Source organism: Paenibacillus sp. FSL A5-0031, assembly GCF_001956295.1.
Taxonomy (GTDB): Bacteria; Bacillota; Bacilli; order Paenibacillales; family Paenibacillaceae; genus Pristimantibacillus.
In genome coordinates, this window is sequence record NZ_MRTD01000006.1 from 1 (window position 1) to 57,671 (window position 57,671).

43 protein-coding genes (1 of these 43 running past the window's edge) are annotated in these 57,671 nt (G+C 45.6%); 15 read left to right on the forward strand and 28 right to left on the reverse strand.

The window, feature by feature from the left end; translation table 11 throughout:
• Positions 1-647 precede the first annotated feature (647 nt).
• The 5 genes from glpX to BK120_RS12145 all read right to left on the reverse strand — a co-directional run bounded on the left by glpX (position 648) and on the right by BK120_RS12145 (position 14,213).
• On the reverse strand, positions 648-1,619 hold the full coding sequence (gene glpX, locus BK120_RS12125; RefSeq protein WP_076267774.1) for a class II fructose-bisphosphatase: 972 nt from the start codon (positions 1,617-1,619) through the stop codon (positions 648-650).
• A 250-nt stretch (positions 1,620-1,869) separates the two neighbouring features.
• Entirely contained in the window at positions 1,870-10,431 is an 8,562-nt protein-coding gene (locus tag BK120_RS12130; protein WP_256710872.1) for a carbohydrate binding domain-containing protein, read from the reverse strand.
• Positions 10,432-10,595: 164 nt separating this feature from the next.
• The gene (locus BK120_RS12135) at positions 10,596-12,329 is read right to left on the reverse strand and encodes an extracellular solute-binding protein (protein ID WP_076267775.1); all 1,734 of its coding nucleotides are present in this window, start codon (positions 12,327-12,329) and stop codon (positions 10,596-10,598) included.
• A gap of 127 nt (positions 12,330-12,456) precedes the next feature.
• Complete coding sequence (locus tag BK120_RS12140) at positions 12,457-13,335, reverse strand: carbohydrate ABC transporter permease (protein ID WP_076267776.1); 879 nt, start codon at positions 13,333-13,335, stop codon at positions 12,457-12,459.
• Positions 13,336-13,358: 23 nt separating this feature from the next.
• The gene (locus tag BK120_RS12145; protein WP_076268055.1) at positions 13,359-14,213 is read right to left on the reverse strand and encodes an ABC transporter permease; all 855 of its coding nucleotides are present in this window, start codon (positions 14,211-14,213) and stop codon (positions 13,359-13,361) included.
• A 268-nt stretch (positions 14,214-14,481) separates the two neighbouring features.
• Here BK120_RS12145 and BK120_RS12150 point away from each other — a divergent pair, with 268 nt between their 5' ends.
• Both BK120_RS12150 and BK120_RS12155 read left to right on the forward strand, forming a co-directional pair.
• Positions 14,482-16,215 carry a sensor histidine kinase gene (locus tag BK120_RS12150; protein WP_076267777.1) on the forward strand — a complete coding sequence of 578 codons (1,734 nt, stop codon included), beginning with the start codon at positions 14,482-14,484 and terminating at the stop codon, positions 16,213-16,215.
• Positions 16,216-16,401: 186 nt separating this feature from the next.
• Positions 16,402-18,015, forward strand: a complete 1,614-nt coding sequence (locus tag BK120_RS12155; RefSeq protein ID WP_076267778.1) for a response regulator — start codon at positions 16,402-16,404, stop codon at positions 18,013-18,015.
• Here BK120_RS12155 and BK120_RS12160 read toward each other — a convergent pair.
• Together BK120_RS12160 and BK120_RS12165 are read right to left on the reverse strand one after the other, a co-directional pair.
• Positions 18,012-19,052, reverse strand: coding sequence for an MBL fold metallo-hydrolase (locus tag BK120_RS12160; protein WP_256710873.1), 1,041 nt, complete (start codon positions 19,050-19,052; stop codon positions 18,012-18,014). The genes BK120_RS12155 and BK120_RS12160 overlap by 4 nt on opposite strands.
• Positions 19,049-19,798 carry a class I SAM-dependent methyltransferase gene (locus BK120_RS12165; protein WP_076267779.1) on the reverse strand — a complete coding sequence of 250 codons (750 nt, stop codon included), beginning with the start codon at positions 19,796-19,798 and terminating at the stop codon, positions 19,049-19,051. Before BK120_RS12165 ends, BK120_RS12160 begins: the two co-directional genes overlap by 4 nt.
• Before the next feature lie 186 nt (positions 19,799-19,984).
• Here BK120_RS12165 and BK120_RS12170 point away from each other — a divergent pair, with 186 nt between their 5' ends.
• From BK120_RS12170 to BK120_RS12180, 3 genes are read left to right on the forward strand one after another with little or no spacing between them, the layout of a single operon-like run.
• Positions 19,985-21,316: a spore germination protein gene (locus tag BK120_RS12170; protein WP_076267780.1), complete on the forward strand. Its 1,332-nt coding sequence runs from the start codon at positions 19,985-19,987 to the stop codon at positions 21,314-21,316.
• Positions 21,313-22,413 carry a GerAB/ArcD/ProY family transporter gene (locus BK120_RS12175; protein WP_076267781.1) on the forward strand — a complete coding sequence of 367 codons (1,101 nt, stop codon included), beginning with the start codon at positions 21,313-21,315 and terminating at the stop codon, positions 22,411-22,413. Before BK120_RS12170 ends, BK120_RS12175 begins: the two co-directional genes overlap by 4 nt.
• Entirely contained in the window at positions 22,410-23,501 is a 1,092-nt protein-coding gene (locus tag BK120_RS12180) for a Ger(x)C family spore germination protein (protein WP_076267782.1), read from the forward strand. Before BK120_RS12175 ends, BK120_RS12180 begins: the two co-directional genes overlap by 4 nt.
• Before the next feature lie 73 nt (positions 23,502-23,574).
• Here BK120_RS12180 and fni read toward each other — a convergent pair whose 3' ends face one another.
• Positions 23,575-24,630 carry a type 2 isopentenyl-diphosphate Delta-isomerase gene (gene fni / locus BK120_RS12185; RefSeq protein ID WP_076267783.1) on the reverse strand — a complete coding sequence of 352 codons (1,056 nt, stop codon included), beginning with the start codon at positions 24,628-24,630 and terminating at the stop codon, positions 23,575-23,577.
• Positions 24,631-25,121: 491 nt separating this feature from the next.
• On the opposite strand from fni, the gene nagB reads away from it, so the two are divergent.
• Positions 25,122-25,847, forward strand: a complete 726-nt coding sequence (nagB, locus tag BK120_RS12190; RefSeq protein WP_076267784.1) for a glucosamine-6-phosphate deaminase — start codon at positions 25,122-25,124, stop codon at positions 25,845-25,847.
• Positions 25,848-27,044 carry an N-acetylglucosamine-6-phosphate deacetylase gene (gene nagA, locus BK120_RS12195; RefSeq protein WP_076267785.1) on the forward strand — a complete coding sequence of 399 codons (1,197 nt, stop codon included), beginning with the start codon at positions 25,848-25,850 and terminating at the stop codon, positions 27,042-27,044.
• Positions 27,045-27,112: 68 nt separating this feature from the next.
• Here nagA and BK120_RS12200 read toward each other — a convergent pair whose 3' ends face one another.
• The 7 genes from BK120_RS12200 to citZ all read right to left on the reverse strand — a co-directional run bounded on the left by BK120_RS12200 (position 27,113) and on the right by citZ (position 35,686).
• A complete protein-coding gene (locus tag BK120_RS12200; protein WP_076267786.1) occupies positions 27,113-27,895 on the reverse strand; it encodes a DeoR/GlpR family DNA-binding transcription regulator in 783 nt (260 codons plus the stop codon).
• Positions 27,896-27,897: 2 nt separating this feature from the next.
• Positions 27,898-28,854, reverse strand: a complete 957-nt coding sequence (locus BK120_RS12205; protein ID WP_076267787.1) for a sugar kinase — start codon at positions 28,852-28,854, stop codon at positions 27,898-27,900.
• A gap of 49 nt (positions 28,855-28,903) precedes the next feature.
• Positions 28,904-29,326, reverse strand: coding sequence for a hypothetical protein (locus BK120_RS12210; protein ID WP_076267788.1), 423 nt, complete (start codon positions 29,324-29,326; stop codon positions 28,904-28,906).
• Between the two features lie 221 nt (positions 29,327-29,547).
• Positions 29,548-31,701 carry a DNA helicase RecQ gene (gene recQ / locus BK120_RS12215; protein WP_076267789.1) on the reverse strand — a complete coding sequence of 718 codons (2,154 nt, stop codon included), beginning with the start codon at positions 31,699-31,701 and terminating at the stop codon, positions 29,548-29,550.
• Positions 31,702-31,827: 126 nt separating this feature from the next.
• Entirely contained in the window at positions 31,828-32,769 is a 942-nt protein-coding gene (gene mdh / locus BK120_RS12220; protein ID WP_076267790.1) for a malate dehydrogenase, read from the reverse strand.
• Between the two features lie 384 nt (positions 32,770-33,153).
• A complete protein-coding gene (gene icd, locus BK120_RS12225; protein ID WP_076267791.1) occupies positions 33,154-34,449 on the reverse strand; it encodes an NADP-dependent isocitrate dehydrogenase in 1,296 nt (431 codons plus the stop codon).
• A 124-nt stretch (positions 34,450-34,573) separates the two neighbouring features.
• A complete protein-coding gene (citZ, locus tag BK120_RS12230; RefSeq protein ID WP_076267792.1) occupies positions 34,574-35,686 on the reverse strand; it encodes a citrate synthase in 1,113 nt (370 codons plus the stop codon).
• A 306-nt stretch (positions 35,687-35,992) separates the two neighbouring features.
• On the opposite strand from citZ, the gene BK120_RS12235 reads away from it, so the two are divergent.
• Complete coding sequence (locus BK120_RS12235; RefSeq protein WP_076267793.1) at positions 35,993-37,540, forward strand: Ppx/GppA family phosphatase; 1,548 nt, start codon at positions 35,993-35,995, stop codon at positions 37,538-37,540.
• Here the strand turns inward: BK120_RS12235 and ppk1 are convergent.
• From ppk1 to BK120_RS12280, 9 genes are all read right to left on the reverse strand, one after another.
• Entirely contained in the window at positions 37,512-39,578 is a 2,067-nt protein-coding gene (gene ppk1 / locus BK120_RS12240) for a polyphosphate kinase 1 (protein WP_076267794.1), read from the reverse strand. The genes BK120_RS12235 and ppk1 overlap by 29 nt on opposite strands.
• Before the next feature lie 168 nt (positions 39,579-39,746).
• Positions 39,747-40,139, reverse strand: a complete 393-nt coding sequence (locus BK120_RS12245; RefSeq protein WP_076267795.1) for an FxsA family protein — start codon at positions 40,137-40,139, stop codon at positions 39,747-39,749.
• A 69-nt stretch (positions 40,140-40,208) separates the two neighbouring features.
• Entirely contained in the window at positions 40,209-40,676 is a 468-nt protein-coding gene (locus BK120_RS12250) for an acyl-CoA thioesterase (RefSeq protein ID WP_076267796.1), read from the reverse strand.
• A 124-nt stretch (positions 40,677-40,800) separates the two neighbouring features.
• Positions 40,801-42,555, reverse strand: a complete 1,755-nt coding sequence (gene pyk, locus BK120_RS12255) for a pyruvate kinase (RefSeq protein ID WP_076267797.1) — start codon at positions 42,553-42,555, stop codon at positions 40,801-40,803.
• Between the two features lie 97 nt (positions 42,556-42,652).
• Entirely contained in the window at positions 42,653-43,723 is a 1,071-nt protein-coding gene (locus tag BK120_RS12260) for an acetyl-CoA carboxylase carboxyltransferase subunit alpha (protein ID WP_076267798.1), read from the reverse strand.
• Entirely contained in the window at positions 43,713-44,582 is an 870-nt protein-coding gene (gene accD / locus BK120_RS12265; RefSeq protein ID WP_076267799.1) for an acetyl-CoA carboxylase, carboxyltransferase subunit beta, read from the reverse strand. Before accD ends, BK120_RS12260 begins: the two co-directional genes overlap by 11 nt.
• A 40-nt stretch (positions 44,583-44,622) precedes the next feature.
• Positions 44,623-44,814: a glutamate decarboxylase gene (locus BK120_RS12270; RefSeq protein WP_076267800.1), complete on the reverse strand. Its 192-nt coding sequence runs from the start codon at positions 44,812-44,814 to the stop codon at positions 44,623-44,625.
• A 95-nt stretch (positions 44,815-44,909) separates the two neighbouring features.
• Entirely contained in the window at positions 44,910-45,401 is a 492-nt protein-coding gene (locus tag BK120_RS12275; RefSeq protein WP_076267801.1) for a phosphatidylglycerophosphatase A family protein, read from the reverse strand.
• Positions 45,402-45,823: 422 nt separating this feature from the next.
• Positions 45,824-49,495: a DNA polymerase III subunit alpha gene (locus tag BK120_RS12280; RefSeq protein ID WP_076267802.1), complete on the reverse strand. Its 3,672-nt coding sequence runs from the start codon at positions 49,493-49,495 to the stop codon at positions 45,824-45,826.
• A 141-nt stretch (positions 49,496-49,636) separates the two neighbouring features.
• Between BK120_RS12280 and BK120_RS12285 the strand changes: the two genes are divergently transcribed.
• The 3 genes from BK120_RS12285 to BK120_RS12295 all read left to right on the forward strand — a co-directional run bounded on the left by BK120_RS12285 (position 49,637) and on the right by BK120_RS12295 (position 50,868).
• Entirely contained in the window at positions 49,637-49,963 is a 327-nt protein-coding gene (locus BK120_RS12285) for a YtrH family sporulation protein (protein WP_076267803.1), read from the forward strand.
• A gap of 3 nt (positions 49,964-49,966) precedes the next feature.
• Entirely contained in the window at positions 49,967-50,482 is a 516-nt protein-coding gene (locus BK120_RS12290) for a sporulation membrane protein YtrI (protein WP_076267804.1), read from the forward strand.
• A gap of 89 nt (positions 50,483-50,571) precedes the next feature.
• Positions 50,572-50,868, forward strand: coding sequence for a YtpI family protein (locus BK120_RS12295; protein ID WP_076267805.1), 297 nt, complete (start codon positions 50,572-50,574; stop codon positions 50,866-50,868).
• 8 nt (positions 50,869-50,876) lie between these two features.
• On the opposite strand, the gene BK120_RS12300 is transcribed toward BK120_RS12295, so the two are convergent.
• Positions 50,877-52,256 carry a DRTGG domain-containing protein gene (locus BK120_RS12300; RefSeq protein WP_256710874.1) on the reverse strand — a complete coding sequence of 460 codons (1,380 nt, stop codon included), beginning with the start codon at positions 52,254-52,256 and terminating at the stop codon, positions 50,877-50,879.
• A gap of 71 nt (positions 52,257-52,327) precedes the next feature.
• Positions 52,328-52,801 (reverse strand): hypothetical protein, encoded by a 474-nt coding sequence (locus BK120_RS12305; protein WP_076267806.1) that lies wholly within the window; start codon positions 52,799-52,801, stop codon positions 52,328-52,330.
• A 231-nt stretch (positions 52,802-53,032) separates the two neighbouring features.
• Between BK120_RS12305 and BK120_RS12310 the strand changes: the two genes are divergently transcribed.
• Positions 53,033-53,386 carry a helix-turn-helix domain-containing protein gene (locus tag BK120_RS12310; protein WP_076267807.1) on the forward strand — a complete coding sequence of 118 codons (354 nt, stop codon included), beginning with the start codon at positions 53,033-53,035 and terminating at the stop codon, positions 53,384-53,386.
• Between the two features lie 79 nt (positions 53,387-53,465).
• Here BK120_RS12310 and BK120_RS12315 read toward each other — a convergent pair whose 3' ends face one another.
• Positions 53,466-53,750: a hypothetical protein gene (locus BK120_RS12315; RefSeq protein WP_076267808.1), complete on the reverse strand. Its 285-nt coding sequence runs from the start codon at positions 53,748-53,750 to the stop codon at positions 53,466-53,468.
• Between the two features lie 90 nt (positions 53,751-53,840).
• Positions 53,841-54,176 carry a YlbF family regulator gene (locus BK120_RS12320; RefSeq protein WP_076267809.1) on the reverse strand — a complete coding sequence of 112 codons (336 nt, stop codon included), beginning with the start codon at positions 54,174-54,176 and terminating at the stop codon, positions 53,841-53,843.
• A 236-nt stretch (positions 54,177-54,412) separates the two neighbouring features.
• Here BK120_RS12320 and BK120_RS12325 point away from each other — a divergent pair, with 236 nt between their 5' ends.
• The 3 genes in view from BK120_RS12325 to BK120_RS12335 are tightly spaced (at most 11 nt apart) and all read left to right on the forward strand, a layout consistent with a single transcriptional unit that may run on beyond the window.
• Positions 54,413-55,783, forward strand: coding sequence for a YheC/YheD family endospore coat-associated protein (locus BK120_RS12325; protein WP_076267810.1), 1,371 nt, complete (start codon positions 54,413-54,415; stop codon positions 55,781-55,783).
• Between the two features lie 11 nt (positions 55,784-55,794).
• Entirely contained in the window at positions 55,795-57,018 is a 1,224-nt protein-coding gene (locus BK120_RS12330; protein WP_076267811.1) for a YheC/YheD family endospore coat-associated protein, read from the forward strand.
• On the forward strand, positions 57,015-57,671 hold the 5' end (the start) of the coding sequence (locus tag BK120_RS12335; RefSeq protein ID WP_076267812.1) for a YheC/YheD family endospore coat-associated protein. The gene runs 723 nt beyond the window's last position; only the first 657 of its 1,380 coding nucleotides appear in the window; the start codon lies at positions 57,015-57,017; its stop codon lies off the right edge, out of view. The genes BK120_RS12330 and BK120_RS12335 overlap by 4 nt, the downstream gene beginning before the upstream one ends.

The following is a 57,671-nucleotide window of genomic DNA, read 5'->3' on the forward strand; positions in this document are numbered from 1 at the left end:
GGTTATAGTGGTTAGACTAGTTAAGCCCTCTCGCAGCACTAACGGACATAGGTTCCGCTATTATGGTAAATATAGCTCAAATACAATTCTATCGGACATCAGATACGTTATTTATGCGAATTGAAGCGTAAACAGGGCTTTTGAGACCAAATAAGAGACTGTATGTCCGTTAGCTCTTTAAAAACGGGGATTTCAAGCAAATAACGGATCTGATGTCCGTTAATTCCTAAGAAGATTTGTATTCGTAGTAAAGGTTAGTAGCAGCGTTTCCAGCACGAAATCAATATTAGTTTTAGGTGGGGGTTCGGGGGGCGTTGGGGTTGGCGAGGTTAGACCAAGTTTGACAGGTTAAGCTCAAGCGAAGCTCTAACGGACATAGGTTCCACTATTATGGTAAATATAGCTCAAATACAATTCTAATGGACATCAGATACGCTATTTATGCAAATTGAAGCATAATCATGGCTTTTGAGGCCAAATAAGAGACTGTATGTCCGTTAGCTCTTTAAAAACGAGGATTTCAAGCAAATAACGGATCTGATGTCCGTTAATTTCCAATCAGCTGAGTTATATTCTTTCTGCTCATTGGATTATTAGCATGTTATTTCTGTAGTGGTCGGCCTAGCGGCCGACCACACCATTCCTAGTTATTTATCATTATTTAAGAATGTTTTATTCGGCAAATAGTGCATAGCACGTACGAATCGGATCGTTTTGGTCTTAGCGCGCATTACGATGGAATGCGTTTCTGCCCTCTCGTCAGGAAAATACTGTACTCCGCCCAAAAACTCGCCTGGCGTAACGCCTGTTGCTGCAAAATAAACATCGCCCGTTCCAATCATATCCTCCATCGTAAGCACCCGATACGGATCTGCAATGCCCATTTGAACACAGCGATTGTACTCATTGCTATCCGCCGGCATCAGCCTTGCTTGCAGCTCGCCGCCTAAACACTTCAGCGCTGCCGCAGCCAGTACACCCTCTGGTGCACCTCCCGAACCAACATACAAATCAATGCCTGCCTCCGGAAATGCAGGTGCCATCGCGCCTGCAACGTCACCATCCGACAAAAACTTTATACGCACACCCACTCGGCGCAGCACCTTGACGATCGCTTCATGGCGCGTTCTGTCCAAAATCATAACCGTTAAATCCGAAACCTTCTTGTTTAAAGCGTCAGCCGCTTTACGGAGCGTGACATCCATCGGATCAGTTATCGACAGCTTGCCAACAAGAGCAGGACCGAAAGCGAGCTTCTCCATGTACATATCAGGAGCGTGCAAGAGCTGACCTTTCCCTGCCACTGCAAGCACGGACATTGCATTGTTAAGTCCTTTGGCTACAATTTCGGTACCTTCCAGCGGATCAACCGCTACGTCAACCTCGGGGCCATTCAAGCTTCCTACTTCCTCCCCAATGTACAACATCGGCGCTTCATCCATTTCCCCTTCGCCTATAACGACAGTACCGCGTATGGACACTGAATCAAACATGGAGCGCATCGCAGATGTTGCTGCTCCATCAGCGCTATTCTTATCGCCTCTTCCCATCCAAGGCGCCGATGCGAGCGCAGCCAGTTCCGTTACACGTACAAGCTCTAATGCTAATTCTCTCTCCATGATCCAGTCTCCCTTTGCTTTCATATGACGGAATAAATAATTAGAACACATTTTGAGGTCATTTCCGTTATTTAATATGTATCATATATTTATATATGTCGCAATATATATTTACCATTCTTCATTAAATCATCATTAATAAACAAACGTTTACCTTAAGAGCAACCATCGTTCGTCAAAAAGAAAAGAGAGCATACTTCACAGGATTCCCTGTAAAAGCATGCTCTCTTTATCACTCTAAATAAAACAGTTATTCATAAATCTCAATTTCATAAAGCGATGGACCATATGGAGGAAGACCTTTTTCTGTCACTAAAATACGAACATATCTAGCCTCCGCACTGTCTGCAAGGGTGATTGTTTCAACAAAGTCTTCCGCTCTCAATTCTCTGTTCAAGGAATGTACCGTCTTCCAATCTGTGCTTGCTGCCGATAAATCGCTTCCTGCTGCAGCAACTTGAATATCAATCGCTTTTCCATAAGCAGCTTCCCAAGTCAAAATGATTTTATTAATGGAATGAACTTTTTCCAAATCAATATAGAACCATTCTGCCTGATAAGGAGCTGTATTATTGTCACTCCATTTTGCTTCCCATCTTGTACCCTTATCGCCATCTGTTAGCAAATGAGCAGGAAAAACGGCATTAAAGCTTGATGCAACAGCTTGCTTGTTAAGCGCCAGGTTCACTAGCACTGGATTCGGAGTGGTTCCAGGATCCGGATTGCCTCCGTTTCCTCCTCCTTCGCCGCCGCTTACCCATGTGCCATACACCTCAAACTCCCACAGGGAATAACCGTAAATGGTGCCCCTAGCAGATCCAACCATTCGAATATGCCTTGCTTCTTGCCCGTTTAATGTAATGTTGTCGAGCCCGCCATTGCCTGCGGCTTCTGTGAATACATCCGTCCAGTCGCTTTCTCCTGGCGCTGCCGCCGAGGATACTTGCAGCTTATAGGCTTTTCCATATGCTCCCTCCCAGCTCAGGACAGCACTTTCCAGCTTATAGACTGCGCCAAAATCAATAGAAATCCACTGAGGATCTGATGACTCCGACTCCCATCTCGTATTGCCCGCTCCATCTACAGCGTTAGCTGCTGGTTGATTGCCTGATGATGCAGCAGCAGCTTTATGAAGAGCAATGTTTGCGGCAGCCGTCTTCACCTGCTGCTGCACCTCGCTGATGCCGTATCCTGCTGCGGCAACGGTGATGAGATACGTTTTGACACTTGTAAATAAATCTGCATTAAGCTTGATTTTTCCTGCCTCAACCGTATAGCTGCTGCTCTGGACAGCTGCACCGTCAATCGTAAGCTGCGTAATTGCGGCACGCCAAGCAGGAGAGTCTGCAAATGTCAGCTCAATTGTCTGTCCGACTTTGTTTTCAGTCGAATCGGCCACTAATACCGGTGGTGCTGCTACTTCACGAATAGCGACATTATCAATGTAAATCGTATGCTCGCCATCAGGCGTAACAAAAGCACCATTTACGACGTTGCCAAGCAAAAACTTTAGAGTCAAATCCACGTTGCTATTTGGCCGCAAACTTTTCTTATAAGTGGCAGCTGAATCACTAGTCAAATTAAAATGTACGCTTTCAGTGTTGTTGTATCCACCCAGCTCCACTGCAATCGGACGATTAACCGTTGACCATGCGTTAAAGGAAAGCTCATAGGATTTGCCTGCCTCTAGCTTGATTCCGCTTTGGTTAAACTGTGTGGACCAGCCTACAGGAACATTCCATTCTGGGTGCATGCCCCCATGGTAATAGATGTCGATTTGGGCAACACCATCTTTAGGTGTATATTTCGAATCTCCCCCATCACCAAACCAATGAACCCAGTTAGCTGACCCATTCGTCATTCCACCGTTTAGTACAAGGTTTCCATCTGCTGCAAGCATTAATTGATTAACACTTGTATCCGCAAAGCCCGTCGATTTGACATTAATCGTATATAATTGATCGCTTGCAAAAACAGATTGATCAATCATAATGCTGCCAGGCTGAAGCGTATACTTTGCACCAGCAAGTACAGCTCCATTCACTTCAATTGCACTAATCGCCGTTCTCCACGCTTCGTTATCTACAAAACGGATTTCTACCGCGCTCCCTACTAGGTTATCCGTTTTATCTGGTATTAAGGTTGGCGGGCGCAGCATTGGCGCATCCTTCACCTCAAGCACAACATTATCAAAGAAAATTTCGTGCGGTGCAGCTGCACTTTTTGGAGTTTTGCCAAGTAAAAACTTAAGCGCAACATTATCATCGGTCATCATCTTAAATGTAAATTCAAAATGCTGCATCGAAGGTGTCAGCATCAAAGGTCCCGTATAAAAACGCCTTGTATAACCAGCATTTTCGAGAGCCGCTTCGATGTCCCGTGCTACCGTCGAACTCGCATCAAAAGAGAGCACATACGTCATCCCCTTGGAAAGCTTAAGGTTCGACTGGTTAAACATTACGTTCCAAGCTTCCCCTCCTACGTTTGTTACCGCTATTTTTGCAGCTCCATTCGATTCCGTGAATGCTGCTGTACCTCCTTGCGTAAACGGCTCCCAGCCGCTTAGCCCATTGGAGAAATCTCCATTCTTAAGCGGAAACAAATCGACGCCTGTAAAATCAACATTCAAATTTGTTGTGCGAATAAGCTTAATGTTATCCAGCTGAACCCCAGCGTTGCTGCCGCCTAGCAAAAACTCAAGCTGCGCTTCCTCGTCTGTTACGTTAGGTGGCATCGTAAATGAGAGCTTATGCGAACTATTCGATGGATCTAGCTGAATCGCATGTGGACCTGAATAAATCGTTGAGCCGTCTTTGCTCTTAAGCTGTACGGTGATGGTCCGAGCGGCCGAAGCTTCTGCATCAAAGGTCAGCTCATACGAATCCTTTTGCAGCAGATTAATGCCCTGTTGGGTTAGTTTTATAGACGAAGCATTAGTACCACCATCTGAAATATTAACGTTTAACCTGCGCAATACTGGATCTACACTGATGTCAGCAGCAGCCGAATCCGTTGTTTTTGTATTCCAATAGAGCAAACGATCCATCGTCCCTAGATCAAAACCTCCATTATAAATGTGATTGCCGTTATTCAGTGGAGCTTTTGCAGCGCCTGGTTCAATTAACTCATCGATTTCCTCTAAATAAACATTTCCGATCCACACATCATTTACGTTTTGACCTAAATTGAATTCCAACCTTGCAGCAGCATTTGTTTTGTCTGTCATGAGGAAGCGATACTCATAATGACCGACCTGATCTTTCAAGGATGCTTCAAAGTTGTCAGAATAAATTCCCCAGCCGCTGTTCGCATCGCCGCCAAACTTCAAGCTCATGCTGCGCGGCGCTGATGCTTTTGCATCAAAGCTAATTTTGTAAGCCTGACCTTTAACAAGGGTCACATACTGGACAAGCTGCAAGGAATAGGGCACATTCCCGCCATTCGAAATGTCTACTTTGGCAAATGGTGTCCCGTCTACCGTATCCACCGAAACCTCACCCGCTCCGCCAAATTCAGCGCCATGAAGGAAATTCCAGTAATTCATATCTATCACCGGATTTTCTGCTGTGATGTTCTTAACGCCATGAGTATAAGCAGGATCATAAATAAAATTGCCATCTACAGCCGCTTTCCCATTTTGCGGGAACGAATCCTTTACAAGCATCGGTTCAACAGGCACCTTGTAAGGTCTGCCAGTAAGCTCATAAGCACGCACATAGTCAATCTCCATCTGAGCTGACAACAAGGAAGGATCAGGCTTCAACCCGCCGTCATAATTGCCTCCTACAGCTAGATTGAGAATAATGTAAAACTCCTTATCAAATGGTGCAGGAAAAGCATATTTTTCTGGTTGATCTGCTCCCCAGCTATTCCAATCATTAAGCGTTTGAAACAAATTCCCATCCACATACCAGCGCAGCTCACCTGGTTCCCACTCTAAAGAATAAGTATGGTAACCCGTGATGTCCTCACCTTGCGGAAATTCGTACTGCGCACCGGTAATTTTGTTATTTGGAGCATTTTTGCCAAAATGAATAGTGCCGTCAACTTCGCCTGGCACACGTCCTCTAGCTTCCATAATGTCAATTTCACCAGAGGAAGCCCATCCGCCGTACTCGCTATCCTTCGGCATCATCCAAAACGCCGGCCATAAGCCTTGACCCGCAGGGAGCTTAATCCGCGCTTCGAATTTGCCATAAGCTTTGCTGAAGGTTGGACTGGTCCAAAGCCGGCCTGACGTATATTGTTTACCGCCAAAATTCTCTTTTTTGGCTTCGATAATCATTTGGCCATTCTCGACCTTTATATTTTCTTTCTTATAAAACTGCAGCTCGTTATTGCCCCAGTCGCCTACGCCATACTCACTGCCGTTGCCAAGCTGATACGCCCACTTGTCAAGATCGACACCGTTTGTATCCAGATTATCTCCCACGCTGTCAAACTCATCATTCCATACGAGACTCCATATGTTTTTCTCTTGAATACTTTGAATCACTTGAGCAAGCTCATAACCAGTTGACCTAATCGTGATCGTGTATGATTTAACTGCACTGAATTGGGTCTTATCGATTGTTAACTTTCCTGAGGCAAGCTGATACGCTTCTTTAGGAAGCTTCACTTCATCGACAAATACATCGGTTATCGCATTTCTCCAAGCCTCATTATCATTAAAGGTAATGTCGATATTTTGACCCATTTCATTATCGGATACATCTTTTGAAAGCACGGGAGGAAGCAGCAGCATAATATCATTTGAGCTGCGAGCCTTCTCGCCTGCTGCTTCATTAGCTCCTTTCAGTTCAAGATGCACATTGTCGATAAATACGTCATGTGCCGCAGCAGGAGCATCAGGCTGCACTCCAAAAAGCAGTTTAAAGGTTGCGTTGTCATCCTTGGCCATAGTGAACTCGTAGCTGTACATTTTAGTAACCGTATCAAGCTTCACTTTTTCATTTAAGAAACGATTATAAGCGCTGTTCTCAACAACCGCTTCAATGGTTCGTGGCGAAGTTGCTCTGGCCAAAAAGGTAACGACATACGTTTTGCCTTTAACTAGCGCCAATGAGCCCTGCTGCAAAACAATATCCCACGCATTCAAGCCAGCGTTCGCTATCGCGACTTTCACCGCACCATTGTCATCTTTAATGGCTGCTCTCGAGGGGCCATCATAAATGCCCTGAATATGCGTGCTCCAATCCTGCATTCCTGCATCAAAATATCCATTTTTGATCAAGAAGGCTTTACTTCGTGCATCCTGCTGCTCCACATGTATGTTGTCAACTAATACATCATGCTCGCCTATGACAGCTGCACCGTCCAGTTTACCTAGCAGCAGCTTAAACGTCGGCGTAATGTCGCTTTGAACAAGCAGCTCGTAGCTGAACGTTTGTTTCGTCTGCGTCAATTGCACCTTTTTGGACAAATAACGCGTGCTGCCTACTTCAATAACAATTTCCATTTCACGGTTTTTGGATGAACTTGCATCTAAAGTCACCGTATACGTATTGCCTTTAAATAGATTAATATTATTTTGCATCAGCATGACGTCCCAAGGATTAACACCTTCGCTCGCAATCGCAATCTTCATCTCTTCATTCTGAGCGTTAAAGTCCGCGCTTGAGCCCCATCCGTCATAACGTCCCTGCACATGCTCGCTCCAACTCACCTTGCCACTCGAGAAGTCGCCATTTTTCACTGGAAATTGATCTGCCAGCGCCAATTCGCCCGTGTTGTTGTTAGTCAATCGAATCATCTTAATATCGTCTAAATAAATGTCAGCCTGATGGCCGCCTAATAAAAATACCAACTGTCCATTAACGTCATTAGACTGCTCCATCGCAAACTGAAATGTATACTCCTTCATCTCGGAGGCAAGCGAGATCGTCTCTGGAGCGGCATAAGCCGTACCATCTGATTTGTACACACCAATCTGAATGGTGCGTGCAGTAGCTGCTCTAGCCTTAAATGTTACCTTATAATCGTTTTCTTTCAGTAGATTGATACCCGACTGCGTAAGCGAGATCGACTTCGGCTCTGTTTCGCCATCAAGATTCGATATTTTAAGTTCTCTAGTGTCAGCATTCACCGATGCTGCAGCGTTGCCTCCAGCCTTATTGAAATTCCAATAAGTCAGACGATCGATTCGACCTAGGTCGAAGCTGCCGTTATACACATGATTGCCGTTCAACGGCTCTTTAGGGTCGTTATCATGAAACGGATCTGGGGAGGCGGTTTCTTCAACCTTCACATTGCCGATCCAGACCGGATTCGTGCTTAGTCCAAGGTTGAATTCGAGTCTAGCCAGCGTATCCGTCTCGGCTCCCATTTGAAATATCATTTCATAAGATTGGATATTATTTGTCAGCTTTACATCCATAATATCGGAGTACGTCGTCCAGCCGCGTGTTTCCCCGCCGCCAAATTTGACTGTGGCATTTCGATTTGCATTCGATTTGGCGTCAAAAGTAAGCTTATACCATCTGCCTTTACCAAGCGTTACATTCTGAATGAGTTGAACCGCATGTATGGCATTCCCGCTGCTCGTAATATCCGCCTTGGCATAATTTACACCATTTAAAGCTTCAACAGAAATCGAGCCGTTACCTTGGAATGTGCTTACATGTACAAAATTCCAATAATTCGTATCTAAAGCTTGATTCGCCTCAGCAATGGTTGTGAACGGCTTGCTGTAGCTATTATCATGAATAAAATTACCTGCAATCGGTTCTTTATATTGATCTGGATATGGCTCTGAGTCGACGCTAGGCTCTACAGGCGTCTTATACGGTCTGCCAGTTAGCTCATAGACACGAACATAGTCGACTTCCATTTTCACTGGCAGCAGTGATGGGTCGGGTGTTATCCCACCGTCAAAATTACCGCCAACAGCCAAGTTCAAAATCATGTAAAACGGCTTATCAAACGGAGCGGGAAACGCATATTTTGCAGGTTGATCTGCTCCCCAGCTATCCCAATTATTAAGCTTCTGGAATAATTGTCCGTCAACATACCAGCGAATTTCACCAGGCTCCCACTCTACACCGTAAGTATGATAGTCCGTAATATCCGTTTCTTCTCCAAAAATGTAATCTGCACTTTTTGACTTGTTTGCCGGCCAGTTTTTACCGTAATGAATGGCACCGCCGACTTTGTTCGGTAAGCGGCCGCGCGCTTCCATAATATCGAGTTCTCCAGATGAAGCCCAAACCCCATACTCGCTATCCTTCGGCATCATCCAGAAGGCAGGCCAAATGCCATTGCCTACCGGCAGCTTCATGCGAGCTTCAAATTTTCCATACGTTTTATTAAAGGTAGGCTCTGTATATAATCTGCCTGATGTATATTTCTTGCCGCCAAAACCATCATCGTCAGCGGTGATCGTTAATTTCCCGTCCGCTACCTTAATATTTTCGGAGCGATAATACTGTTCTTCATTGTTCCCCCAGCCATCAAGACCATATTGAGAGCCCGTGCCTAACTGATAAGCCCATTTGTCGAGGTTAACGCCGTTAGTATCAACGTTGTCGCCGCTTCCATCAAATTCATCATTCCATACAAGCTCCCATTCATCCACAGGTGCTGTTGTTGGTGTCGTCGTCGGTTCTGTCGTAGGCGTAGGTGTCGGGGAGTTTGTCGGTGTTGCTGTTGGAGTTGGTTGCGGAGTCGTTTGACCGCCACCACCGCTTGGACCTGAGCCAGTCGGTTGTCCTGTTTTTACAACTCCGTTCTGAACACTCACATCACTGCTTTTGCCTAAGCTATTGCCATTTAATGTCGTACTTGAACCTGTATTAACTATTTGATTTACAGTACCATTTACCTGAATTGCGGTTCCGCCCGCTGTATCCGAAATCGTAAGTAATTGACTGCTTGCTCCAGCATCAATTTGAATGTCAGATCCCGATTCCACGATAAGCTGCTGCACCTGCGAAGAGCCTGTAAGTACGACGCGTACTTTTCCATAAGGCTTATTCACAATAAGCTTATTCAGCTTCGAATTTATAAAATGAATGCTGTTGATTCCGCCCCCATTGATGTAGACCGTTCCTTTCACATCCACATCCGTTAAAAAGACATCGCCTTCGCCAATTCCCTGCGTTAAGAACAAATCCTTATCGATAGCAGTTTTGTTGATCTTTACTCCCGCTGTATTTACGACAGCATTTCCGGCTATTTTCAAATCTTCATAGGTGCCGGCTGTATTAATGATTTCACCAGCAATTCGGTCAAGCAATGTGATGGCTTCTGCACGAGTAATCGGTTTTTTCGGCCGAATGGTTTGATCCGGATAACCCGTTATGTATCCTCCTGCCAGCAGCTGCTCTAACGGTGCTTTTGCATAAGCTTGTACTAGATTATAATCCGTAAAGCTGGAGAGCTTATTCCCATCTACCGCAGCCTGCTTAAACAGTTCGGCTGTTATTTTCGCAGCTTCCTGCCTCGTAAGTGGTGCGTCAGGCTTAAAGCTGCCATCCGGGTAACCAGTAATCACTCCAGCTTCCAACGCAGCAGCAACCTGCTTGCTGTACCATGCGTCAGCGGCTACATCTGTAAAAGTATTCGAGCCTTTAGCTTCAAACTGAAAGATAGCATGAACCAGCTTTGTAAATTCAGCTCTCGTTACTTGACGATCAGGCTGCAAGCTGCCATCCGGATATCCGCTAAGCATCCCCTTTGAAATCCATTTTTCCAGCACTTTCTCGCCCCAATGTGCCGTTCCCTTCTCATCTGTGGCTGTCGCCGCACTGACAGCCGGCAAGCTGCTCGTGAGCATCATGAACACCAATATCATCGAAATAAACCGTTTATTCATGCTTCTCCTACATCCTTTCAGGATCATGAAATAAAATGATAACGCTTACTTGTCTTTTCAAGGAAACAGCCTGCCCCTTACAGCTAAATGATAAACTGCAACGTGACAGACTGTTTGCTCGATCTATTAAACTTTTACATGATGCCTCAGCTGAAAATATCTCCTTATTTTACGCTGTTGTACCAATCGTTAACTTCTTTCGTAATTTGTTCGCCGCCTGATTTTTTCCAGTTTTCAACCATCGTATCGAACGAATCAACTGGTTGTTGTCCGTATACGATTTTGCTGAACGTTTCATTAAGCAGCTTGTTCAGAAGCTCGTTTTTACTTTGCATCGTTTCCGTCAAAGGACCCATATAGTAGTTTTTCATACGGATCGAATTTTGGTCCATAACTACTTTCATCGCATCTGTATTCTCTTTTAGACGTGTATTAAACTCTTGTTTCTCGTATGGCGTTACCGGCTCTGCGCCGCCAGCAAGCTTAACATGCGTTTCTGCATAAAGAGTAGGAATACGAGCGCCTTCAAAAGTGAGCGTGTAGTATAGCGGTGGTGCTGTTTGATCCTTCAAACCAGGGAATAGGTCTGGGTATTTTGCAATATCAGCAGTAATAGAGCCGTCTGGAAGTGTTGCATAATCATAACCTTCTGCGAAGCCCTTCTCGAACTCGCTGCCCGGCTGCGGGTTAGCCATATTATCGAAGAACCAGTTATAGTAGTGCAAAATAGCTTCAGGATTTTTAGCTTTTTTGTTTACGAATACATAACCGTTTGCTGGCGGGTTGCCGCCTGCGGAACCAATTTTACCATCTGGACCAGCAGGAATTGGATACGCTTTATATTTTGCGCCAGGAACGTTGTTCAGAAGATCTGGGAAAGGCCATGCTGGAAGCCAGTTTGGTCCAAAAATAATTCCCGCTTCGCCTTTAGTAAACAATTCCGAGCCCGTTGATTCATCAAGCAATGCTGAATCTTGTGAAATGTAGCCTTTGTCTAACCATTCTTTTAATTTTGTTAATGCATCTTTAGCTGCTGGATTGATCGAACCATGCGCCAAAGATCCATCCGCTGCTTGATTCCATTGACCAGGCATTGTGCCATAAGCGCCAAACACGAAGCCGATATCAGTCATCCAGTTAGCGAAGCCATTTTTGAAGCCTGTTGCAAGACCAATTGTATCCGCTTTGCTGTCTCCGTCTGGATCATTCTTAACGAATGCTTCCATAACCGTTTCCATTTCTGCAAGCGTTGTTGGAGCTTTAAGGTTAAGCTTTGTCAGCCAATCCTCACGAATCCACATGACATGATCTGCGTTGTAGGCATAATCTAGAATAGGCAAGGCCATTTTGTCAGCGCCCCGGCTAATTGGCAGCCAGATGGTTGGATCAAGATCAAGGCCTGCTTTGTAAGTATCATTTGCGTATTTGTCGACCAAATCGCCTACCGGCATAAATTGACCGGAGTCGATCAACATATTAACCGTTTCCATATCTCCGCGGTAAGTGACAACATCCGGCATTTCCTCACCTGATGACAGCATAAGGCGAAGCTTTGTTTTGTAAGCATCATTCGTATTCGTTACAACCCAGTTGTATTTAATGTCAATGCCAAGTCTTTCTTTGATAAGACGAGTATGAACATTATCCTCAATGGACTCGCCTTCTTTGAAGATTGAACCATTTTGGTTAAGACCCCAAACTGTCGTTAACGTAATAGGTGTCGTATACTTGCCATCCGCAAAGCCTTCAGTGCTTCCTTCTTCAACCTTGGCTGGTTCGTTGCTCGCTTTGTTTGTTGCTGCCGGACTGTTAGTCCCCTTGTTCGTGTTGTTTCCAGAACAAGCTGCGATTGCGAGCATAAATGATAGTACCAATAAGACCGAAAGCCACTTCTTCATGCCTTTACCCCCGTAAGTTAATTTTTGTTATTATTAACGATATTTGTAATATCGTTTGTTACCAATATACAGCTCGCTTTACAGCTCCGAAAGACCACAATTTTGTTATTGATGCCTTTTTCTTGCACTATTCTTTGACAGCCCCCATGATGATCCCTTTCACGAAATATCGCTGTAAAAAGGGGTATACAAGCAATATCGGCAATGTACCAATGAAGATTTGCGCGGATTTAACGGTACGCTGCGAGATATGCTTAAGCTCGTTGACATCGGGATTTATTTTATTAAAATCCTGCTGTACAATGATCGTTTGCAAAAAGGTTGCTAATGGATATTTTCTATAATCTGTAATATATAACAATCCATCAAACCATGAATTCCAATGTGTAACCATGGTAAACAATGAAATCGTAGCTAAAGCCGGCATTGAAATGGGTAAAAATATACTCCAAAGCGTTCGGAACTGTCCTGCTCCATCCATGACCGAAGCTTCCTCCAGCTCCTTCGGTACTGCCCGGAAAAAGTTCATTAGAAGCACCATATTAAATACGTTGATCGCCCCTGGCAGAACAAGCGCCCAAATCGAGTTCATTAAATCCAAGTTGCGAATAAGCATGTACGAAGGAACAATACCACCACTGAACAACATCGTAAAGAGAAAATACCACGTATAGACCGAACGGCTCTTAAATGTCCGTCCATCTTTGGATAATGCATAACCCGCTAGAATCATCAAAGTCATGCCGACGAGCGTGCCGAGCGCCGTACGCTTAAAACCTACAAAAAGAGCATTGTGAAAATTATCGTTATTCAGCGTTTTGGAATAGGCTTCAAGGTTGAAGCCTATCGGCCATAGCTTGACCAGATTCGCGTTGGCTGGGGAGCTTGCGCTTAAGCTTACAGCTAGAATATGAACGAGCGGAATAATACAAGAAATACAAATGACCGCGAGCAAAATATAGTTAAATACTGAAAAAGCTTTATAACCTGTTGTTTTGTGATACATGCTTTTTCTCGCCCCTCTCTTTCCTAGAAAATTCGATAACCTGCGTATTTGTATGCCATTCGGTAAGAGAAGACGATCATGATCAAACCGATTAGAGATTTAAACAAACCAACAGCTGTTCCAAAGCTGTATTGACCATTCAATATCGCTGTCCGATAGACGAACGTATCGATAATGTCTCCCTTATCGTATACAAGCGAATTGTATAGATTGAAAATTTGATCGAAGCCCCCGTTCAAAATATTGCCGAGGGACAACGTGCCTACGACAACCGCGATTGGAATCATCGACGGAACCGTGATGTGCAGCGTCTGCTTCCAGCGCGTGGCGCCATCCACCTCAGCCGCTTCGTACAATGAAGGATTTACTCCCGCCAGTGCCGCAAGAAATACGATGGTGTTAAAACCGAAGTTTTGCCAAATATCGCTTACGATAACGGTAAAACGGAACCAATCCCCGTTCCCAAGCCAGAACACAGAATCTATACCGAGACTGTTGAGCGTCTGATTCACGATTCCTTTACTGCCCAGCATGTCAGTAAGGATCGCACCTAAAATTACCCATGATATAAAATGCGGCAAGTACACCAAAGTTTGTACCACTCGCTTAAACAGCATTTTTCGAACCTCATTAAGCAGAATCGCGAACGTAAACGGCACGATTAAGCCAAAAACGATCTTTAAGCCCGAAATGATTAAAGTGTTCCAAATGACCTGTTTGCTGTCTGGATACTCAAACATAAAGCGGAAGTGCTCCAGTCCAACAAGCTTCGAATGAAACATGCCGTTATAAGGTTTAAAATCCTGAAAGGCCATAATTAGCCCGCTCATTGGTACATAAGCAAATATAAAGGTAACAATAGCCGCCGGAAGCAGCATGAGATGCAAGGGCCAAGTACGACTAAATAGTTCTCTCGCTCTTTTATCCTTTTGTTGTCTTGGTTTTTTTTCTTGCTGCAGCGGTTTGTTTAGCGCACTTTCCACTGTTCTGCCCCTTTCCAAACAAAATTTGATTTGAGTTTTTTCATCTCTCCTGTATGATTAATTTTACCAGCAGTCTCTCCTGTTCTATAGACCACGATCTTTGGAAGCATGCCATTTTGTTTACTTATGTATCATTATTTTCATAAAAAGAGAGGACTCCAGCATGCGTTTAAGAGAAAACACATTTGCCAAAATGATTACATTGATCGTCCTTTTGCTTATCCCGATCATTATTTTGTATACGCTTTCTATACGGACAAGCATCGGAGTTATCACGGAAGAAATGAAATCGTTGAAGCAGAAGGACATTACCTTTCTAGCGAGCGAGGTTGATAAAAGCGTAACAACGCTATCGACGCTTGGCTTTCTGCTCAGCGAAGATATCCATATCCAGCAGCTGCAAAATTTACATTTAATTGAGAGCACATACCAGCGAAACGATGAGAAGCTGCGCATTCTCGAGAGGCTTCGCCTGCTCAATGTCGCACAGCGCTGGGATACGCAATACAGCATTACAGCGCCGGCAAGCAAGCAGCTCGTATCAACAAATACGTATCTCTCATATGACCTCGAATCGATCAAAAAAATATTGACCCCGACCTGGAAGTACGAGGAAATGACGATTCAAAACATAAAGCAAAATCGTTTCGTACGCCATATCGTCAAGCCAAAAAGCAAAATCACCGATATAGAGAAAGCCGGTATTATCGTTGAGATTTCTTTTCCAGAGGAGCATCTCATAAAGGATTTGGATACTTTCAAGCTGGCAGGCAAAGGCGATCCGTTTCTCGTCCATTCCGATGGGCGCATGATAAAAAATAAAACAGCCGATAAAGAAATGACCAAGAGCATTCAAGCGCTGCTCAAAAAAATGACCGTCCCAGAAGCGTCCAATCAAATTATGACGATAAATGGGGATGATTTTCTCGTCACCTCTGCGCATGTAAAAACGTTGGATTGGTATTTGATTGACTACGTACCGATTGCAAATGTTTTGAAACCAATCGTCAAAAGCCAAAATTTGTTTTACGGCTCCGTCGGTTTGCTGCTCATTATGAGCTTGCTCGCAGGTTATTTGCTTTATCGAAATGTACAGCGCCCAATCGGTTTGCTTATTCGAAGTGTGAAACGGCTGCAGGAAGGCAACTATTCCGCAAGAATAACGGTAAACCCCAAAAATGAATTTACTTATTTATTTCAAAGATTTAACGATATGGCTGCGAATACGGAACAGCTCATTCAGAAGGTTTATGTGGAGGAGCTTCGAAGACGTGAAGCCAATGTGAAACAGCTGCAATCCCAGATTAATCCGCATTTTTTATACAATTGTTTCGCGCTCATACGCAGCCTTGCTAGGCTGGATAAGAAGGAATCTGTCATGCGGCTTGCCATGCACTTGTCTACTTATTATCGCTATACGACACGGGTCGAGAAGCTGACCGCAACGCTGAGGGAAGAGCTGCAGCTTGTTGAGAGCTATTTGGAAATTCAACAATTTCATATCCAGCACCTGTCCTATAACATTGAGGTGCCTGATTCGATGCTTGGTGCTCAGATTCCGCGTTTGCTCCTGCAGCCTGTCGTTGAAAACGCGGTGCTGCACGGGATTGAACGATTTGACGGTGATGGGCTCATCACCATTTCAGGTGTTAGCAATGATCGCTATCACACGATTATTGTGGAAGATAACGGGTTGGGGATGACGGACGAAGCCCTTCGAAAGCTGGAGAAAAAAATTATCAATCCGCCTGATGATACGAGCGGCTGCGCACTGTGGAATATTAGGCAGCGGATGCTGTTCCAATTTGGATCTGAGGCTTCAATCAGCTTCCGAATTCGCGAAGAAGGCGGCGTAGCTGTGTACCTGTCTTGGCCGCATGAAAACTATGCCAACTAGGGCGTGTCTGAAAACCCGTTCAGTGGCACCTTTCACCGCCTTTTCGCCCCCTGCTTCGTTCCGTTTGCTTGACGTACCCCCGGTACGCCTTCACAAACGCGCCTTGCATGGAACGAAAATTCGGCAAAATTTGCTCTCCTCAGAGCTCTCAAACACGCCTTAGATGAATGAATAGGAGCTGTTCACATGTATCAACTTTTAATAGTGGATGACCAACCGGATCTCGTAGAGGATTTAGCCAGTAATTTGCCATGGAGCTCCGTTGGCATTGATTCCGTCTACCTTGCACACTCTGGGCGGGAAGCGCTTGATATTATGCAGGCTACGCCTATTGATATCGTCATTACAGATATTCATATGCCCGGCCTCTCCGGCCTTGATTTAATCGAGCAAATCAAAGCTTCTTGGAGCAATGTGAAATGTATTTTATTGTCCGGCTATAATGATTTTGAGTATGCCCAAAAAGCGCTTCAGTTCCAAGCAAGCGACTATTTGCTCAAGCCCGCTGAAGACGAAGAGCTGCTGCAAGCTGTTCGGAAAGCCGCTTCCCAGCTGGAAGAACATTGGAAGGAGGTCAGCTCGCATCAAAGCGCGCTAACCTCTTTGAAAGAAAACGTCCCTATTTTACGAAATCATCTTCTGCTCTCTCTTCTGAAGGGACAGGCCTACAGCGATGAAAAGTTAAAAGAAAAGCTCGACATTCTGAATCTATCTTTTCATCCAAAAGAGCCATATTGTATGATGCTTATGCGGATGGAGGACTACTTCTATGAGCAAAGCGAACGTGACAGCTCGCTGCTTGAATACGCCGTGTGCAACATCGCAGAGGAAATATTTATAGAGGAATATAGGCTATGGCATACGAAGGACGAGCATGGCTACTTTGTATTTCTCATTATGGGCAAAGAAAAGCAACGCCAAGAACAAGCTTCCATGCTGCATCTCATTGAGCAAAAAGCAGCGCAGCTTCAGCATTATGTGAAATTGTATTTAAAGGGGACCGTATCGTTAGTCATTAAGAAGCAGGATGTATTTCCGCTTGAGCTGCGCGAAACCTATGATTTCTCGCTTATCAACTTTAGACAGCGCATTGGCAGTGAACGCGGATTTCTCCTCACACTGACAGAAGAATCACAGCAAGGAGAAGCAAATTCTCTCTCTCATTTATACAATCCGCCGCTGCTTATTCATTTGCTTGAGGCAGGACAATGGGACGCGATCGAGGAGAAACTAAATCTTGCGTTTGAGGAGCTGGAGCTTAAATGGGGCGAGTCGCATGAGCATATTTTGGAAACCTATTTCATGATTGCCAGCTCGTTAAGTTTCTCCATTCATAAAAACAAGCTGTGGATGTCCGACATTATGGGATCTGAGTTCAATCAACTGCTTAGCGGTCCCCACTTTCATACGATTAAACAGCTTCGCACTTGGACGGCTGGCATACTTGATAACTATAGAAACCATATGACTAGCAAAGTACAGCATTCTCGTTCCAGTACGATTCAGAAGGTTCAAGAATATGTTTCAAGCCATTTAGAAGACGCTTCACTGCAATCGATTGCTTCCCATGTATTTCTGAATCCGTCCTACTTGTCAAAAATATATAAGCTGGAAACCGGCGAAGGCATAAGCGACTACTTATCCAGATTAAAAATGGAAACGGCAGCGCATATGCTTCGCACGACAACAGACAAAATTTACGAGATAGCAGCTAAAGTCGGTTATTTGAAAACGAGTTATTTCATAAAGGTGTTCAAAGATCGATACGGCATTACCCCGCAGGAATTCCGTGATCGTTAAGCGGTGATCGCAAAATAATTATAAATGCCATCTTTTTCAGTAGAAGAGATTCGAGCTTGACGCTCCAAATATACCAAATGCGCAAGTGTCTCAGACATTGCAAATCTGAGCTGATGCGCATTCCCGTTCAGACGATTGCCGAATAGAGCCTCGCACATGCCATAGGCGGTGCGGGGCTCTTCTTCGAGCATCCGAACCATTTTGTCTAGCCTCCGCATATGATGCTGCTGCAGCTCCAATATCCTGTCATGGAAATTGGTAAAAGGATCCCGATGTCCTGGAAAAGCCAATTGAACCTCATAATGAGCAAGCTCCTGCAAGCTGCCTAGAAATGCTTCCAATGGATCGCCATCCTCGCCGGGCACTATGCTCACATTCGGGGTAATATGAGGCATAACCTGATCCCCGCATACCATCCATTTGCGTTCTTGCTGATAGAAACATAGCTGTCCGTTTGCATGACCAGGCGCGTCAATTAAGACCCAGCTCATTCCACCAATTATGATTTGATCTCCCGCTTCGATATAGGTTACCTCCGGCTGAGGGGATACCATCTCCACAAAGGTTTCAAGATTTTGCGCAATAGCCTCTCTATGATGAATCGGCATTCCGTGCTTCGCATACAGAGCCTGCAGCTGCCCGCCGAACTCACTTTCTTCTCCCCACAGCCTAATTGCATAGTCATGTGCCCTGCGTGAAATAAAAACGGGCGCCCCGCTTCTCTCTTGCACATAACCAGCGAGTCCATAATGATCGGGATGCTGATGCGTCAAAATGATTCTTGTAACATTGCGCCACTCCAAGTTATGATGCTGCAAGACTTTGTCCCATACTTGAATGGCTTCGTCCGTTCGCAGTCCCGGATCAATAAGCGTATATCCCTGTTCTTCGGGTATAAGATAGCTGTTAACCCACTTGAGGGAAAAGGGAACCGGGACCTTTACCTGCAGCCATCCTTCCTGCCACGAAACCGTATGTAAAAACTCCTGTTCATTTGAAGACGGCATGCTGCTTGAATCCTTGTTTTCAAATATCATCTTTTAGCTCTCCCTGTCATAATCATTCGCGGAGAAGCCTCTGGATCGTATTTCGAACCATCGTAATTGCCGTACAGCTTGTCTATTCTAAGACTGCAAGCATCTAGATTATTTTCAAACCAGTCTAGGTTGTACAGCCTTACCTGTTCTAAATACTGTCTTGGCTTCTCTTCTTTGTCCGGATTGAAAATTGAAATGCCCTTCTGCACCCAGCCATTTGCAATGGATCTTGCCTCTTGTATAAGCAGACCTGTCTCCTCATCGATACGTTCCGATTGGGGCACTAAGGTTTGAGCCACATAAATAGGATTAAGGAAATCGATTAAAAAACAACCGTCTATACGCAGCACTCTACGTATATGCCGAAGCACGCTCACATTATCTTCCTCTGCTGTGAAATAGCCAAATGAGGTAAATAAATTGACAGTCGCATCAAAACGTTCCGCTTCAAACGGCAGCTCACGCATATCCCCTTTAACCCATTCGACAAGTCCATCTTCATCATGACGATGAGCTTCATCAAGCAATGTAGTCGATAAATCCATACCTGTAACGGTGTAGCCAAGGTTTGCTAAAGCGAGTGAATGCCTTCCCATCCCACAGCCTATATCAAGTACATGAGAACCTTCCGCCAGCTCTAGCCAAGCGATCATTTTGGAAGCTTCCTTATTTGCATTTTCCCAATCGCGATGTTTGTAGACAAGCATATAATCGGAGCCGAAGCTCTGTTCGTACCATGGTTTCATATTAATGCTCTCCTTCATCATGGTCATGCGAATTGCTTGCGAATGATGATCACTTTATTGTACTTGAATTCCAACATACTGGCAAAATCGAATCAAATAAGCATAGTTTTCAAATTATACGTGCAAACTATGGAAGCTTATCCAGATTTTTTTGCAGCTCAGCATCATTTGAAGGGGGGAACCAGCATGAATGAACGTATTCGTTTATTATTTGCAGAAGCAATCGATATCAAATTGGAAAATTTGAAAAATAGCGAAATGAGTATCGAAGTCGCCTATATCGAACCGTTATGCGAAGAGAAAAAAATAAGCGATTTCATTATCGTCCCTTTTATAAAAGAGGAATATTCGTTTCAAGCTCAGCTGGATACAAATCCCGATTATGAAATACTGGAAGATGTCGCTATGTGGCAAAGTCTTCTTTTGCGCGGCCATGTCCTGATTCAAGCAAATGGCGTCGTCTATTCATTCAAAGCTGAACGGGTCATCTGTATTGAGAATTCACAAACTCAAGTGGAAAGTGCTATTCAGGGCCCTCAGATCGCATTAAGCGAAAATATAAATATATCACTCAATCTGATCCGCGGCATGTACCCTTCCCCCGATCTTTCGGTGGAAGAGCATACAATTGGAACATTGTCCCAAACCCCCGTGTTCGCCTTATTTGATCAGAGACGTGTAGATCCTACCGTGCTTGATAATGTACGTACAAAGTTAACAACGATTAACGTGGAAATGCTACATTCCGCTGGTGAGCTTGAGAAGCTGTTAGTCGGCAATCGCAAGCATTTGTTTCCAACTATTCTGATTACAGAACGTCCTGACCGCATTACCAGTGCGATTTCCAAAGGGAAAATAATCATTCTCTTAAAGGGAAACATGTTTGCTCTTATTTTGCCGTCTACATTTTTTGATTTCATGCACGCCGTAGAGGATGATTACGACTCCTATTGGATGACTCGTTTTCTAATCTTCCTACGTTACACATCAACTTTGCTTACAATCACTTTGCCTGCTCTCTATATTTCCGTCGTCTCCTATAATCCAGAGCTGTTTCGCGTGCAGCTTGCTTTCTCTATTGCAGGCAGCCGTTCTGCTGTTCCTTATCCATCGTTCATAGAAGTATTTATTATGCTCTTTATGATCGAAACACTAATCGAGGCGAGCATTCGCTTGCCCAGGTACATCGGCTCCACGGCAACAACCGTTGGAGGACTTATTCTTGGACAAGCCGCTCAGCAAGCCGGTCTCGTAAGCAGCATTATGATTATCGTAACGTCAGTCGTAGCTATTTCAAATTTCGTAATCCCCGTTAATTCATTGTCATTTGCTGTTCGCTTCTTGAAATACCCGTTAATCGTCATCTCTATTTTCTTCGGTATCACCGGTGTAGCCGTTGGTTTGTTTATCTATATCACTTATTTATGCAGCCTAAGAAGCTTTGGCAAGCCATATATGCGTATTTTCGGAAAACTAAGGCCGTTAGAAGGCGATGTGGGGCAGGTGAAGATTAAATGAACCGTTATTTCTATTACAACTTTATTCTCGTAAGTTTTATTAATCTTTTGCTTTATGTCCCACATATCCTTATTCAATATCGCTATACCGGTGCTGTATCTTCAATTGTGGTCGGGATTGTTATTGGTACGATACTCGTCTATATGTATACAAGTGCAATGGCTCGTTATCCCGGAAAAGGATTGCCTGAGATATTAAAGCTGCATTCACCGCAATGGCTCGTTACGATCTCCATGTTATTTTTTTCAGTTATGTGGTGGTTTGCAACGACTATCGTTGTTGTTGCCTACGCCATTCTTATTAATCGTTTTTTCAATCCAGATGCGGATGCGAATGTTATTCTAGCCATGCTCGTTATTGCATGCGGTTATGCTGCCACACGTTCAACCCTCTCCGTTATGTTCATCGTTGAAATCGGCATGATCGTAAATGCTCCAATCATAATCTTTATATTGTTTAAAGCTGTACGAAGCAACCAGCTTAATTGGGATGCGATTCATGTCGTAGCCAACTACATAACGGAAATGCCAACATTGACCTGCATTGCAGCCTCTACTTTCATTTTTACCGGTTATATTAATCTTTCATTGTTCAATCGGCTATTTCCACCAAATTTCCGTTTTAAATTCCGCTTTATTTATCCGATAGCCGGCGCTGTTATTTTATTGATTACATTTTTTGTACCCATTGGTTTTCATGGAACGGAAGGCGTAAACCAATACATTTACATATGGAGCCAGACTGCTGATTCCCTGCTAATGCAATACGGCTTTATTGAACGAGTGTTGTTTCTTTTTCTAATCGTTTTTTTGAACCTGACTCTCGTTTATACGATGTCCGGCTGGCATCAGGCGATGGAGTTTGTGAAATCTTGTTTTCCAAGCTATAGGCCGGAGTTTGATAGTCTCAAAACACCGATGTCCAACTATGTCATCGTCGGTATTTTTGTATTGCTCTCCATCCTGTATCTCATGCTGACGAATGAAAAGATGAACATGATCATTACTTCCTATTGGCTCATTGTCCGATTTTTCGTGGAGATATTAATCGTCGTTTGGGTGTTCGTGCTTAGCAAAAGGAGGTCCAAAGCCGTATGAGCATCACCCTTCGAGTCTTTTTGTTAATCCTCTCTCTTGGTTTGCTTGGCGGCTGCGGGTTCAAGGATATCGACAAACGATTCTTCGTGGTCGCTCTTGGCATAGATGCATCAGATAATGAGAAAAAACCGTATCGTCTTTCCCTGCTGCTTGCTGTTCCGTCTCCAAAGATCGAGCCTGGCGCATCGAAAACGCAAATCGAGACTATCGATACAGAAACCGTCGCAGAAGGCATTCGAATGTTGAAATCCTACGTCGACAAGGAGCTGGATTTCGGGCATTGCAAAGTGTTTCTCATTGGTGAGAAGATCGCCCGCCAAAGCTATACGGAAATATTGCAATGGATGTCGCGCAGAAGAGATATCCAAAGTGTCGCCGATATTGCTATCGGGAAACCGGATGCGGAATCACTGCTGAAAATAAAGCCTGTGTCAGAGCGTTATCCAGGCAACACGCTTTTTTTAAGCTTTGGAGCTGACGGAACCGAGTCATCTTATACTTACGTAGAAACTTTATCAGACTTCGCTAGGCGTGCTTCCGAGGAAGGACTTGATCCGCTGATGCCTGTTATTACAAAGGATGGTAAAAAGAGCTTCGTCATCAACCGAACAGCGCTGCTGGACAAAACAAAGGTCAAGCTTATGTTGTCTCCAGCTGAATCGCAGCTTTATAATCAGCTCGCTGAAGATTTCACCAAATCCTCGATGCATGGCATGTTTGAAGGCTTGGATTTAGTCGTAGCGATTACCGATATGCACTCAAGCTTCCGACTCGGCAAGCAAAACGGCCAAGACACGATCACACTGGATGTTAAGATCAGGGTCGTATTTGAGGAAGCGCCAAAAGGCATATATGAAGATCAGTGGCAGCCGATTGAGCAAAATTTAAATAAGGAATATACTAAATCTTGTCTTGCTCTTCTCCAAAAAATCCAAAAAGCAAATGTAGACCCCATAGGTTTCGGACTGCGCTATCGGGCTACCCATCCTGGCAAGGAGGCTTGGCAGCGGTGGCAATCCATCTACCCTAACGTTAAATTTATCGTAAATACCAATATCAAAATTGAAGGCACAGGTATTATCAAATAGAGTTAGCACCACAAACAAAAGAGGTGAGCCAGAAGCTTGTTGCTTCTGGCTCACCTTAAATGATAGTTAAATATTATTTTAGGATTAATCGGTTTGTTTGACGCAGCTCATTAATCGTACCGACGCCAATGCCAAACATCGCCGTACGCATTTCAAACTCAATGCGTTCGAATTGCTGCAGCAATTGCTCCTGCGAAATTTCCTTGCTGCTGCTAGCCGCCTGAGGCAGCAATACGCGTCCAAAGCCAGCAAGATTTGCGCCTAGCGCGATGGCTTTTGCAGCATCAACACCTGTACGTAAACCGCCGCTTGCAATAATATTAGCCTCGGGAAGCGCAGCGCGAATTTCTGTCACACTCTCAGCAGTCGGTATGCCCCAATCCGCGAATGCTTCAGCAGCTTGCCTTCTTAGATCGTCGGTGGAGCGAAACTTCTCGACCTGACTCCATGAAGTTCCACCCGCTCCAGCAGCGTCGATAAAGGAAACGCCTACACCCACAAGCGCTGCTGCCGTCTCCGCATCAATGCCCCAGCCCACTTCTTTTACCCCAACCGGTACATTAAGCGACCTGCAAACCTGCTCAATCGAAACCAATAAATTGCGGAAATCGGTATCACCTTCGGGTTGAAACACCTCTTGCATGCTGTTGAGATGCAGGACTAACGCATCCGCTTCAGCAATATCTACAGCTCTGCGACATGATTCTACTCCAAAACCATAATTCAACTGAACCGCACCAATGTTAGCAATAACAGGCACGGTAGGCGCATCTTTCCGTATGGAGAACGAAGCTGCGAGCTGTTCGTTTTCTATTGCGGCGCGCATGGAGCCTAGTCCAATCGCCCAGCCCCTCGTTTCTGCCACTACCGCCAATCGACGATTAATAGCCCCTGCTTCATCCGTTCCTCCAGTCATGGAGCTTACGAGCAGTGGGGCTCCAAGCTTTTTGCCGAACCAATCTGTATTTAGGCTTACTTCAGCGAAGGAAAGCTCAGGCAGTGCATTATGCTTAAAGCGGTACCGCCCCAAGCCCGTTTCAATGCCAACGCTGTTTACTTGCTCCTGCAAGCAAATACGTATATGTTCTCCTTTACGCTTTGCAGTTGCTGCTTGCTGATCTACTGACATGCTTGTTCCTCCCAAGCTTAAACGGCCAGCGCCTTTTATAGCAGCGCCGCTCTCGTTTCGCTTCTCTATCTTCTATTCCTGCGTATACAACTTGTAAATTTCCTCATCAATAAGCTGAACATATATGTATCCATTAGGTCTGCTTGCACTTTACAATTCATAACCTTTTCAGCGTAGTAACTATGTACTAGTTTAGCACATTTTTTTGATTCACGCTCTCAACTCCACGACATTGACACATAAGCTGATCCATCCATTCTGATGCATGCGCTCTGGCGTCTAGAATAGTTCTTCTAATAAATGTGGCATTATAAAGAGACTATCCCAATCCTAAAAATATGAGCCTGACCGCTGAGTTAGAAGCGACGGCTAGTTCAGTAGACAAATGATTTTTACAATCATTTATTTGAATTTTACAATCATTTTATCTTGTTAAACCGTCGAAATTCATATAAAATATAACTAACAAAAGCCTTATAGGGGGACTAAACATGGAAATGATTATATTTGATACACAACAGGAATTAGATGCTTATGCTGCGGAATTATTTGTAGGTATCGTAAAAGAGAAACCAGATGCAGTACTAGGCCTTGCAACAGGATCGACACCCATCGGAATTTATGACAAAATAGTAGAACTGCATAAACAAAACAACGTTAGCTTTAAAGATGTGACAACGTTCAATTTGGATGAATATGTCGGAATCAAGCCTGATAACGACCAAAGCTACGCCTACTACATGAAGCAGCATCTGTTCTCGCACATCGATATTCCCGAGAACCAAATCCATTTGCCAAATGGCATGGCTTCGGATGTTGAGCTGGAATCGAATGCTTACGATGCAATGTTAGAAGCAAGACCAGTAGATATTCAATTGCTTGGTCTAGGCCACAACGGTCATATTGGATTCAATGAGCCTGATGTTAATCTTTCTGGCGGCACTCACGTTGTTAAATTAAAAGAGGAAACGCGTGAAGCAAATGCTCGTTTCTTCGATTCAATGGATGAAGTACCTGAGTATGCAATAACGATGGGTGTTGGCTCTATTTTGAAAGCTAATACGATCGTGCTTGCTGTTCGTGGTGCTGACAAAGCAGAAATTGTAAAAGAAGCATTGACTGGTCCAATTACGACTAACGTACCGGCTTCATTGCTGCAAACTCATGCGCGCGTCATTGTTCTACTAGACCGCGAGGCGGGAAGGATGTTAAGTTAAATGACCCTAAACTCTGCAAACTGGTTCATCCACAACGTAAATATCGTGCTTGAAGATGGGATAGTTAACGGCAGTGTTTTTGTACAAGATGGGAAGATTGCAAAAATTGTTGCCCAAGATGACAACGAAGCAGCAAACGAGGCTTCAGATGCACAATTGTCTATCGACGGAAAGGGAGGCTGGCTGCTTCCTGGTTTTATTGATGTGCATGTTCACGGTGGATTTGGCGCTGATTTTATGGATGCCAGCCGTGAAAGCTTCGACACCATTACTAAATTCCATGCCTCGCAAGGTACGACAGGCATGCTTGCTACAACGATGACTGCTCCTAAGGAAGCAATTGAAGACGTATTGCATGCCGTTGCAGATTACCGCAGCAGTGAAATGCCTTACGCAGCCTTGTACGGCGTACATCTAGAGGGTCCATTCATAAGCGAGGTATGGCCAGGCGCTCAAAACCCAGCTTATATTAAAACACCTCAGCTGGAATGGATGCAGCAATGGCATGCCAAGTGGCCCGATCTTCTCCGTCAGCTTACACTGGCTCCTGAGAAAAGCGGTGCGATTGAGACCATCGCTTGGCTTGCTGAGCAAGGGATCGTCACAGCCTGCGGGCATACGGATGCTGTCTATGCTGAAGTGATCGCTGCTGCTGATGCTGGCCTTACGCAGGCTGTTCATACCTATAATGCAATGCGTGGTCTGCATCACCGTGAACCCGGAACGCTAGGAGCTGTATTGACCGATGACCGTATTGTGGCCGAGCTCATAGCCGATGGTATTCACGTGCATCCAGCTGCAATTCGTTTGGTGCTCGCTGCTAAACCTTCAGATAAGGTGATACTGATCACAGATGCGATGGCCGCAGCAGGCATGCCGGAAGGCGAATATAGTCTTGGAGGCTTAGCCGTCATCGTAAAAAACGGCGAAGCAAGGTTAAAAGATGGCAACGCCCTAGCAGGCAGCTGTTTAACGATGATTGGTGCCGTACGCTTTATCCATGAGCATACTAACCTATCGCTTTCTGAAATTAGTCGATTGGCTAGCGGCAATGCAGCAAAACAGCTTGGCATCAGCGACCGTACCGGTACAATTACAAGCGGTAAACAAGCTGATCTTGTATGGATTGACTCGCAAATGCAGGTTCAACAGACTTGGGCGCAAGGCCGTTCCATATACGAAGCTAAGCAAGCGTAAAAAAGCAAGAGGTTCCGTGCTCAAAGGTTAGATAACCTTTGAGCACGGAACCTCTTTTTTAATAACTGTTAATCTGTCACGTATACGGAAATACCGTGCTGCTTCATTTCAGCTGCAAGCTCTTCAGTGAGCGGAACATCCGTAATGACGCCTTTCAGCTCGGATAAGGATGCAATGGAAAATAATGAGGTGCGATCTGTCTTCGTATGATCGAATACGGCATATGCCGCTTGCGAACGCTTAATGAGTGCTTTAGCAATTTGCGCTTCTTGCTCGGAGTAGGTCGTGATGCCGCCAGCAGCAGATATACCATCAACACCGATAAACATCTTTCCGATATGCAAATGAGCGACCATACCCTCACCTAGAGGGCCGCACAGCTCAAAGCTGTTATGGCGCATAATGCCGCCGGTAACGACAACCTGAATATCGCTGCCTGCCAGCTCCATTGCGATATTAACCGCATTGGTTACTACCGTGATGCCCCGCCTCGATTTGATCATCTTTGCAATTAGGAAATTAGTTGTACCGCCAGAGAGACCAATCACATCGCCTTCCAAAATTAAAGAAGCAGCTAATTCCGCGATATGCTCTTTCTCCAGAATCGACAAACCTTCCTTCTCCGCAAAAGGCAAATCCCTTACTGAATTCATTCCATCGTACATCGCACCGCCAATTGTCCGAATAACCGGATAATCAGCTTCCATTTGCTCAAGATCTCTTCGAGCCGTCGCTTCAGAGCAGCCGAAGCGCTCAACCATTTCCAAAATCGTCACCCTGCCCTGCTGCTTCAACAGCTGCAGAATAGCTTCACGGCGACGCTGACCCTTGTTACCGATCAATTCAGCCATTATCAGCGCTCCACCCAAGCCTTGGCGGACATCCGCTGTTGGACGACACTCCATTCCGGCAAAGCTTCCCAGTCGCCACGCATTTGAACGACTAAAGATCCATTAATACTTGCAAGGCGTACTGCTTCTACTGGGGATAAGCCCTTCATAATACCTGCTAAGAAACCAGCGCAAAAGCCGTCACCCGCGCCTACAGTATCAACAACCTGCTCAGCCGGATAGAAAGGCAAGCTTTCTTCCTGCCCTTTGTTTAGAACAATCGTCGTGTCGCCTCTGCCTTTAATGATCGACACCGCTTTTAACTGATTTAGCTGGCCTTTAATATGCTCATAATCGTCTGTTTCGTACAGCAGCTTAAGCTCGTCCCATCCTGGCAAAAAGTAATCCGCATCTGCTGCAAGCGGCAGCAGTGCTGCACGAGCTTCTTCGATTGACCACAGCTTAAGCCGCAGGTTCGGGTCAAAGCTGACAAGCACCCCAGCTTCCTTCGCAATATCGATAGCGCGGCGAACCGTCTTGCGGCAATCCTCGCTAAGCGCAGCTGTGATACCGGTTACATGAAGCAGTTTAGCACCGCGAATATAATTCTCGTCAAGATGCTCAGGCAGCATCCGACTAGCTGCCGAATGCTTTCTGAAATAATGAACGGCTGTTCTACCCGCTACATGCTCACGAAACATCATGCCCGTAGGAGCTTCCGAGCTAAGCTGCGCACGAGATACGTCTACACCCTCGCCCCGCAGCGTCTTCAAAATAATTTTGCCAAACGGATCGTCGCCGAGAGCGCCAAACCATCCAACAGAGGAGCCTAGACGTGCAAGTCCTATTGCGACATTGCTTTCCGCTCCGCCAAAGCTTTGTTCCAGCGTAGCGGCGCGTTCGATTGACTTATGCTCCTCTGGCATAAACAAAGCCATTGATTCGCCAAACGTTACAATTTGCGGCGATGATTCTAACACGTAAAAATCCCCCTATAGCGTTATATAATCGGCGTTATCCATATTAGCTTTAGATCATCGGAAACTTCATGAAGTAAATAATAGCGATGTATAGCACCAATACGATGATGCTCATCACGCGTGCTTTGTTAATGTGTGCAGTTGCGCTTTTGCCTTCTTGAATGGATGCAACTACAAGCTTAAGCGGCTTGGAAATAATTCCGCCTAGTGCCGCAATTGCCAGGAACAGCAAAATAATAATGACCATCCATGCCACCTTGTAATCCGCTTGCGACATCAAATACCCACCTGTTAGCAGCTGCAAAACTAGAAAATATTGCGCAATTCGGTTTGCCGAACGCAGGCCGTCAGCTAATCCGCCTTGTCCAACTCCGGCAAGCTTAGTAGCTCTACCCAGCATGATTGGAAGAACGATATAGAAGCCCATTCCTACTGCACCAATCACGTGCAAAAATAACATTACTTTAAACATTTTAACTCCTCCTGTTTTGGTAAAACGTAATCATCCATTCATCGATTCGCAATTGCCAAAATTAATTCTATAAATAGTTTATCAGAAACGAGATTTTTTTCAAATGACTATGCTCCTGAACCGAGGTTTTATACCCTTTTTTGTTGATTTAGCTCCGAATTCGTTCCCTAAATTTTCACACTTTAACTAGAAAGCTCATTTTAATCGATTTTCGGTTGGCTTTAAGCTTTAAAGCCGTATTTACTCATAACCCCATGAATTGCAAAATAAGTAACTTCCTCAGGCAAGGCATCCTTTATGGGACGCAGCTTATCGATTCCTTGCTCGCCAATGGCATGGACGATCAATTGCTCATATTCTGCTGGAATGATTCTGCTCCAATCGATTTCTTCACCTTCATCTGCGCACCGTATGATATGTCCTTCAACGGTTACTTTCGTTAATCCTCGTTCCTTCGCTATTTCATCAGGTTCCAGCCCACTTTGAAATAGCTTGAGCGTAGCATAATGACTTGGCTGCTCATCATTCGTTGCGGCCTTCTTGACAACTGACGGCTCTCTAGCCGCAATAGTAATCATTCCTTCGGCTTGACCTTCGCCTCCGAACGATTGAATAATCGAAAGCAGATCTTCTCCATATTTCTCTGCCTTCGCGGCACCAATCCCCTTCACGCTAAGCAGTTGATTCTCGTTTTGCGGCCGAGCCATAGCGATTTCTCGCAGCGTTGCGTCAAAGAACAGCATAAATGGAGGCACACCCTCTGTAGCTGCCTTTTCTTTGCGCCATTGCTTGAGCGCATCGAATAGAGGTGAGGCAGCTGCTGAATCGGAAGAGGCTGCTTGTCGAACCGTTGCTCTAACTCTTTGCATAATTGATTCGCGGCCTTCCAGTACCGGCAGTGCGCTCGCAGTTAGCGAGACGACTGGATATTGCCCTTCACTTAGCTTTAAGTATCCTTCAGCCACGAGCCAATATAGCCAGTCCGCTATCTCTTTCTCGGGCAAATGCCGCATTAAACCATAGGTAGTCAAACGATCGAGCCCAAATTCAAGCAGCCGTTTATCACGCGATCCCTTTAGTACCTTGGCTGCCATCGTTACACCGAAACGCCCTCTCATTCGACCAACGCAGGAGAGCGCCATCTTCGCTTCCTCCGTCCGGTTAACCGGCTCGCTCTTATCGAGACAGCTGCTGCATTTCCCGCATGCCACAACATCCGTCTCTCCGAAATAATCAACGATAAATTGCTGCAAACAACGCTGTGTACGACTATAGTTCATCATGGTATGGAGCTTTGCGAGCTGAATCGATTTACGATCTGAATCCCCAGTGCCCTGTTCAATCAGAAAGCGTTGCACCTGCATATCAGCCGGTTCAAACAAGAGAATGCATTCGCTCTCCTCTCCATCACGCCCGGCACGGCCCGCTTCTTGGTAATAGGATTCAATATCGCTAGTCATTTGCCAATGCAGCACATAACGTACGTTAGGTTTATCAATGCCCATTCCAAAAGCATTCGTTGCAACCATTACACGAATCTCATCGAATCGAAACTTCTCCTGCGTGTCAGCGCGCTCAACATCCGACAACCCACCGTGGTATTTGCCTGCTTGAATGCCTCTGCGTGTTAATTGCTCATATACATTCTCGACTTCTTTTCTAGTTGCTGCATAGATAATGCCTGATTGATCCTTACGCCCTGATATGAAGCTCTCAAGAAACTTTTTCTTATCCACGCCTGTAACGACGGATAGAGACAAATTTGGTCTCGCAAATCCCGTTACAAAAATGCTAGGTTCACGCAGCTTGAGCATTTCTGAAATATCAAGCGCTACCTCGTTTGTTGCCGTAGCCGTAAACGCCGCAACGAGCGGTCGATCTTTCATTCGAGCAATCCAGCCTGCTAGCTGACGATAGCTGGGACGGAAGTCATGCCCCCATTGTGATACGCAGTGAGCCTCGTCTATCGCAATGAGCGGTATAGTCAGCTTCTCAGATAACGATTGGAACATCGGCGCATCAAGTCGTTCAGGCGCAACGTACAGCAGCTTATATTCTCCCATCATCGCGTTTCGCATCACATCTCGATATTCAGCTGCTCCTAACGAGCTGTTAAGAAACGCTGCTGATACCCCGACTCGCCTTAGCGCATCAACCTGATCCTTCATGAGCGAGATGAGCGGCGAAATAACAAGAGACGTTCCCGGCAAAAGCATGGATGGAATTTGATAACAAATCGATTTTCCGCCGCCGGTCGGCAAAATAGCTAGTGTATCGCGTCCATTCATAATCCCCGATATAATGTCTTCCTGTCCTTTACGGAAAGAGTCATAGCCATATACCTGTTTCAAGGCTTGTCTTGCTTGTTCGATCAACCTGTACCCCTCCCATAGTAAACCTTTTCTTTTGTACCTTGAAAATAAACAAGAGGACCCTGGCAGCATACTGTCAGGGTCCTCCCAAACGCATTCATTTATAAAAGCAGCAATTGAGCTTGCTTGCTAGCCTGTTACTACTTGGATAACGTTGCGTACGGATTGAGCAGATTTATCAAGAGCAGCCTTCTCTTCAGCAGTCAAATCAAGCTCAAGCACCTTTTCAATGCCGTCACCGCCAATGATTGTTGGCACACCCATGAACAAGTTATTATAACCGTATTCGCCTTCAAGCAAAGCGATAACTGGAATAATACGTTTTTTGTCTTTAAGAATGGCTTCTGTCATTTGAACCAGCGAAGCTGCAGGCGCATAATACGCGCTGCCGTTGCCGAGCAGGTTTACGATTTCGCCGCCGCCAACGCGAGCGCGTTGTACGATTGCTTCAATTCGTTCTGCTGATATAAGCTTCTCGATTGGGATGCCGCCAACATTTGAGTAGCGAACGAGTGGGACCATATCGTCGCCATGTCCGCCAAGCACAAATCCGCGAACATCTTCAACGGATACGTTAAGCTCTTGCGCAATAAATGTGCAATAACGAGCTGTATCAAGGACCCCTGATTGACCGATTACACGGTTTTTAGGGAATCCAAGCGTTTGGAATGCTGCATAAGTCATCGCATCCACCGGGTTGCTTAAAATAATAACATAAGCGTTAGGGCTAGTTTCTTTAATGTTTTCGCAAACGGATCTTACGATTCCAGCGTTCGTGCTAACAAGGTCGTCACGGCTCATACCTGGTTTACGAGCGATACCTGCAGTGATGATCACAACATCAGAGTCTTTTGTATCTTCGTAGTTGGCAGTACCGATAATGTTTGCATCTACTCCAAGCACCGGTGTCGCTTCAAGCATATCAAGTGCTTTACCTTTAGTTGGGTTTTCAAGCGGTGCGATATCAACAAGAACAACATCGCCTAGTTCTTTTTGAGCTAGCATAAGTGCAGTAGTAGCGCCAGTGAAGCCAGCTCCTACTACAGTAATTTTTTTACGCTTAATCGCCATTTGTAAAACCTCCAGTAAAACATATTTTGAAGGGGAGACCCCTTTGACCCCCATTTTCACTTTACAACCACTTAAGTACGTTTTCGAACCCACCTAAATCCTCCCTTCCAAGGGAGGACCTAAGGGGCGCTGCGCCCTCTGGACACCTGCGAATTGGACTAACGTAGGAGAGCCAGAGGGCGCACCTTAGCAACTGTTGAGCGTGGCTCGCTTTCGTCCCTGCGGGACACGCTCAACAGTTGCTCGCATGGGGAATGTGTCCTTGCGGGACGCCATTTCCAGTACGAAGTACAAAGGAATGTGCCCCTGCGGGACATCATTCACGGTGCGAGAACAAAGGAATATAAGATGAGGGGGGCATCTGCCCCCCTACTTTTTATAAAACTACATGTTTTTGATGATTTCGTCTGCGAATGCGGAACATTTTACTTCTGTTGCGCCTTCCATCAAACGAGCGAAGTCATAAGTTACTGTTTTGTTGTTGATCGAAGCTTCCATACCTTTATAGATAAGGTCAGCCGCTTCTTGCCAGCCTAGGTGCTCAAGAAGCATTACGCCGGAAAGGATTACGGAACCTGGGTTAACTACGTCAAGGTCAGCATATTTCGGAGCTGTACCGTGAGTAGCTTCGAAGATTGCGTGTCCAGTCAAGTAGTTGATGTTCGCGCCCGGAGCAATACCGATACCGCCAACTTGTGCTGCAAGAGCATCGGACAAGTAGTCGCCGTTCAAGTTCAATGTAGCGATAACATCAAAGTCAGTTGGACGAGTAAGTACTTGTTGCAATGCGATATCCGCAATTGCGTCTTTAACGATTAGCTTGCCAGCTGCTTCTGCATCTTTTTGTGCTTTGTTAGCTGCGTCAGTGCCTTCTGCTTCTTTAATGCGGTCGTATTGACCCCATGTGAAAGTCTCGTTAGCGAATTCTTCTTCAGCCACTTCGTAGCCCCAGTTTTTGAACGCGCCTTCTGTGTATTTCATGATGTTGCCTTTGTGTACAAGTGTAACTGATTTTTTGCTGTGTTTGATTGCGTACTCGATCGCTGCGCGAACAAGACGTTTCGAACCTTCTTTCGATACTGGCTTAATGCCGATACCGGAAGTTTCTGGGAAGCGGATTTTGTTAGCTCCCATTTCGTTTTGCAAGAACTCGATTACTTTCTTCACTTCTGCAGAACCTTCTTGGTACTCGATGCCCGCATAGATATCTTCTGTATTTTCACGGAAAATAACCATGTCAACAAGCTCAGGACGTTTTACTGGGGAAGGTACACCAGTGAAGTAACGAACAGGACGCAAGCAAGTGTAAAGATCAAGTTCTTGACGAAGTGCAACGTTCAATGAACGAATGCCGCCGCCGATAGGCGTAGTCAAAGGTCCTTTAATTGCAACGATATATTCACGGATTGCTGTCAATGTATCAGCAGGCAGCCACTCGCCGTATGTGTTGAAAGCTTTTTCGCCGGCAAATACTTCGTACCAAGCGATTTTTTTCTCGCCGTTATAAGCTTTTTCTACCGCTGCATCAAGTGCGCGTTTCGAAGCTTTCCAAATGTCGCGGCCAGTGCCGTCGCCTTCGATAAAAGGAATAATTGGGTTGTTAGGTACTTGAAGAACACCGTTGTCAATTGTAATTTGTTCGCCTTCAGTTGGAAGCGCGAATTTTTCGAACTTAGCCATGAATAAAATCCTCCTTAGAATTGTACCTGCTTTATAGCAAGTATAAATGAAATATAATGTCTTTTTTTAAAGAACAGAGAGCGTAGAGCTTATCCGCTCTCTCTATTGTAACTTAAATCACGAATTAACGCTGTTCAATCGGAATGTACTTCGCATTAACCGGACCAACATAGTCGGCACGCGGACGGATCAAGCGGTTATCTTGGTATTGCTCAAGAATATGCGCGCTCCAACCAGATACCCGGCTGATTGCAAAAATAGGCGTGAACAAGTCACGTGGAATTTCAAGCGTTGTATATACAGACGCTGAGTAGAAGTCCACATTAGGCTTCAAGCCTTTTTGTCCAGTTACCAGCTCTTCAATTTTAACAGACATTTCGTAAAGCTCCATATTGCCTGTCAGCTTGCCAAGCTCGCGGGACATTTTTTGCAGATGCTTCGCGCGGGGATCGCCGTTTTTGTATACGCGGTGACCAAAGCCCATAATTTTCACTTTGTTTGCAAGCGCGTTGTTAATAAAGCTTTCAACGTTAGCGGTAGAACCGATTTCTTCAAGCATAACCATTACAGCTTCGTTTGCACCGCCATGAAGTGGGCCTTTCAAAGCGCCAATCGCGGACGTTACACCGGAATAAATGTCCGACAACGTTGCTACGGTTACACGAGCAGCAAATGTCGACGCATTCAACTCGTGGTCAGCATGAAGAACGAGCGCTTGATCAAGTGCTTTAACAGCAACTTCAGCCGGCTCGCTGCCAGTGAGCATATACAAGAAATTATAGGCGATGGATACGCCTTTCTTTGGAGCTACAGGCTCTTGTCCTAGGCGAATGCGTGAAAAAGCAGCAATAATTGTTGGCAGCTGCGCCTGCAATTTAATTGCTTTCAATTGATTCGCTTCAGGAGACATATCGTTTGCAGATTCATCGTACAATGCTAAGCTGGATACTGCCGTACGAAGCGCAGCCATAGAATTTGTATTTTTTGGATATAGCTTGATTTGATCAATTACGCCTTCTGGAAGCGCTGCAAATTGATCCAATTGCTTTTGCAGTCCATCAAGCTCAGAACGATTCGGTAGTTTACCGTACCATAGCAGGTAGGCAACCTCTTCAAAAGTAGCGTTTTCCGCAAGATCATCAATATCAATACCGCGGTATGTCAATACGCCATCAATAATGGAGCTGATGGAGGACGTCGCTGCGACAATTCCTTCCAGACCTTTAGTTGCTGTCATCGTTCTCTCTCCTTTAACATGGTTATCGTAAACAATAAAAAGGGGTCGTTTTTGTACCATCGCCTTTAATCATAAATGATTTCGGCAATTATGTGAACAAATACAGACATAAAAATGCTTTATCAGCGTCATCAATATTTTTTTCGCTTATTATTTCTCCGCTTCACTTCGTATGCTCAAACTGCATTTTTCCCTATTCGCTCCAATTTTAGCCGCAGCATAAACTATTTTTACAGAAACGGATAAAGTGGTAAAATGTCAAAAAGAGAACTTACAGAGCAAATTTTGCCGTATTGGAGGCGCAACATGACAGGACAACGCATCGGAATTATTGACATAGGCTCCAACTCCGTCCGTCTCGTCGTTTACGAGAAGACAGCAAATGGTGCTCATCGTGTGGCGGATAGCAGTAAACGGCCTGCCAGACTAAGCGAACGTATTGATGAAAACGGATGTCTGCCAGGTGCAGCGATCGATGATCTGATCGACACACTGAATCATTTTACCATGATTTGCACACATAATCATACAAGCCATATTCGAGCAGTCGCAACGGCTGCTATTCGAAATGCAAATAATCGTTCAGAAATCCTTGCTCGTATTCATTCGGCCACAGGCTTATCCATCGAATTGCTCACCGGTGAGGATGAAGCTTCGTACGGCTTTCTCGGGATGATTAACTCACTCCATATACGTGACGGCCTTCTCATTGATATCGGCGGCGGAAGCACCGAGCTTTCATTATTTCGCAACCGCGTACTCGTTCATTCGGTATCCTTTCCGTTTGGTTGCGTAAGCTTCAACAAACGTTTCGGCACAAAAGGCACGCTTCAAGATGAAGACCTGAAGGCGCTTGAAGCTATCGTTGCAGAAGCGGCTCGAAACGAGACCTGGATTGGAGAAACAGCAGGACTGCCTCTCGTCGGTGTCGGTGGCACGGTGCGTGCATTAGGAAAAATGCATCAAGCCGCATACAAATACCCTTTTCCGCAAACGCATAATTATCCGATTACGAGCGAGCACGTTGATGAGCTCTTCCATCAAATGCGCAAGCTTCCGCTTGATAAAAGACGTAAGCTTCCGGGCTTGTCCAAGGATCGTGCTGATGTAGTTGTACCCGGTGTCGCTATTTTACGCGTATTATTCCGTGCAACCAAAGCAACTTATTACCGAATTTGCGGTGCTGGACTGCGCGATGGCTTGTTCCATGCAACCAGATTCCCAAATCGTCCAAAACTAGATGATGTGCTCAAATATAGCCTGACAAATTTAAGTGCCCTGCATCCGGAAGCACCAAAGCAGCACGTGCTGCAGGTCAATCGAATCTCTCTAGAGATTTATGATGTCCTGAACTATGTTCAACCATTGACACCTCAATCGAGAGTGCTGCTTGACACAGCGTCACAGTTGTTCCGAATCGGTGCATCCATCGATTATTACGAATATGCAAGGCATTCCTTCTACCTTATTGTTAATTCCCAGTTGAATGGGCTAACGCATCGCGAGATGATTATGACAGCAGCTATCGCTTCTTACAAAAGCAAAGGCCGGGCTCGTCAGCACATTTCCGAATATAAGGAACTGCTCAACGAATCCGACCTTGAAGTCATTTATAAGCTTGGCTCACTGCTTCAGCTGTCGACAGCGCTTGATCGGGGGGAAACACAAGCCATTGCTCAACTAAATGTCCAATTATCTGGTTATCAGCTGCTGCTTCGCCCGGTTCAGCCGCGAGGAACGCTTGCAGTTGAGCGCCGAGAAGTGGAGGAGCTCGCCAGCGAATTCAAGAAACTTTGGGGATTCACGCCGAGCCTCGACTTTTCGTCTACGCACGTCCCTTCCAAGACGCTATAACCTTTGCCTCGAATTGACTGCGGAACGGCTCTTTATCAGCACTAGAAAGATGCTCATAAGTACCGTTCGGCTGCAATTCACGGGCTTTTACATTATCATCGATATTAAGCTGAAGCATCTTAATCAATATTTGTCTCAAAATTGGATCAAATACTGGACACATAAGCTCGATCCTTCTTGTAAGATTACGAGTCATCCAATCCGCGCTCGACAAATACACCTCTTCTTCCCCGCCATTGTGGAAGTACATAATCCGTGCATGCTCCAGAAAACGGTCGACGATACTTATTACCTGAATATTTTCACTGCGCCCAGGAACACCCGGCCGCAAGCAGCAAACGCCGCGAACGATTAATACGATTTTCACTCCCGCTTGAGAGGCTTCATAAAGCTTATCGATCATCTCTTGATTCGATAAAGAATTCATTTTGGCAATAATGCGAGCTGGCTTGCCGGCTGCTGCATTCAATCTTTCCCTATCGATTAACCGATATAGCTTTTCCTTCAAATCAGAAGGCGCAACGCCAAAAGCTTTCCACTCATAAGGCGATGAATAACCCGTAACCTCGTTGAACAAAGCCGAAGCATCGCCGCCGATTATTGGATGTGACGTAAAAAGTCCAATATCCGTATATAATGTTGCCGTACTGTCATTATAATTCCCTGTCCCTACATGAACGTAGCGGCGCAGCGTGCCCTGCTCTCGTCTTACAACCAACAAGATTTTCGCATGTGTCTTCAGACCAACTAGGCCGTAAACGACATGGCAACCAGCCTTCTCCAGCTGGCGCGCCCAAGCGATGTTCCTTTCCTCGTCAAACCTCGCCTTTAGCTCTACAACGACCGTTACCTGCTTACCGGCTTCGCCTGCCTTAGCAAGCGCTTGAACGAGCGCAGACTGGCCGCTCACGCGGTATAACGTCATTTTTATCGCTAGCACGTCGGGATCATAAGCAGCCTGCATGACAAAGTCATTAACCGCATCAAATGATTCATATGGATGGTACATCAAAACATCGCGCTGGCGGATGACCTCAAACATATCGTCCGTGTGGTCAAATTCTCTTGGATAAATTGGCTCAAGCTTCTCATACCGCAAATTATCATTGCCCGGTACCGCTCCTGCAAACTTCATCAAAAAGCTTAAATCAAGCGGTCCATCTATTTCAAATAAATTATCTTCGATTTCGAGCTCTTCGGTAAGCATTTCGAGCGCATAAGGGTGCATACCCTTGGAAACCTCCAGCCTTACAGGAATTCCCCAGCGGCGGCGACGCAGCTCTTTCTCGATCTCCTCAAGCAAATCCTCGGCATCTTCTTCATTCAATGTAATATCCGCATCCCTTGTTAAGCGGAACGGGTTCACTGAGAATGGAATATAACCGTTGAATAACGTATCGATGAACTTTTCAATTAAATCTTCAAGAAGCACAAACTCCGTTTTCTTGCTGTTAATTCGTCCAGGAACAGGTACAAATCTCGGTAAAATAGAAGGTACTTGAACAATCGCAAATAACGGCTCCTCTTCAGACGGATCACTCTCTTGTCTAAGAAGTACTGCTAAATACAGCTCTTTCGTATGAACAAGCGGGAATGGTCTGCTCTGATCGACAGCCATCGGCGTAAGTACTGGAAATACGATTTCATGAAAATAATCCGAGACTGCTTTCGTTTGCGTTATATTAAGCTCATCCAGCGAACGAATAAAAATGCCCTCACGACTGAGGCTTCGGAACACTTCTCTGTATGTACGATATTGATCATGGACCATTTGGGTTGCTCGCTTAATCAGCCGCTTCCAAAGTCCAGAGGGCGTATAGCCCGTAAAATCAGTTTTGGATAAGCCGGCTCTCATCTGCATCTGGATGCCAGCAACTCGCACGCTCATAAATTCATCCAAATTGCTTGAGACAATTGCCAAAAACTTTGCTCTCTCAAGCAGCGGATTGCTTAGATCCTGCGCCTCTTGAAGAACTCTTCGGTTGAATTCGATCCAACTTAAGTCACGATTTACATAGTTGGACAAAAGCTTGGTCATTTCTCACGCCTCCTGAGTAATTTTGCGAAATAAACCTGCTTTTCTAACATACGCGTCTAGCCTCATATCAAGAATGCTAATATGACGACAAGAAACGACTTATATCTATCTCATTATGAAGCATGACTATTATTGCCATGTTAACCTTTTGTAAATGTCACGTAAATATTAGAATCTTCCGATCTTAAAATTGCCGTTTCGTATTCTTTTCTCTAATTCACGCAGCATGATTAGTCTATAAAAGGTTCTTGTAAATGGAATAAGCAGCGTAATGCCTATGATGTCAGACAGAAAACCTGGCAGCAGCAGCAAAATGCCTCCTGCTAGCACACATAATCCATCTAATAGCGACTGGCCAGGAATTTGTCCAGCTTGCATTTGACGCTGAGCCTCTCCCCATACTTTTCGCCCTTCCATTCGAGCCAAATAAGCGCCTGCCAAACCCATGAGGATCAGTATAAAAAAAGTGTTCCAGCCCCCGATCCAGCCGCTAACTTGAAAAATTCCCCAAAGCTCAACTAGTGGAACAACAATTAAAACTGCCAACAGCCATTTATACATGATTGGACCTCCTAAAAGTTTGCGTAGCAAACTTACTTCGTAAGCATATGCTTGGTTTACGCAGTAAACTTACTTCGTACGCAGCAAATCATACAATTCAGGCATGACTTTGTTTAAGCGCGCTGGTTGCCATGACTCGTTGACCCACACATGCTTGGTTCCACCCTCCACGAGCAGCTCTCCAGGCAGTGATTCGCTTTCTGATACTACTGACGCATGGAAATCATCCAATGATACCTTTCTTACCTGTGATTCAAAGGATACGCGCAGCGGGCTGCAATCAGCAATTCGAGTACAAACGACTACAGTATCGTCATAACGAGCGGGTTGCACATAACGGCAATGCAAATCTATAACCGGCAGCAGCAATCCTTGCTCTTCAATCGTTTTATAGTCATAACCAGCATTTCTTATCCATTCAGTACGTCCAATTTCGAACCAAGTTACATAATTCCCGTGAAAAACGACACCCATTTGATCGGTTTCCTGATAACGAACGCGCAGCGGGTGCAGAACCCAAGTGGAAGCTGACAGCATAAATGTCCCCCCATTTTTATCAAAACGAACATGCTTTGACGAAATGATTAGCAAAAAGCGACGGTGAGATCACCATCGCTTTTTGTTTTTGTACTATATTGTTGTTAACAAAGGCACTGTTTTATTACAGTACTTTTGATTGGCCGTGATAGATAACGCCTGTTTCGCCATAGATGGTAACTTCCATGCCATCTTGCAGCAATTCAGTTGCATTTTGAATACCAAGAATAACCGGGATTCCAAGATTCAGGCCAACTACAGCGGCATGGCTAGTAATTCCGCCTTGCTCTGTAATAACTGCGCCAGCTTTTTCAAATGCAGGCATATATTCTTTATCTGTGGAGATCGTTACCAAGATTGAACCTTGAGTTGTTTTTGCAATAGCTTCCTCAGGTGTACGAGCTACTACAATTTTACCGATAGCTGTTTGGCTGCCGATACCTTGTCCTTGTGCCAAAAGCTCACCAATATGGTGAATTTTGATAAGGTTAGTAGTGCCAGCGCGGCCAACTGGAACGCCAGCTGTAATAACAACTGTATCTCCCAAGCTTAGGAATCCAGTGCTCATTCCGCCTTTTACAGCATTTTCGAACATTTCATCCGTTGTATCCGCATCTGGACCAAGCACTGCAAATACGCCCCAAATGAGAGATAGACGACGCAATACCTTCTCATCAGTCGTTACAGCAATGATTGGAGCTTTAGGCTTGTACTTGGATACCATGCGAGCTGTAAAGCCGCTTTGTGTCGATGTGATGATCGCTTTTGCACCAAGGTCAAGAGCCGAGTTAGCAACAGCTTGGCTGATTGCTTCCGTAACGGATACTTGTTGTGCATTGGCTTGTTTTGTGAAAATTTCACGGTATTCCAAAGCGGCTTCCGCACGCTCAGCAATACGAGCCATTGTTTGTACGGATTCAGTTGGATATCTTCCCGCAGCTGTTTCGCCGGAAAGCATGATCGCATCAGTACCGTCAAAAATCGCATTTGCAACGTCACTCGCTTCTGCGCGAGTTGGACGCGGGTTGCGCTGCATGGAATCAAGCATTTGTGTTGCTGTAATGACAGGTTTACCTACACGGTTACCTTTTTTGATCATATTTTTTTGAACGAGCGGCACTTCTTCAGCTGGAATTTCAACGCCGAGGTCGCCACGCGCTACCATAAGACCGTCAGAAACCTCAAGAATTTCATCAAGGTTGTCTACGCCTTCTTGGTTCTCAATTTTGGAGATGATTTGAATGTGACCTGCATTATGACGCTCAAGCAATTCACGAATTTCAAGCACGTCGCTCGCTTTACGTACAAAAGATGCTGCGATGAAGTCTACGCCTTGCTCGATACCAAATACGATATCGTTAGCATCCTTTTCCGTAATACCAGGCAATGAAATTTTCACGCCAGGAACGTTAACGCCTTTTTTGCTTTTAATTGGACCGCTGTTTACGATACGGCAAACGATCTCAGTACCTTTAACCTCTTCAACTGTCAATCCGATCAAGCCATCATCAATGAGGATAGTTGAACCAATTGTTACATCGTTTGGAAGGTTGTTGTAAGTAATAGGAACACGGTTGCGGTCACCCAAAATTTCTTCTGTAGTAAGCGTAACGATTTCACCTTGATTAAGCTCAATAGGCTCTTCTTTAAGCTTGCCAAGACGAATTTCAGGACCTTTCGTATCAAGCAAAACCGCTACCGAAGTACCAAGTTCTGCATTTGCAATGCGGATGTTTTTAATACGGTTGCCGTGCTCTTCAAAATCTCCGTGTGAGAAGTTAAGACGGGCAACGTTCATACCTGCATTGATTAGCTTTTTTGTGTTTTCCAGTGATTCGCTGGATGGACCGATAGTACAAACAATTTTCGTTTTACGCATGTTAAGTTTCCTCCGTATACTGCCTGATATTCTTTACTATACTGACATGACAACCCACTGCTTGTACAGTGAAATAATCATTTTTACATATTATTCACTATTGAACGGTCGGAGTTGCTTCCGGCGCCTGTTCCTGAGAAACATTTACCGCGTCCGCTTTTATACCGATATTTGTATCAGCAACTGCTCCGTCCGCCACATCTCCGGGCTCTTCAACGATCTTGAATTGACCCACTTTACGGAATTTATTATACCGATCTTCGATAAGCTGCTCAGCACTCATTTTCATAAGTTCTTGTAAATGCTGCCACAGCTTTTCCTTAATTTGCTCCGCTTGAAATGCCAAGTCCTTATGTGCGCCGCCCTGCGGCTCTGGAACAATATCCTCAATTACACCAAATTCTAACAAGTCTTTGGCTGTAATCTTCATGGCTTCAGCTGCTTGATCTGCCCTGGAAGCATCTTTCCATAAGATGGATGCCGCTCCATTTGGCGAGATTGCACTATAAATCGCATTTTCCAACATTAATACACGGTTTCCGACGCCTAAAGCGAGTGCTCCCCCACTGCCGCCTTCACCAATAACGATACAAATAATAGGCACGCCGAAGCCGGCCATTTCCCGCAGGTTGCGCGCAATCGCTTCCGATTGACCTCGCTCCTCGGCGGTTTTGCCCGGATAAGCACCCTTCGTATCAATAAACGTGATGATTGGCCGCTTGAATTTGTTCGCTTGCTCCATTAGACGAAGCGCCTTACGGAAGCCCTCAGGATGAGGACTGCCGAAGAAACGAGCAATATTCTCACGAGTGTCCTTGCCGCGCTGGTGTCCAATAACAGTAACTGGAACACCGTTTATCTTAGCAAGGCCACCAACGATGGCAAGATCATCTGCAAACAGACGATCTCCATGAAGCTCCATATAATCGGTAAATACCGTTTGAATGAAGTCTAACGATGTCGGACGCTGATGATGACGCGCCATATGCATCTTTTGAGCCGGAGTCAGCTCACTATACAATTCTTCTTCCAGCTGCTTGCACTTAAGCTCAAGACCTCGAATTTCTTCCGTGAAGTCGATACCCTTCTCCACGCTTAAGGTCTTAAGCTCAGTTACCTTCTGCCGCAAGTCGTTCAACGGTTTTTCAAAAGGCAGCTCACCCGCCATAGGATGTTTCCTCCCTTACGCAATGCATATCAAGCAGCTTTGCTAACGTAGGTTTCATATCTTTGCGGTGTACGACTTTATCCAATTGGCCATGCTGCAAGTTAAACTCAGCCGTCTGGAAGTCGTCAGGCAGCTTCTGGCGAATCGTTTGTTCGATAACAATTCGTCCGGCAAAACCGATCAACGCGCCAGGCTCGGCCAAATTGTAATCGCCCAAGCTCGCAAAGCTTGCCGAAACCCCGCCCGTAGTAGGATCGGTAAAAATCGAAATAAACAAACCCCCGGCACCTTGAAACTTTGAAAGTGCCGCGCTCGTTTTGGCCATTTGCATTAAGCTAAGAATACTTTCCTGCATCCGGGCGCCGCCCGATGTTGAGAAAATAAGAAGCGGCAGTTTCTTCTCATGAGCCGCTTCGATCGCTCTTGTAATTTTCTCTCCAACTACGGATCCCATACTGCCAGTGAAAAAATCAAAGCTCATGACTGCTACTACGACAGGAAAACCACCAATCGTACCTTCTCCTGTTACGACAGCTTCGCGAAGACTCGACTTGCTCTTCTGCTGCTCTAGCTTGCTCGCGTAACCTGGGAAGTTTAGAGGATCGATGGATTCCATATTGGCATCGTATTCTACCAGATGCCCATCATCAAGCGTTAATGCAATACGCTCCAACGCGCTTAGACGGTAATGATAACCGCAGGATGAGCATACCTTCAAATTCTTTTCCAACTCTTTGCTATACTGAATCGTGCCGCATTTGGAGCACTTATTCATCAAGCCCTCAGGAACTTCACGCTTGCGTGGTTCCGAAGGTATCGTTGCATATTTTTTCTTAGTAAATAAATCTTTTATTTGCACGTGTGACACCTCTCAAGGCGCAATAGTATAGAGCAGTCCATCATAATGGCCGCATAATGGAGTTGAATACTTCTTGAACTTCCTCCAACTCGCCTGACGGAACTAGTATCTCGTATTGCTGTTTGGACAGATTGACGGAGCGGATTTTCACCAGAAACCCTTCATCCGTTAGCCGCTTCTTGATGTTATCTGCAATTTTTGCTGTTGGTGCGATATAAATGACCGTCCACATCATGGTACCTCCTGAAAACTTTGCTTCCACAAAGCTCACTTACTAAGCACAGCTATCCCGGTAACAGGCCATATGATCTCACAATGATACCATAGTTAAGGCGAATCCGGCAAATCATATTGGATCGCTTTCGGGTCCTGATGTGCAATTCGAGCAGACGCGGCAGCGGCTAATCCAGCAACCAGGTCATCTAAAAAAACATGAATTCGTTCACCTTTTATATTTAGTTGACGAATAATACCGGGTTTTACTTTATCTAAATATCCGAAGCTCGTCAATCCAATCATGCCGTAAACATTCGTAATGCCGAGCGCAAGCGTCTCATCCACACCGTAAAGCGACTCATCATTTTCCATAATCGATTGCAAAGGCTCTGGCAATAACTTCCGCTCAGCTAACTCATCAAGGGCCATACCCGTATACATGACATATTGGACCTCTCGTTTGCCAAGCACTGCCCTTACGCTTTCCTCACACTCTTCCATCGTCAAATCACCGTTATAGGGACGCTGCAGCGTATAAACGATTTCTGTTACATCATCGATGGATACCCCTCGTTTTAAGAGCCATTTCTCGATTCCTGTCATAGGACTCATCCCTCCCGTAACTGCTTGTACGTTTATCTTGGAAACATAGGCGTGAGCAGATGACATTGTCCTCAGGCGGCGCTCGCACTCTCCGAGCCCCATAGCCATCTTCACATGTATCTCTAAACATATGCACAGATAGGCTCTGATGTGCATACGAAATGCCTTTGCTTGCAAGATAAAGCAGGAGGGTAGAAACCCTATTGCATCAATACCAAATATTCATGGTAAAAGAATAATTTCTCTTCTTGTTTTTTTTGCATAATCTCACTATCGAAATAATTACAAACCACGGTTTGCTCAGCTCAAACCTATTCTCGCCATTGCATATTTTCAAGCACAAGATCAGCATCTAATTTCTGATTTGCCAGAAGCGAGAAATCAATTGCAGAAGGTTTCGCATCAGCTTATTTATGTTGTTGTCATTTGACGATGATCGAACCTTCACCCAAGAGCTGCTCAACGGCTGAGATAAGCTCAGCAGATGGTTTAACGCGATAACTATCGCTGAGAGCAATCGATTTTTGTCCTTGTACATAAAATAACACGGTAGCGAGTTGTCCGGAATGACCGGCCAAAACACTTTTCAGCTGTTCAAGGACGGCAGGCTGTTCATTTTCCGCCACAATTTTTATATATACGCGCTGCGGCTTGCGCTCATCGGATGCAGGTGTAGTACGGTTATTTCCGGACTGAGGGCCGGGTTTGACGTTATTATTATCAGCAGCCTTAGTCTGGAAAGCTGGCCGATTGCTAGGTGACGTCGTTCGGTTAGCTTGGCCTTGCGTTTTCTGAGTACTGCCCTGAGAAGTATAGCTGCTCCCGCCCGTTCTTGCCGCACGAGCCTTCGCCTGCTTCTGCAGCCTTCCTACGTGATCCGCAAGCTCCATCTCCGCATGTTCAATCGGTACACAATCCTCAACGATGAGCTTATAATCATCATCCTGCTGCTGAACCGTTGCTTGTATAATGGCTAAGCCGCCCTTTTTGAGCTTGCTTTCGATTCGCTTCCAGATCGTTGGAAATACGACAGCTTCCACACGCATTATGCGATCTTCAAGCTCGAGGAAACCCATGGACAGGCCTTTCTTATTCGTGAAAGGTTTGATGGATACGACCATAATGCCGACAATAGCAATCGCCCCGTCCTTTGCATCAGACAGCTCAACCAACCGATCAAGACCTAACGCCGACAGCTGCTGCTCGGCAGCATCCAGCGGATGGCCGGATAAATAAAGCCCCAACAGGTCCCTTTCAAAATCAAGCTGTTGCCCTGTCGTGTACGGACGGATATCGGGCAGCTCGACATCCCAGTTCTGCACCTCATCTAAACCAAACATTTCAATTTGCAGCTCTTCACGGTCTTTGCGCCATTTGATTGCTGTCTCCACCGTCTCCTCCAATGCAGCTAGTAGCTGAGCACGATGTCCTGGCAACGAATTAAGAGCTCCCGCCTGAATGAGCGACTCCAGCACCCGCTTGTTCACAACCCGCAGGTCTACACGTTGGCAAAGATCCAGAAGACTATCGAAGAGCCGATCCTTTCGCTCTTTTAAGATCGCTTCAATGGCTTGTGTGCCGACATTTTTAATAGCTGCCAACCCGAATCGAACCGCTTTCTCAACAGGTGTAAACGATACGCTGCTTTCATTAACGTCAGGCGGCAGCACGGCAATGCCCATTCGCCGGCATTCATCCACATATTCAGCGGTCTTCCGCTGATTTCCTGTAACTGAAGCGAGCATCGATGCCATAAACGGCACAGGATAGTTAGCTTTAAGCCATGCTGTCTGAAAGGCCAGTACTCCATATGCTGCTGCATGCGCCCGAGGGAACCCGTAATCGGCAAATCGAACAATCATGTCATATACATGATTGGCATCCGTTTCTGAATACCCTTGTGCAAGACTACCTTTCACAAAGTGAGCCCGCTCTTCGTCAAGCACCTCACGCTTCTTCTTGGATACTGCTCGGCGCAGCAAATCCGCTTCGCCAAGAGAAAAGCCAGCCATCAAGGAGGCAATTTGCATGATCTGCTCTTGATAAACAATAATGCCATATGTATCAGAGAGAATAGGCTCTAGCGACGGATGCGGATATTCAACCGTTACGAGCCCGTGTTTGCCTTGAATGTATTTAGGAATAAACTCCATCGGGCCGGGACGGTAGAGTGCAAGGACGGAGACGATATCCTCGAATTCCGTTGGCTTCATTTCCTTCAGCACTCGCCGCACACCGGCAGACTCGAGCTGAAAAATTCCTGTCGTGTCGCCGCGGCTCAGCATGGCATAGGTTGCCGGATCACTATCGCTAATGGTGTGGAAATCGATCACTCTGCCGTGCTGCTCCTTAACCGCGTGCAGCGCACGCTCTAGAATGGAGAGTGTACGCAGGCCGAGAAAATCCATTTTCAGAAGCCCGATAGCTTCTAAATGCTCCATTGAATATTGGGTGAGCGGAATTCTCTCGCTTCCTGTCTGTATAGGCGTATAGTGTGTAAGCGGCTCCTGTGAAATCACAACACCCGCAGCATGAGTGGAGGCATGCCTTGGCATGCCCTCAACCTTCAAGGCCATCTTCAGCATAGCCGCCGTCTTCGGCTGACGCTCGCTTGCTTCACGCAGCTCGTTGCTCATGCGAAGCGCTTCCTCAATCGTAATGCCCAGCTGGTTTGGAATAAGCTTAGCTGCTCGGTCCACCTCTTGAAACGGAACGTTCATAGCTCTGCCTACATCCCGAACTGCTGCTTTGGCCGCCATCGTTCCGAATGTAATGATTTGAGCAACATGCTCTTCGCCGTATTTGGCTGCCACGTAAGCAATGACCTCGTCACGGCGTTCATCATTGAAGTCAATATCAATATCGGGCATGGAAATTCGCTCAGGATTAAGAAAACGCTCGAACAAAAGCTTATATTTCAGCGGATCAACATCCGTTATTCGAAGCGTATACGCAACAAGGCTGCCCGCGGACGAGCCCCTTCCAGGTCCCGTTCTAATGCCTGAATCATGAGCGAAGCGAATAAAATCCCAAACGATCAGAAAGTAATCGCTGAAGCCCATCTTCTCGATGACAGACAGCTCATATTCGAGCCGCTGCTCCGCCTTTTGTCTATAATCAGTATCTTGAACCCACTCTGGATTTCCGCCATATCTAGCAACTAAACCGTCGCGACATAAAGTAATTAAGTAATCGGATGAGCTCATACCCGATGGTACCGGCCGAAATACAGGAAGCGCAGCGCGTCCAAGCGTCAGCTCAAGCTCACATTTATCCGCGATCTCAACTGTATTCGCAATCGCTTCAGGTACATGTCTGTAAAGCAGCGCCATTTCGTCCGCACTCTTCAGATACATCTGATCTGTCAGCATTCGCAATCGATCAGTATCCTCTGTCGTTTTGCCCGTACCGATGCAAATAAGCACATCCTGCATAGCAGCGTCCTCAGCCTGCAAGTAATGTACGTCATTTGTAGCAACCAGCTTAATACCTGTTTCCTCTGCAAGCTTTATCATATCAACAGCTACTTTTTTCTGATCCAGAAGACCATGATCCTGCAGCTCTAAATAAAAGTCGTCTCCGAAAATATCTTTATAACGCAAAGCGCTGCTTCGCGCCTGCTCCAAGCGGTCATGCAGCAGATGCTGAGAGATCTCGCTCCCCAAACAAGAGCTTAAACAAATCAGCCCTTCAGAGTACTCACGAAGCATCTCCAAATCAACGCGGGGTTTATAGTGAAAACCTTCTAAATGTGCTATGGAGCAAAGCCTCATTAAGTTTCGATAACCCGCTTCGTTTTTGGCAAGCACAATCAAATGATAGATTGGATTTTCCTTGCGCGACCCTTTCTCAAAGCGAGAACCAGTCGTCATATATAGCTCGCACCCAATAATCGGTTTTATTCCTTGTGCACGGCATGCCCGGTAAAAAGGAATAGCTCCGTACATGACTCCATGATCGGTGAGCGCAAGTGCCTTCATGCCGAGGTCCGCAGCTTTAGCTGTCAAATCTTTAATTCTGGCGGCGCCGTCGAGCAGGCTATATTCGCTGTGGACGTGCAAATGCACGAAAGATTGTTCATTATGGCCGCTCATCGCATCGGTTCCTTTCCGCTTCGTCCAAAAATAAGATAATTCTATTTTATCATAATAGCGATGGACACGCCCATAGAATGGTAGCAGAGCATACAAGCATGCGATGTTAATCTATAAGACTATATTTTTGGAGGGATACGGGTGAGCTATTTTTTGTCCAAAGCAGGACTTGATTTCTTTATCGCATTTGGCGTTGTGTTAGGTGGATCTACGCTTGCAGCAGTGGGATCAGTGTTTATGCTGATGCCGCCAGCCCATACAATGCTCGATACAGCCATAAAACTGAAAATATGGGCAATCGTCGCAGCAATCGGGGGGTCGATTGATCCCGTTCGAGTCATTGAAAGCAACATTATGGATGGTCAGTTATCGCCGGCAGCCCAGCAAATTTGTTTTATTATTATCGCTTTTCTAGGTGCGCATTTAGGCACAGAGCTGGTGCGGCTTATTTGCAAGGGGGCCACCTAAGCGATGCGCGTGCCTCCGTTTAGCCGTTTCACGAGAGGACTGCAAATGGTAGGAGTATTCACACTCGGGATGATCATTGGCGCAATTGTGTACAATTCGCTTTATTTGGCGCAATTTGAGGCTTTAATCACATTGAAGAGTGAGCTGGAGGTTAAGCTGGAGCAATACGAAACGGATTTAAAGCATTTAAATGAATTCAAGAATCAACATACCGTTATAAAAAGCATCCTGCCTCGTGTAGAGAAAGAAGCCGGCCAAAATACGGGAAGACCCCATCTCGATCAAGTTACCGAGGCGTTGATTATTAAGCGGATAAAAGGGGATTTGAGCGTCTTCCTTGGACAAAGCATTTATGAAATTGACTCTGACGCAAAATTCGCACGCAACCTCCTTGAGAAGAAGGTCTATATGGATGTGAACAGCAAGGACTATACCATTGAGGTTAAGACTATTCTTGTCGTTGATAATGTGCTGCATGTCTGGATTAAGGTGCGTGATTATGCAAAGCCTCCTTCTTAAGCATACAGCTGCGATTCGTGATACAATAGAGCCTGTCTATTCACAAGATCGAAGCTGTACATACGTAACTTAAAAGGAGTTGCTTTTCCATGGATCAACTGATGCAATGGCTGCTTGTGCCGGGCATCCTAATTACACTCGTGCTCTCGGCTGTATTCAGCTTTAAATCACGCCGCTCCACTGATGCGAGAACCCGGGGCCTCTTCACAGCTAGAATGAATATTAGCATGGGAGCCATGCTGCTTTTTATCGCTCTCGTTCAGTTGTTCTTGTCCGGAGAATCTACGCTTCGCATCGTAATTGGCGCTATATTCCTTGTGATCGGCGTATTTAATGTGTTTGCCGGTCTTCGCAATCTCAGCGCGTACAGCTCGACAAGAAATTAAATGTGCAATTAATACGGATCAATCATTTGGGCCGTCAGCATCGCTTTGGCGGCCAAGCCTTGTTTGTCCTTCACTTCGATTTCTAGCTTCGTAAACTTCCGACTCATCTCAAGCGCTTTAGGAAAGATCGTAACCTCACTGTCAATTTGAACCGGCCTAACAAAAAAAGTCGTCATACTCTCCAGCAAATAGTCACGCTTCGCCGTTTCTCGAATCATTTTGCGAGCTGCTTGCGTCATCAGCGTAGAGAGAAGCCCTTCCGACACCATCCCAAGCGCGCCTGACATTTGCGGTGTAATGATTCCCTTATAAGCAATGCCCAGCTCGTCCTGGCCAATGACATTATCATTTGTTGTAGCCATAAAGCCCGTCCACATTAAATCTTCAAATGTCTCTCCGGATTCCGGCTGTTTTCCTGCAAATCGCATCGCATCAAGCACTTCTTGCCTCGTCACAACGCCTAACAGCTTGCGATGCCTGTCAACGATAGGCAACAAGTCAATACCTTCCGCAGCCATCGTATGAGCAGCCGAAGTGACCGTTATATTTGGTGCCGCTGTAATCGGATTTTTTGTCATCACTTTATCTACCGCGCTATCCTCAGGCGATCCCACAGCATCCTTAGCCGTCATCATGCCAACAACCTTGCCCCTTACATCGACTACTGGAAATCTGGAATAACCCGTTTCCCGCGATATCTTATGGAAGTCCAAAACCGTTTGCCCGATTCGCATCACATCAGCGGGTCTGCTAAAGGTTACGATGTCTTCGATCAGCATGATCTTTCGCTTAATAAGCCGGTCGTACATCGCACGGTTGATCATGGAGGCGACTGTAAACGTATCATGCCGCGATGAAATAATTGGGAGAACGCGCTCGTCAGCAAGCTTGATTACTTCCGCACTCGGCTCAAATCCGCCTGTAATCAATACGCCTGCTCCCTCCTCAAGCGCGCAGCGATGCGCCCCGATACGGTTGCCGACTATTAGCAAGCTGCCCTCGTCAATGTAGCGCAGCATCGCATCCAGCTCCATTGCACCAATGACAAATTTGTGCAGCGTTTTATCAAGGCCGGCTGCTCCGCCAAACAGCTTGCCTTCCACGATTTCGGCAACCTCGCCAAATGTAAGCTGGTCCAGCGCTTCCCGCCGTTTCCGATCAATTCGCACCGTTCCGATGCGTTCCTTCGTGCTAACAAGCCCTGAGCTCTCCGCTTCTTTAAATGCTTTATAAGCCGTTCCTTCGCTGACGCCTAATTCCTTGGCAATCGCGCGTACGGATATTTTTGTTCCAATCTTCAAGCTTTGTATATAAATCAAAATTTGTTCATGCTTCGTGCTAGTCTCGTTGCCTGGTCCGATTGAAGCCACCTTATATCCTCCGTCCACTTGCCTTTGTTTCTCCCTATTATAGGAGAAAGCGAGGAACAAGTCATGCTTACCCTCGATTCGGGCCTAATCTAGAGCTGCCATTGAAGCAGAACTTGATTCGTACGCAGCCTGCCATCGATCAGTTGACCCTCCAAGCCTTTAAACCGCCATTTCTTGAACAGCTGCTGTACCGTTTGAACGTTGATGGCATCTTCAGCGCCTGACATGATAAACGCTTGCCAATCATATTCAATCGGAATCGGATATCGCAGTGATTGGATAAGGAATTGATTCATTTCTATCACTTGTGATGGAATTTCATCGTATATGCTAGAGAACAAAAAAGAGCTTTGCTCGCTGTGCGGCCGAGAAATAGGATCAGATTTTAAGTCAAGCACATATTCAACGATTTGGGTATGCGGGTTAACACGACAGCTGAATGAGCCACGAGCAGCCAAAGCCTTATCGACACGGTGAGACAAGCGGTATGTGAACTGAACAAGGAATGGAACATTGTTATAATATGCGCGAACTTTTCTGAAAAATTCGAATTCGTCAACCACTTTGCATCCTCCTCGTGTCCACTGATTTTGCCCTTATATATCCTACCACTTTTATTTAAAATGGTAAATTGATCCTTTAAAGGCAATGATATTATTAGAATGATACTTTTTTACACAATTATAGTAAAGAGACCATCTATTAGTCAATGACTATAGTCACTCTTTTTAATATGCTCTATAGAATGTTGTTGATAGACTAGTAAAGTTTTATCGTTAGGCTGAGGTGAATCAATGAGTGGGATTGCAGGACTTGTAGGAGAGAACATTCGACTGCTGCGCAAAAAAAGAGGGCTTAGTCAAGAACAGCTTGCTCTTCGCGCTGATATAAATGCTTCCTATATGGGACAGGTTGAGCGGGGAGAAAAAAATCCAACGATTGATGTGCTAAGCAAAATCGCGTTTGCGCTTCAAACGCCGCTCGAGAGAATCGTGAACGTTGTTCCAAGCCCCGATGCTGCAGAGGATACTGACGATGAAGGATATGCCACGAAGGTTGCCCACCAAATGAACGGCTTAAGCTTAAAGGAGCAGGAAGCGGTATATAAATTCGTTAAGCAGCTTGTTCAATTTAAAGAAATTCAATAAGAAGGTTTCGTCAAATATGGTTATAAACAAGAAAAAGATCCGTCGGTATAATACCGACGGATCTTTTTTTTGTTGTATGCTAACCTCGGGCTCTGCGGGCAGTTGTCGCCTTCTGAACAAGCTTCTGCTCCCATAACAGCGCCTTCGCTCTCTTAATGCGCGCGAGCTCCTTCCGTCTCTCATCAGTCATAACCAGCGCATTGACATGTGACGTTATGATGATTAAAGAGAACAAAATCCATACTAATCCGAATACACTCATCAAGCTCCAAGGCGCATTCAGCTCGAGACGCGGAATCGCATATACAAGCATCGCCAGCGCAATAAGCAAATACAATACATGACGGCCTTTTCCGGCTAACATTCCCTTCAGCTCCTTCATACGGTCATAAGCGGCTTATATTCTTGTCCGCATAATCATTCTATGAAGGAGGGACAGGGTATATGTCTACTATTAGTCTACAATGGACTTCAGCACATCGGACATAATGCGGTTAACATCCTCAAACACAACGGCAAACCGGCGCTCCGCATCCATCAATTTGCCTATCAACGGATTAAGCGTAATTACTTCATAGAGCTTGCTCATCTTCTCCATATCTTCGGCAGAAGGCTCTTCACCAGCCATCATTTTTTGCTGTAAAAAGTTTTGCCGGTCGCGAAAATCATCCAGCATTGCCTTTGCATCTGCATCAGCTTCCGCTTCCAGCTTCGCAGCCTTTAATAGCAATGCCTCTTCGCTTTCCTTAAGCGCCTTCGCTAATTCATAAGCTTTGTCATAAATGTTCATTCGTCTCTCTCCCATTCTTATCGCTCTCATTTGGTATTCAATACGTCCAATCATACCCGTTATTCTATACAAGAACCAAATCCTTGATGGAAAAGCATGCTAAAACAACACAAGCTTCAGAACCGTTTCTGATTCACAAAGGAATAGATGTCCTCATATGCTGAAGTAATTCGTGTAAAACACCTATAGGCCGCTAACCTCTTATCGTCATCCTCCTGCTTGGAAGGAGATTTATGATGCTCAAATCGAAAGTAGCCGTACAGGTGATCAGCTCCGGTATGCTTCCGGAGGATACGCTCATGCTTGGCGAAGCACAAGTAAAGCAGTGGAAAATCCCTCAAGGCCAACACATTCTCGTAAAGTTTGGTGCTTTTCGGCAGCATGTAAAGGTTATTCCTGTCGCAAAGTACGACGGAATGAGGATCAGTCAAAGTTTAGCCAGACAGATGGGATTAACAAATGGCACATCGATCCGACTGCAATACAAAGCCAGCACTGCCACACTCGTTTTTGGGCCTTTAATCGGCGTTCTCATTAGTCGAGATTATCCGCATATGCCGGATAAACCCTTTGGTTCCATTACTATGTTTTGCAGGGAGCTTGTTGAAGCCTGTACAGCGCAAGGCGCGTACGTTTATTTTTTCACACCTAATCAGATCGGCACAAGTATCGACAACATTGATGGCTGGATCTATTCCGACGGCTGGCGGAAGCTCTCGATGCCCGTTCCTGACGTCGTTAATAACCGTCTTACCTCACGAAAATTGGAGAACAGACCCAGCGTACAACATTTCATGAAAGAAGTAAAACAGCACCATCAGACTACCGTTTTCAATGAAAAGTTTTTGGATAAAACCGAGGTTTTCGATGCGCTTAAGAAAGATGAAAGCTTGGTTCGCTATTTGCCTGAGTCGCATCTGCTGCGCAACTATACGATGCTGAAATCAATGTGCTCTCGGTACAGCAGCGTTTTTCTCAAACCTGTTCGCGGCAGCTTAGGGAAAGGAATCATTCGGATCACTCATCTTGATTCGAGCAATTACCAAGTGATGTATGCGACTTCGGCCGGTACTCGAAGGCAGCAGTATACGAGCTTAGTTAAGCTCTTCTCGACGATTTCCGTGAAGATGAAAACCGTGAGATACCAAATTCAACAGGGATTGCAGCTCATTGAAATCCAGAAGCGGCCAGTCGACTTCCGCGCACTCGTCCAAAAAAATTCAAGCGGTAAATGGACGATCACATCCATTGTAGCCCGTACAGCCGGAACTCATCATTTTGTCTCAAACTTAGCGCGCGGCGGCACGCTCAGCACGGTTGGAGAAGCTGTTGCAAAATCAAATCTGCAGGCAGGGGTTAGCAGGCAGGAAGCAGCGCAGCGGCTCCAACAGGCAGCGCTAAATATCGCGCGCGGCGTTGATGCGCAAATACCAGCACATTTCGGTGAGCTCGGCATCGATCTTGCAATGGATACGGCAGGCCGCGTCTGGCTGCTGGAAGTCAATTCCAAACCGTCAAAAAATGATAACACACCGCTAAATGACAATAAAATTCGTCCATCCGTCCGCATGATGATTCAATACTCCCGTTTTTTAGCGGGCTTTTAACGGAGGCTTCTATGCAGAATCGAAAGGTCAAACTTGCCATTCTCGTGGCCTCAATCAACGATAATGCCTCAGAGCATGCATTTATTCCGGTAATGCCAGAGCCTTCTTTCTATCGTGCGCTCAGCATTGCCGGCGAGCAGCTTGGCATGGACGTTTATGTAGTTACAGCAGAAGACTTTCAGCAGCATACAGAATCTCTCGTTGGCTATCGATTGGAGAACGAACATTTTGCTAAACAGAACGTCCCATTTCCTGACATTATCTATGACCGCTGTTTCTTTACTCAAGCCAATCAGCGAATAAACTGCCGCCGCATGCTCAGTTCTCTTGCTCAAGTTAAGCCTTACCAGCTTCTAAACGGAAAACTTCCTGGGAAGCTCGATGTGTATGAAGCACTCAAAGAAGACCGTATGCTGAGCAGGCATTTGCCGCTTACTCTTCCCATGCAAAGGACACAGCAGCTTCTTGAGCTCGCTGATCGTTTCCGAGGAGGCATCATTCTTAAGCCTTCCTCAGGGATGCAAGGCAGAGGCATCATCCTTGTGAAGCGCAGCCCGTTTGAGCAATCACTGCTCATAAAAGGTCGAAACCGAAGAAACCATTCCTTCTCGCTCTCCTTTAAGGAGGATTTGGCTTTTGAGCGATGGATTCATCGTTTCATCAGTGGAACCTCCTATTTGATTCAGCCCTATTTGGAGCTTAGCGGCAATGACAACAAACCATTTGATTTACGAGTGCTCATTCAAAAGGATGAGAAGAGCAGATGGTCGATCTCGGGAGCCGCTGTGCGCACAGGGCAAGCGGGCTCCTTAACATCCAATCTTCATGGCGGGGGCGGCGCGGTCCCGGCGGCAAAGCTGCTGTCAGCCAAATTTGGAGAGTCAAAATCCGAACGTTTGCTAGAGATGATCCATACAATAAGCAAGCAAACGGCAGAACGACTGGAAAGCAAATTCGGCAGATTTGCCGAGCTCGGGTTAGATTATGGCATTGATCAGAGCGGCCGAATATGGCTGCTCGAAGCGAACTCGAAGCCTGGCCGCTCTTCCTTTCGAATCATAAGCGATCATGAGGCCGAGCGGCTTTCCATTGAAAGACCGCTTCTATATGCACGAATGCTGTCTAGGCGACTATCACCGTCCTTTGTAGCCAATGAATTCGCAAATGGCCGTCGTCATCATTCAAGTTCTGACAACCAATTACGGCCTTTCAACGTTCAGGAGGTTCATCGATGAGTTTGACAACTTGTAACGTACATTTCTCACAGCAATCGAATAAAATTGTCTATTTATCCAGCCCACTGCTCAAACAGCTCAAGCTCTCAGGCAAAAAATCGGTTCACCTCAAGCTGGGCAAAGAGGTAATCGTAGCTGAAATCAAGCCATTGAAGCGGCCGGGCAATCATCTGTATTTATCAACTGCCATCCGTCAATCAATTAAAGTGCCGAAGTCAGGCAACGTTTACGTGCTCAATTCAGGCGATAATGAGGTTCAGCTCGGACCGCTGGTCGGCATACTGAGCGACAATTCGACACGCTCTGAGAGCAATCCTTTTGGTGCGCGTACCGGATTTATCAAGCAAGTCATTAAAACAGGTGAACATAAAGCTTATCTTTTCGGCTTTACACCAAGCGACATCAACTGGCAGCAAGAAACGGTCAACGGCTATTTTCTTAATCCGCAGGGCGGTTGGTATCGCAAAATCGTTCCGCTCCCGGACGTTGTGTACAATCGTCTTCCGAGCCGCAAAGCGGAGACATCCGCATCCATTAATTCACTGCGCGAACGCTTCGTGCGCCGCAAAATCCCATTTTTTAATTGGAGCTTCTTCAATAAGGCCGATGTCTACAAGCTGCTTGATAATGATCCTGAAGCGCTGACTCATTTG

Coding starts and splice junctions, on each gene's coding strand:
- pyk (WP_076267797.1), bottom strand. CDS start 42,555: ATGCGTAAAACGAAAATTGTTTGTACTATCGGTCCATCCAGCGAATCA.
- BK120_RS12145 (WP_076268055.1), bottom strand. CDS start 14,213: ATGCTGCTTCCGGCGGCTATTGTTACCTTTATATTTGCTTATGTACCA.
- BK120_RS12200 (WP_076267786.1), bottom strand. CDS start 27,895: ATGGCTGAATTGATCGGTAACAAGGGTCAGCGTCGCCGTGAAGCTATT.
- BK120_RS12170 (WP_076267780.1), top strand. CDS start 19,985: ATGAATGAACGTATTCGTTTATTATTTGCAGAAGCAATCGATATCAAA.
- BK120_RS12160 (WP_256710873.1), bottom strand. CDS start 19,052: ATGATATTTGAAAACAAGGATTCAAGCAGCATGCCGTCTTCAAATGAA.
- citZ (WP_076267792.1), bottom strand. CDS start 35,686: ATGACAGCAACTAAAGGTCTGGAAGGAATTGTCGCAGCGACGTCCTCC.
- BK120_RS12275 (WP_076267801.1), bottom strand. CDS start 45,401: ATGACAGGAATCGAGAAATGGCTCTTAAAACGAGGGGTATCCATCGAT.
- glpX (WP_076267774.1), bottom strand. CDS start 1,619: ATGGAGAGAGAATTAGCATTAGAGCTTGTACGTGTAACGGAACTGGCT.
- BK120_RS12155 (WP_076267778.1), top strand. CDS start 16,402: ATGTATCAACTTTTAATAGTGGATGACCAACCGGATCTCGTAGAGGAT.
- BK120_RS12210 (WP_076267788.1), bottom strand. CDS start 29,326: ATGTTTAAAGTAATGTTATTTTTGCACGTGATTGGTGCAGTAGGAATG.
- BK120_RS12135 (WP_076267775.1), bottom strand. CDS start 12,329: ATGAAGAAGTGGCTTTCGGTCTTATTGGTACTATCATTTATGCTCGCA.
- BK120_RS12150 (WP_076267777.1), top strand. CDS start 14,482: ATGCGTTTAAGAGAAAACACATTTGCCAAAATGATTACATTGATCGTC.
- nagA (WP_076267785.1), top strand. CDS start 25,848: ATGACCCTAAACTCTGCAAACTGGTTCATCCACAACGTAAATATCGTG.
- BK120_RS12330 (WP_076267811.1), top strand. CDS start 55,795: ATGCAGAATCGAAAGGTCAAACTTGCCATTCTCGTGGCCTCAATCAAC.
- BK120_RS12175 (WP_076267781.1), top strand. CDS start 21,313: ATGAACCGTTATTTCTATTACAACTTTATTCTCGTAAGTTTTATTAAT.
- BK120_RS12165 (WP_076267779.1), bottom strand. CDS start 19,798: ATGAAACCATGGTACGAACAGAGCTTCGGCTCCGATTATATGCTTGTC.
- BK120_RS12130 (WP_256710872.1), bottom strand. CDS start 10,431: ATGAATAAACGGTTTATTTCGATGATATTGGTGTTCATGATGCTCACG.
- BK120_RS12235 (WP_076267793.1), top strand. CDS start 35,993: ATGACAGGACAACGCATCGGAATTATTGACATAGGCTCCAACTCCGTC.
- BK120_RS12245 (WP_076267795.1), bottom strand. CDS start 40,139: ATGTATAAATGGCTGTTGGCAGTTTTAATTGTTGTTCCACTAGTTGAG.
- icd (WP_076267791.1), bottom strand. CDS start 34,449: ATGGCTAAGTTCGAAAAATTCGCGCTTCCAACTGAAGGCGAACAAATT.
- BK120_RS12180 (WP_076267782.1), top strand. CDS start 22,410: ATGAGCATCACCCTTCGAGTCTTTTTGTTAATCCTCTCTCTTGGTTTG.
- BK120_RS12290 (WP_076267804.1), top strand. CDS start 49,967: ATGCGCGTGCCTCCGTTTAGCCGTTTCACGAGAGGACTGCAAATGGTA.
- BK120_RS12260 (WP_076267798.1), bottom strand. CDS start 43,723: ATGGCGGGTGAGCTGCCTTTTGAAAAACCGTTGAACGACTTGCGGCAG.
- BK120_RS12280 (WP_076267802.1), bottom strand. CDS start 49,495: ATGAGCGGCCATAATGAACAATCTTTCGTGCATTTGCACGTCCACAGC.
- mdh (WP_076267790.1), bottom strand. CDS start 32,769: ATGGCGATTAAGCGTAAAAAAATTACTGTAGTAGGAGCTGGCTTCACT.
- ppk1 (WP_076267794.1), bottom strand. CDS start 39,578: ATGACCAAGCTTTTGTCCAACTATGTAAATCGTGACTTAAGTTGGATC.
- BK120_RS12320 (WP_076267809.1), bottom strand. CDS start 54,176: ATGAACATTTATGACAAAGCTTATGAATTAGCGAAGGCGCTTAAGGAA.
- BK120_RS12295 (WP_076267805.1), top strand. CDS start 50,572: ATGGATCAACTGATGCAATGGCTGCTTGTGCCGGGCATCCTAATTACA.
- BK120_RS12310 (WP_076267807.1), top strand. CDS start 53,033: ATGAGTGGGATTGCAGGACTTGTAGGAGAGAACATTCGACTGCTGCGC.
- BK120_RS12270 (WP_076267800.1), bottom strand. CDS start 44,814: ATGTGGACGGTCATTTATATCGCACCAACAGCAAAAATTGCAGATAAC.
- BK120_RS12325 (WP_076267810.1), top strand. CDS start 54,413: ATGCTCAAATCGAAAGTAGCCGTACAGGTGATCAGCTCCGGTATGCTT.
- nagB (WP_076267784.1), top strand. CDS start 25,122: ATGGAAATGATTATATTTGATACACAACAGGAATTAGATGCTTATGCT.
- fni (WP_076267783.1), bottom strand. CDS start 24,630: ATGTCAGTAGATCAGCAAGCAGCAACTGCAAAGCGTAAAGGAGAACAT.
- BK120_RS12140 (WP_076267776.1), bottom strand. CDS start 13,335: ATGTATCACAAAACAACAGGTTATAAAGCTTTTTCAGTATTTAACTAT.
- BK120_RS12250 (WP_076267796.1), bottom strand. CDS start 40,676: ATGCTGTCAGCTTCCACTTGGGTTCTGCACCCGCTGCGCGTTCGTTAT.
- BK120_RS12315 (WP_076267808.1), bottom strand. CDS start 53,750: ATGTTAGCCGGAAAAGGCCGTCATGTATTGTATTTGCTTATTGCGCTG.